Here is a 57,671-nt window from a genome sequence, read left to right on the forward strand (position 1 = left end):
GATTTTTCAGTATTTACACGAAAACCCTGAAGTAAGTTGGAAAGAATATGAAACGACAGCGTATATTACTGACTTTTTAAAAGAAGAAGGAATTTCATATAGAACATTTGATGATTGTCCAGGTGTAATTGCTGAGATTGGAGGCGGGAATCCAGTTATTGCGATCCGTGCTGATATGGATGCACTTTGGCAAGAAGTAAATGGAGAATTTAAAGCGAACCATTCATGTGGCCATGATGCTCATATGACCATTGTAATGGGACTTATTTTACAATTGAAAAATATGAGATGGAAAAGTGGTACGGTTAGATTTATTTTTCAGCCGGCAGAAGAGAAGGGGAATGGTGCTTTGAAGATGGTGGAGAAAGGTGCTGTAGATGATGCTGATTTCTTATTTGGCGTCCATCTAAGACCAATTGAAGAACTATCTTTGAAACAAGCAGCCCCATCTATTCGCCATGGAGCAGCAGGATTTTTAGAGGGTATGATTCATGGGGAGGATGCACACGGGGCAAGACCACACCAAGGTGTGAATGCAATTGATGTCATTTCCATGATTAATATCGGTTTGAAAAATATTTGGCTGCCACCGCAAAGTTCCTATTCAGTAAAAATGACGAGATGCCAAGCAGGTGGTGATAATTTAAATATCATTCCAGGAAATGGTCATTTCAGTTTAGATGTAAGAGCTGAGAGTAATATACTATTAGAAGAATTAAAGAAAAAGATTGAGCATGTAATAGAATCAGCTGCATCGATGGGGTCGAAAACTTCATACGAATGGATGGATCTTGCACCAGGAGCAGAGGTTTCCGAAGAAGCAGAGCGCTTTATGCGTAAAGGTATTCTCGAAGTGTATGGGGAAGAGAGATGCACAGGGCCTCTCTATACGACAGGAAGCGATGATTTCCATTACTATACAGTGAAAAGACCACATTTAAAAGCTGTCATGCTTGGACTAGGAGCAGACCTACAACCTGGATTACACCATCCGTATATGAGATTTGATCATAGTTGTATTATGGATGGGGTAGAAATATTGAAACAAACTGTATTGAAAGTGTTAGAAGACAGGGGCTAAAGAGCTCCTGTTTTTTTTGTCGTGAATTGTCGGTAAATCGATATATTTGAAAAATCGTTGATATATTTTGAGTTATGATAGATATATTGAGAAAATCGTTGATATATTTGAAGTTACGATAGATATATTAAGAAAATCGTTAATATAATTTCACGTACCTATTAATTTGATGAAAAATGAGCCTCCAGTACATGGTGTATAATAATAAGTACCATTTTTTAATAGGAGAAAACGAATGAACGAACAATATTACGATGCAGTTTTACATATAAAAACAGTCGGTGAGCAAAAAGGGTTTAACAAATCTATGCATTATCACCGTTATGAACCGACGCCGTATAGCGGATTAGATGAGTTACTGAATCAATATGAAATAAAAAGTAGTGACCGAATTGTAGATTTTGGGTGCGGAAAAGGGCGATTAAACTTTTATATGCATCATAAATGTGGTGCATCAGCAGTTGGAATTGAAATGAATGAAGAGTTTTATAAAGAAGCGATGGATAATCGAGATCGTTATGCCCGAAAGGCACGAAACAGTAAGGGGAAAATTCAATTCCAATGTTGTTTAGCGCAGGAATATGAGATTGATCCACATGATAAAAGGTTTTATTTCTTTAATCCGTTTTCTGTGCAAGTGTTTATGAATGTAGTAAATAACATTTTGCTTTCAGTAGAAAACACGGGGAGAGAAGTGGATATTATTTTATATTATCCTTCTGAGGACTATATTTTCTTCTTAGAAAATCAGACTGCGTTTGAGCTGAAGAAAGAAGTTAGATTGCCAGGTGCTTATGAGAAGAATGGGAATGAGAGGTTTTTAGTTTATACATTAGGGTAATAAAAAACAGGTGCCAAGGCACCTGTTTTTATTAGTTACGGATTAAGTAATCAAATGCACCTAAAGCTGCGTTTGCACCTGAACCCATAGAGATGATGATTTGTTTGTACGGATTATTTGTACAGTCACCTGCAGCAAACACTCCTGGTACGTTTGTAGCGCCGTGCTTGTCTGTTACGATTTCACCGCGAACGCGTTCAACTGTTTCGCCTAACCAGTCTGTGTTTGGCACAAGACCGATTTGTACGAATACACCTTGTAATTCAACGTGATGAACTTCTTCAGTTTCACGATCGATGTAAGAAATACCATTTACTTTATCAGTACCAGTGATTTCTTTCGTTTGAACGTTTTTCAGAACAGTTACGTTTGGTAAGCTGTTAAGACGCTCTTGTAATACAGCATCAGCTTTTAATTCTGGCATGAATTCAAGAACAGTTACGTGCTTAACGATACCTGCTAAGTCGATAGCTGCTTCAATACCAGAGTTACCTCCGCCGATAACTGCTACGTCTTTTCCAGTGAATAATGGGCCGTCACAGTGTGGGCAATATGCTACACCTTTATTTTTGAACTCAGCTTCACCTGGTACGCCAACATTACGCCAGCGAGCACCTGTAGAAACGATTACGCTCTTACTTTTCAGAATAGCGCCGTTTTCAAGTTCCACTTCAATAAGTTCTTTTTTCTCTAAACGTTTCGCACGTTGTAGATTCATTACATCGATGTCGTATTCTTTTACGTGTTCTTCAAGGCTTGCTACTAGCTTAGGACCTTCAGTCTTTTTTACGCTGATGAAGTTCTCAATGCCCATAGTATCCATTACTTGACCACCGAAGCGCTCAGCAACGATACCAGTGCGGATGCCTTTACGTGCTGCGTAAATTGCTGCACTTGCACCAGCAGGGCCGCCACCAACAACAAGAACATCGTATGGATCTTTATCAGAAAGCTCTGATGCATCTGGACCGTTACCCATTTTAGCTAAAATTTCTTCAAGTGTCATACGACCGCTTCCGAAAGATTCGCCGTTTAGGTAAACAGTTGGTACTGCCATGATGTCTTTGCTTTCTACTTCCTCTTTGAATGCAGCGCCATCAATCATAGTATGTGTAATACCAGGGTTAAGAACGCTCATTACGTTAAGAGCTTGTACAACATCAGGACAGTTATGACAACTTAGGCTGATATAAGATTCAAAATGATATTCGCCTTGAATGTTTTTAATTTGATCGATTAATTTTTGTTCAACTTTTGGAGCGCGTCCACTTACTTGTAGTAAAGCTAACACTAATGATGTAAATTCGTGTCCTAATGGAATACCAGCGAATACGACACCAGTGTCTTCACCAGGGCGGTTTACGCTAAAGCTTGGTGTTCTCTCTAATTCAACTTTTTCTACTGTAATCTTAGATGACATAGTAGCTAATTCGTCTACTAGAGCTAACATATCTTTAGATACGTTATCGTCTCCTGCGCTTACCTTAAGTAAAATATCGTTCTCCATTAATTGAAGGTATTGGGATAGTTGTGTTTTTATATCTGCATCTAGTATCATTTTGATCGAACTCCTTAGATTTTGCCTACAAGGTCAAGGCTTGGTTTAAGTGTTGCAGAACCCTCTTGCCATTTAGCTGGGCAAACTTCACCTGGGTTGTTACGTACGTATTGAGCAGCTTTAATTTTGTTAACAAGAATGCTTGCGTCACGGCCGATACCGTCAGCATTGATTTCCATAGATTGGATAACGCCGTCTGGATCGATGATGAATGTACCACGAGCAGCAAGACCTTCTTCTTCCATTAAAACGTTGAAGTTTGTAGTGATTGTGCGAGTTGGGTCACCAATCATGATGTACTCGATTTTGCCGATAGTTTCTGAGCTATCATGCCATGCTTTGTGAGTGAAGTGAGTGTCTGTAGATACAGAGTATACTTCAACGCCTAAGTCTTTTAGAGTTGCGTATTGGTTTTGTAAGTCTTCAAGTTCAGTTGGGCAAACGAATGTGAAGTCAGCTGGGTAGAAACAAACTACACTCCATTTTCCTTTTAAACTTTCGTCAGTAACTTGGATAAATTCTCCATTATGGTAAGCATTAGCTTTAAACGGTTTTACTTCTGTGCCGATTAATAACATGTTAAAATTCCTCCTAAATGTTGGTTTTGAGCATCAAAAAATAGTGTGCTCATAAAATATATTTTTTAATTAACTATAATAATTCTAATTCGATATTAATTATCATATAGAAGTGGTTATTTTGTCAAGAGAATAAACCAACTTTATACCAATTTAATTAATATTTATTCTCAATTAAGGCTAACAGGGAATGGAAAGGTAACTTTAAGTCTATAAATTTTCAATGATTGTTTGAAAGAGTAGTGTGTATGTTAGAAATATGGTGTAAGTGTAAATTCTTAGGAAGGAAATATTTCTTAGAAGTTATGTATTTGAAAAGGAACTGCTTATTTCTATTTTACAAAGAATTGTGCGATAAATAAAATAAAATGAATCGAAATCTTTTTGAACAATTTTTGTCATCTCAAATATATAATTAGGAAGTATATATTTGAGATGATAGTTAGAAACATTGACTCAAAGTGCTAACAAGATATAATAAAACCTAGATATACCTTTCAAAAAGAAGAATACATATTTATAGGATGAAAAAATTCAACCTATTATTTTTTATAGCTTTTGGAAAACGCTTACAATTGGTGTGGAGGGGAAACCATGTCTAAGTTCACAAAGTATTTTTTAATGGAAGCTAGCGATGTGATTGCATATGTGAAAGAGAAATTATCTAAGTTTGAACATGCAAAGGGGCTAAAGTGTAAAGAAATAGGTGATGGCAATTTAAATTATGTGTTCCGCGTTTGGGATGAAAAAGAGAACATGTCTGTCATCGTAAAGCAAGCTGGGGATACAGCTCGCATTTCAGATGAGTTTAAGTTATCGACGAATCGTATTCGTATAGAATCAGATGTTTTGCAGTTAGAGCATGAGTTAGCACCTGGACTTGTTCCTAAGGTGTATTTATTTGATAGTGTGATGAACTGTTGCGTAATGGAAGATTTATCGAATCACACAATATTACGTACAGCACTTATAAATCATCAAATATTTCCGCAGCTTGCTGACGACTTAACTACTTTTATGGTAAATACACTTTTATTAACATCTGATGTTGTAATGAATCATAAAGAGAAGAAGGAACTTGTGAAGAATTATATAAATCCTGAATTATGTGAGATTACAGAGGACCTCGTATATTCAGAACCATTTACAAATCATAATAAGCGTAATGAGTTATTTCCTTTAAATGAGGGATGGATTAGGGAGCATATTTATAGTGATAAAGAGCTTCGTATGGAAGTAGCGAAACGTAAATTTTCTTTTATGACGAATGCACAGGCATTGCTTCATGGTGATTTACATACTGGTTCTGTTTTTGTAAGAGATGATTCTACAAAGGTTATTGATCCTGAGTTTGCTTTTTATGGACCTATGGGATATGACGTTGGGAATGTAATGGCGAATTTAATGTTTGCTTGGGTGAATGCAGATGCAACGATGCCACCTGGAGCTGAGAAAGATACGTATATGGATTGGTTACAAACTACGATGGTAGAGGCAATTGATTTATTTAAGAAGAAGTTTTTAGATGCTTGGGATATTTATGTGACCGAGATTATGGCGAAGGAAGAAGGCTTTAACGAAGCCTATTTACAATCTGTATTAGAGGATACAGCTGCAGTGACAGGTCTTGAATTAATCCGCCGTATTGTTGGATTAGCGAAAGTAAAAGATATTACTTGTATTGAGAATGAGGAAGCACGTGCTAGAGCGGAGCGAATTTGTCTTCAAGTAGCGAAGAGTTTTATTTTACGGGCGAATCAATATAGAACGGGTACAAGTTTTGTAGCAACGTTAAAAGAACAGTCAATGCACTACGCGGAGTAAGGGGAGAATATGATGGAAGAGCAATTAATACCAATTCAGTGGAAAGATGATGCTTTAGTTTTGTTAGATCAAACGTTATTACCGAATGAAATTGTTTATGAATCTTTTAAAACAGCTGAAAGTGTGTGGGATGCCATTCAAGTAATGAAAGTACGAGGTGCACCAGCGATTGGTGTTTCAGCAGCTTACGGAGTGTATTTAGGGATAAAGGAATTTGCTGAAGGTACGGAAGAAGGATTTATGGATGAAGTAAGAAAGGTATGTACATACTTGGCGACATCAAGACCGACTGCCGTAAATTTATTTTGGGCACTTGAAAGAATGGAAAGTGTAGCGACAGATAATATTCATTTATCAATCTCACAGCTGAAAAATAGATTACTAGAAGAGGCAAAAGAGATTCATAGAGAAGATGAAGAAATTAACCGTCAAATTGGAGAACATGCATTAACATTATTCCATGATGGAATGGGAGTATTAACACATTGTAATGCTGGTGCGTTAGCGACGACTAAGTATGGTACTGCGACGGCTCCAATGTACTTAGCGAAAGAAAAAGGATGGGACTTAAAAATCTTTTCGGATGAAACACGTCCAAGATTACAAGGGTCAACGTTAACGGCATTAGAACTACAGCGAGCGGGAATTGATGTTACTGTCATTACGGATAATATGGCGGCTATGGTCATGTCACAAGGGAAGATTGACGCTGTAATTGTTGGATGCGACCGTGTGGCAGCGAACGGTGATATAGCAAATAAAATTGGAACATTAGGCGTATCTATTTTAGCGAAATACTACAACATTCCGTTTTATGTAGCGGCACCAACGCCGACAATTGATTTAAAGACATCGACAGGAAAAGAAATTCCGATTGAAGAAAGAGATGCTTCTGAAGTGATTAATCGCTTCGGACAATATTCAGCTCCGAAAGAAAGTAAAGTATATAATCCAGCATTTGATGTTACTCCACATGAAAATGTAACAGCGATTATTACAGAAAAAGGGATTGTAAAGGCACCGTTTACGGAGAATTTAAAAAAGCTATTTCAATAAGTAGATAAATGTAAAAGTCAGTCATCATAAGCTTCATACTTAGGGGGATGTATATGTTATTACCAAAAGAAAGAGAAGAAATTGTAGCGTATGGAAAGAAAATGATTTCTAGTGGTTTAACAAAGGGAACGGGCGGTAATATTAGTATCTTTAATCGTGAACAAGGTCTTGTTGCGATTAGCCCAAGTGGTTTAGAGTATTATGAAACAAAGCCTGAAGATGTAGTTATATTAAACTTAGATGGTGAAGTAATAGAAGGAGAGAGAAAACCATCAAGTGAATTAGATATGCACCTTATTTACTATAGGAAGCGTGAAGATATAAATGCGCTTGTGCATACACACTCTCCTTACGCGAAGACGATTGCATCATTAGGATGGGAGCTTCCGGCTGTGTCGTATTTAATTGCTTTCGCAGGACCGAATGTGCGCTGTGCACCGTATGAAACATTTGGTACGAAGCAATTAGCAGAGGCTGCTTTTGAAGGCATGATTGATCGTCGTGCTGTGCTACTTGCAAATCACGGTTTAATTGCTGGTGCAAATAATATAAAAATGGCATTTACTGTTGCAGAAGAGATTGAGTTTTGTGCTCAAATTTATTATCAAACGAAAAGCATTGGGGAACCAAAGCTATTGCCAGAAGATGAGATGGAGAATTTGGCGAAGAAGTTTGAAGGGTATGGGCAGCAGTAGAATGAAACAAAAACACCCTCAAGAAATCTTGAGGGTGTTTTTTAAGCTTTTTTAAGCAACAAATACATAAAGTAAGGAGCGCCAATTAAAGCAACGACAATACCTGCTGGGATGCCATTAGGCTCAACGATGTTTCGTCCGATTGTGTCTGCTAATAGCAATAGCCATCCGCCGATTAAAACGGCGATAGGCATGAAAATTTGATGTCTCGGACCTACTAAAGATTTTGCGATATGAGGAGCCATTAGTCCGATAAAGCTAATTCCTCCTGTTACAGAAACAGCTGCAGCAGCAAGCGCAACGGCTGCAACTAATAAGTATCTGCGTTCTTTTTCAATTTCAATTCCAACGCCGATTGCGACGGGCTCGTTTAATGCTAAAATGTTTAATCGATTTGCTTTATAGAAAACGAACGGAATAAATACGATTAACCATGGGAGCATTGCTAAAACGAATATCCAGTCATCTCCCCAAATATTTCCGGCAATCCATTTTGAAATAAAGTCTACTTTCATACGATCCGCGGATGAAATAAGGACAATCATCGTTCCAGATAGTGCAAATGCAAAACCGATACCGGTTAATGTTAATCGCACCGGCTGAAGTCCAGTTGATTTACTATATGAAAATACGTAAATTAGAACAGCTGTCAGAAATGCTCCGATAAATCCAACGACAGGTAGTAAGTAAAGAAATGAACCTACATCTATTGGAAAGTATAAAAAGAAAATAGCGACAGCAACACCGGCCCCAGAGTTGATTCCAAGAATACCAGGTTCAGCTAAATCATTTCGGGTAATCCCTTGCAGAATAGCACCTGATAAAGCGAGAGCCATACCAGCTAATAATGTAATGACAATTCTAGGTAGTCTTAAAGAGTATAAAACGAACTCCTCTTTAAACGTCCCTTGTCCCATTAATGTTGGGAGTAGTCGATCATAAGATAAAGATGCTGAACCAAGTCCCATTCCAACTACAATGGTTGTGATGATTACTATAAGTAAAGCGAGTATAATGAGACGCTGTTTTCTTAAAATAGATTGCATCATGAGAATGTTTTTCCTCCTTTACGTACAATGAATAGGAAGAATGGTAACCCTACAATCGCGACAATTGCCGCAACTGGTGTTTCGTATGGAGCGTTAATAGTACGTCCGATTGTATCTGCAAGTAGCATAAAGGAAGCTCCAGCAATTGCTGACATCGGTATAACAAATCGGTAATCTGGACCGACAATTGGGCGTACCATGTGAGGTACCATTAAGCCGATAAATGCCATATTTCCGACAAGCGCTACAGATGCACCTGCAAGTAAGATAATAATGATAAATAAAATAGTTTTAATAACAATAATTTTTTGACCTAGTCCAATAGCCACTTCCTCACTGAAACTAAGAACTGTCAATTTTTTTGCTAGTAAGATAGCGATAAAGATACTAATTGAAATGACTGGAATAATAATTTTTAATTGGTTCCAAGTTGTTCCAATTACGCCACCAGCAGTCCAAAGTGATACATCTTGTGAAATTTTAAAGTAAATGCCGATTCCTTCTGAAATTGCGAGTAGAAATGCTGAAACTGCAGCACCCGCTAATACAATTCGAAGAGGAGAAAGGCCGCCTTTTTTCACCATACCAATTCCAAATACCATAATTGCGCCAATTGCAGCACCGATAAAGCAAGCTAATGTTAAGTAAAGATAGCTGATGGAAGGGTTGAAAGCAAGTGTCAGTGCAAGCGCAGCATTTGCTCCACCAGATAGCCCTAATAATCCAGGATCCGCAAGTGGATTTCGTGTTAATCCTTGCATAATTGCTCCAGAAACGGCTAATCCAGCTCCTACAAAAATAGCAGCAACTTCACGTGGTAAACGTATTTCTCGAATAATAGATATTTTGTCTCCTTTAGCGGAGGAAGTGAGTGCTGACCATACATCTTTTATCGAAGTATCTGCAGCACCTAATACCATTGCAACCATAAAAATAAGAAAGAATGCAATTAAGCTTAAAATTAGTTTGTATGTAAAAGCTATAGAACGTGGATTGTCATGATCTTTTGTCATTCGTTTCACATCTTTTCTGTTCATAGAATAAAGGAAGAGGAATTCTTAAATTAAGAATTCCTCATGTTTGTATTATTTACCAAGAAAGCTCTTCTTGAAGAAGTCTAGTTGGAAGTCTAATGTAAGTGGATCATTGAAATAGAATTCCATCATGTTTGCTTCATATACGCGATTATTTTTTACTGCTGGGATGTTTTTATATGATTCTGTCTCTTGGAATGAGTTATCAGTATCTTTGTTTTTACTTACGATTAAGTAATCACCAGCAAACTCAGGTAATACCTCAGTAGATAATGCGTAGTAACCTTCTTTTAACGCTTTTTCTTTTACTTTTTCAGGCATTTTTAATTTCATTTCTTGGTACAGAATTTCTGTTCCACGGCCCCAGTTTTCGCCGTATACATAAAGCTGTTTGTTGAAGTTTTCTACAACAGAAACTGTTGCATCTTCACCGATTTTTGCTTTAATTTCTTTACCAGCGTCTTGTGCACGTTTCTTGAAGTCATCAACCCAAGTTTTTGCTTCTTTTTCTTTGTTTAATAACTTACCGATTTCTAAATGCTGTGTTAAGTAATCAACTTTTCCGTAAGTGTATGTTACAGTAGGAGCGATTTTCTTTAACTTATCAACATTTTTAATATTTGATAAACCAATGATTAAATCTGGGTTTAGTTCAGCGATTTTTTCAACATTTTCATCTGATACTTCAGCAACATCTTTCAATTTGCTATCAAAACGTGGGTTTTGTTTAGACCATGAATCTACCCCAACAAGATTTACTCCTAATGACATTACGTTACCAGCGAATGATGATAAAACTACAACGCGTTTTGGATTTGCAGGCACTTCTACTTTACCATTTTCAGATTGGTATGTAATTGTTTCTGATTTACTACCTTTTGTATCGTTCTTTTTGTCTGTAGAGCCATTGCTACAAGCACTCATAACAAGAACGAAAAGAACTGTTAGTGAAATAAATAACTTTTTCATCGTCTTTCTCCTTTAACATAGATGATATGTGTATACAATAATTTGTTTAACTGTAATCTTTTTGAAAGAGTAGTGGTAATGCAAAATGTTTATTAAAAATCTTGAATGTGAGATTCTACAATATAGTATTAACCATATTAATAAAAGAAGATGTAATCTCAAATTTGCTAATTATTAACAAATTGATAATGATTATCACTATTGATTCATTAAATAATATAATTTTATCTAGTTGTATTGTCAATAGTAATTTTAATTGTAAATTTTGCAGAAACAGGTTATATTTTATTGAGAATGATAATCAATGATTAGTAGCTGAGGAGTGAAGGTTAATGAATAGAGAAGAATTGTTTGATGTAACCGTGATAGGCGGGGGACCTGCAGGGCTTTATTCAGCTTTTTATAGTGGACTCAGAGAGATGAAAACAAAAATAATAGAATTTCAACCACAGTTAGGTGGAAAAATACATGTGTATCCGGAAAAAATGATTTGGGATGTAGGAGGACTATTGCCAGTTACAGGTGATAAGTTAATTGAACAACTTGTACAGCAAGGGTTAACATTTAAGCCAGAAGTTGTATTAGATACAAAAGTGGAATCAATTATTCGTAATCAAGATGGTACTTTTACATTAAAAACAAGTACTGGGGAAGAACACTTTTCAAAAACAGTTATCGTCGCAACAGGAAGTGGTATATTGAAACCGCAAAAGTTATCTATTGAAGGTGCTGAGCGATTTGAAGTATCGAATTTAAATTATACAGTTAAATCTTTAAAGCGTTTCAAAGGTAAAACAGTTATTATTTCCGGTGGAGGCAATTCTGCTGTTGATTGGGCAAATGAATTGGAACCAATTGCGAAAAAAGTGTATGTAACGTATAGAAAAGAAGAATTATCTGGTCATGAAGCACAAGTAAAACAACTTATGAACAGCTCAGCGGAGTGTTTCTTTAATACATCGATTACAAAATTAATTGCTGGTGATAATCATGAAGCAATCGAATATGTAGAATTAACAAATCATGAAACAGGTGAGGTTTCTCATTTACCTATTGATGAAGTTATTATTAATCATGGATATGAACGCGACATTACATTATTAGAAAATAGTGAGTTAGACGTTGCAATTATAGATAATTATTATATTGCAGGTAATGCAAATAGTGAGTCTTCAGTAGATGGATTATATGCTGCTGGAGATATTTTAAAGCACGAAGGGAAACTACACTTAATTGCAGGTGCATTCCAAGATGCGGGAAATGCTGTGAATAAAGCAAAACAATTTATCCAACCAGATGCAAGTGAGTACGGAATGGTTTCTTCTCATAATGAAGTATTTAAGAAGAGAAATCGCGAACTGATTAAGCAGATGATGAAATAATAAGGAACAAGTACACCCCCACGTATTTCTCTATTCAAATGGATGAGAGATGTACGTGGGGGTTTTCCTGTTTACTATATTTTCTATCATTATAATGACACCGGTTTCATCAGTTCATATGATATGAACATTTTATTGGTAAAGCATCCTAGAAAACAATTTAGCTATGTTTTGCTTACGCAGAACATGGCTAAATTACGCTGTCCCTTTAGCGCGTTCATTAGGAAATGGCATATTTAGTATAGAAGCAATATACTGTTTTCCATGCATTCGAGCTAATGATTCTAATATTTGGCGAACACGTTTTGTAAGATGACCTTGTTTTTTGATGGCTTCACAATATGCGTCATAGAAGGCATATTTAGCCCAAAGGAAATCATCTTGTTGGAATAAGAAATGATTTTTGTACCATTCACCAATTGTATGATAACAATTGTTTTCATGTATTGCTGTGCTTTGAGAAAGAAAACGATCAGATAAAGATACATTCAAATGAGAAATTGTGTTTTCTGTTTCAACTTGTAGTGTTTTTTCTAACATTGTAATGATGTGACGAGTAGCCATATGTTAACTCTCCTTTGTGTAAATGGGTAATACCATTCTATATTTAAAAAATTCTTACTATATAATACTATACAATATATGGAATGCATCTACCTGCTTTTTGAACTGCATTTACAAAATCTTTTTTATTTGTTTACAAAAATAAAGTAAGATACAGTATAGATGAAAAAATAATAAAGGAATGAACGCATTGTATATAACAGTAGAAGAGACTGCGGAGTATTTGAATTTACCAAAATCGTATATTGAAGAGTTAATTCAGCAAAAGAAAATTCGTGCGCTATTCGATGGAGAGCAATATTTAGTAAATAAAGAACAATTTAATACACATTTAGAGCAAATGGAGAAATATAAGCAATTAGTGGAAGAAATATTGAACGAACCAATTCCAGAAGATATGGATGTTAAAGACGAAGATTAAACTATGGAAAATCCCTTATGAAGATATGCAGAAATGTATATTCATAAGGGATTTTTTGTTTGAAGATATCAAAAACATAAGGAGTTCTTAGCCTTTCCTCAAATTTTGATAGGTAGTAGTCTACCATGTTAAAAGCATATTTTTTTCTAGCTAGGACAAACATAGAGAACGTAACCTGTACAGATACATATACTATCAGTGCAAAAGCTTATAAATTAATGGAAGGGGTTTTCTCGTGAGTTTATTTCATTGTGATTTTCTGAAAGACTTAATTGGATCTTTTGTGAGAGTAAACAGGGGTGGTCCAGAATCTCAAAAAGGGACAATAGTCGCTGTATGTTCGGATTACTTTGTATTAAAGAATGAAAAAGGAGAGCTCTATTACTATCAGATTCGTCATCTGAAAAGTATTACAAAAAATGCGAAAGATTGTAAAGCAGATGATTGCAGATGGTTGGAATGTGAATGTGAAGATGACTTTGAAAAGTTACTTCAAAGCTTCAAATATTGCTGGGTGAAAATTAATCGTGGTGGCCCAGAGAAAGTTGAAGGTATTTTACAAGATGTTTCTTGTGAATTTGTGACACTAATTGTAAAAGAAGAAGTTATATTAGTTGCAGTATCTCATATTAAGAGTGTAACAGTACCTTGTAGAGAGAGCGAAGAAAGCGAAAGTGAAAGCGAAAGTGAAAGTAATAATTCAGGTCGAGCTCGCGCACAAAGACAGTCAAGAAGAGGAAGATAATAAGAAAGGAGGATATAAATTTGGAAAGTATATTATGCTGTGAACAAATTAAAGGCTTAGTCGGTGAGACTGTAAAAGTAAATCTTCGTGGACCAGAGAGTCGAGTGGGGGTACTTGTATCGTTAGGAAGAGATTACCTTACATTACAACTTCCTCTTGGTGAATTAGTATATTACCAATTGAAACATGTGAAAAGTCTAGTTAAGAAAGTGAAAGAAAGTAAATGTGGCGACGGCTATGTTTCATGTTTCTGCTCTGATGATGATACTTTTGTCGATGTATTATGTGACTTGAAGTATAAGTGGGTAAAGATTAATCGTGGCGGCCCAGAGTGTGTAGAAGGCTTATTAAGTGAAGTGCATGAAGAATGTATTACGCTAGTAAACGGTGATGAAGTTATTTATATCATTAATTATCATATTAAGAGTGTAAGTCAAGTAGTGAAATGTAAAAAGAATGAAGATGAATAATGTTTAATAAATAAGAGGGGCATTATGAGGGAAAGAGAAGAACAATTTCTTATTTCGATAGTATGAAAAGGAATTACTTACTATTAAGACAGAACATTGCCCTGATTATTTTTTTGAAACGAAAGATAGGAAAGCTGAAATTCATAGGAAGGAGGATATAGATGAATGAGTTAAACAAAAGTATTGGGGAAAATATATATGTTAAATTAATCGGTGAAAAAAGGTTTAAAGGTATATTAATAGACGTAGGAAATGACATTATTGTTCTTTACAATGGACAAGACTATGTATATATATCTTTATATCATGTACAATACTATAAATTTTTAAGACCACATGACGAAGACATACTAAAACCAGATGTTGATTCTGTAATTAAGAGGGAATCCCCTTCAATTTCTTTGAGAAAAGTATTAAGTACTTCTAAAGGGATTTTTACAGAAGTTTATGTAGCAGGAAATGCTCCAATACATGGTTATGTTACAAGTGTGATGAACGACTATATTGTTTTTTATAGTCCGGTTTATAAAACGGTATATATATCTTTAAAGCATTTAAAATGGTTAATTCCGTATAAAGAAAACCAAGTACCGTATGCCCTCAATAAAAATGAACTCCCCGTAAATCCGTTAAATATTACATTAGCTAGAACATTTGAAGAGCAGCTTATTAAAATGACTGGGAAAATTATGGTGTTTGATTTAGGTGAGGAGTCCAATAAAATTGGAAAAATGGCGAAAATTGATGAAGGTCATATTGAAATATCAAAAGCACGTGATGCAAAAATGTATGTGAATATTCAACATGTAAAATCCGTCCATTGTCCGTAGATTAGTTGGAAGGGCTGACTTTTTCTTTTATATGCAGAAGAAAAGGTCGAGCCTATTTGTTTTAGTTTAATTTGAAGATGAGGGGAAAAATGAATTGAATATAAACATAGTATAGTGTGATTTTTTAAAAGGTAACTTTGCACTAACTTATAAAAATTGTGTACGAGCTATCTTTTTATGTATTCAATTTATTTTTTGAGGAGGAGTTGCTCAACTAATTTATTAAAGGGGTTTTGTTCGTGGAGCAGTTTCCGAATTCGTTATCAATTACATTGCTTGGTAGTGCTGGTGGAGCAGCAAAAGCAGTTTTAGCAATTTTAAATCAAGCGATAGCAAATGAAAAAGATCCAATTTATGAAGTATTAAAGAATGCCAAATTTCATTTAGTGGATATAAAACAAAAAGATAGGACTTATTATGATGAGTTGTTTTCGAATTTGAAAGGTCAATTATATTTATATGAGATAAACCTTCAAAATGTAGTGGAATTTAAACAACATTTAAAAGAAAAAAGTACGAGTGTTGTGATTGATGTTTCAGGGGCAGATACAATTAGAGTATTAAGCTGCTGTAATGAATTAGGAATTTGTTATATTAATTCAGCCTTGGAAAATGAAGCAGTAGATCAGGACGACAGCTTAATCGGCTTTCAGCTTACGGAAAGATATACAAGGTTTGAGAAGGAGAAAGAGAAATTTACAAATACAAAAGCGATTATAGGTTCAGGTATGAATCCAGGTGTTGTTCAATGGATGGTTGTTGAGCTTATGAAGGAACGACCAAATGAAAGGCCAAGAGCATGTTATATTGTAGAACATGACACGTCGTTTTTGCATGATACAGCACTTATAAAGCCACATACACTTTATGCTTCATGGGCAGTAGAGCGATTTTTAGATGAAGCAATCTGGAGTTATCCGATGTATATGAGTCATCATCGTCCTCTTTACTTTTATGAAGATGTATATGCTTCAGAGTATAAAGTGAAGTTAGGAGAAAAAGAATTCTATGGTTGTTTAATGCCACATGAGGAAGTATTAATTTTAGGGAAAAACTTCAATATGGAAGTTGGTTTTCTTTACCGAATTAATGAGTATACAACAAATATAATTAGACAGAACTTAGATCAAGTAGAAGATTTATGGAACTGGAATCGTAAAGTGTTTAATCCAGCGGAAGAAGAGGTTGCTGGAGAGGACTTGGTCGGTGTGTTACTCGTTTATGAAAATAGTGAGACATATATGTATAATGTAATGAATAGTAGCCAAGTTTTTCGTAAATATAAAACGAATGCAACGTATTTTCAGGTAGGGTGCGGGATTTATGCGGGCTTGTCTAGTTTACTTTTAGATCAATTTGAACAAGGCGCTTATTACGTCGAGGAGTTGTTATTAAATACAGAAAGTAAGTACGGTGAGTATTTAAATTTATATATGAAGGATTTTGTAATAGGGCATAATAATTTTACTGATGGATTGTTACATGATAGGGTAAGTTGGATATAAGTTGTTACTAAAAGGAAGGAGAGATCTCCTTCCTTTTAGTATTATAAGGTTAAATATTGCCCTGAAAGCAATTTCATACTTATACTTTAAGGAGATAACAATGAAAGTTTTTTGTATCGATCAAGGGGAGTTTTTATATGAACAAATACAAGAGCTTGATTTATGAAGAAAGAAGAGCCTTAAAGGTATTTATATTATTATTTTATATTATATTCTTTTTATATGACGCTATATATTATTTTGTATATCCTGCTATGAATATTAGTGGAACAGCGGTAGGGTGGCCAGAAGGTAGTCTTGGGATAGGTGTGCCTATATTTGTAATAGCATTATTTCCTATTTCTATATATCTTCAAAAAAGAGGGTATGTATATTCTGTAAAATATTTATTTTTATTTGGATACATGTTTATCAATCTTGTTAATAATTTAATGATTTATTTGCGAACGGATAGACCTTTTGAACATGGTAGTATGGTAGAAATGTTGTTAATTTTATTTGCCCCAGTTTTCGTGAATAGAAAATACTTTTATTTAGTTTCCTTTAGTGTAATTGGAAAGTACGTATTTTTCACATTGCTATTACAAGATTTAAAAGTGATAATTCCACTTGTTTTATGTGTATTTTATTTCATTATTTCACATTCTTTATTAAAACGATTTCAATCTTATGTAAGAACAGTGGTTGAAATGATGAACAATATGAAAGAGACGGAAAATTTAGCTGTGATTGGGACTATGTCTACAACAATTGCCCATGAAATTCGAAATCCACTAACAGCGTTAAAAGGGTTTACGCAAATGCAAAAAGAAAGAAATCCAACTGATACGATGAGCTACGACATTATGCTACAAGAAATTGAAAGGGTTAATGGATTTGTTAGTGAATTGATGTTGTTAGGGAAACCAAAGCCAACAAATTATGAAAGGTGTAATATACGAGACACCCTTCTATATGTTGTGCATCTAATGGAAAGTTATGCAACGCAATATAGAGTTAAATGTAATTTACAAGTAGATGGAAATTTACCGGCTATAAACGGTGATGATAAGCAATTAAAACAAGTGTTATTAAATATCATTAAAAATGGAATAGAATCAATGCCAGAGGGTGGAGAAATTCATATCCGTGCATATCAAAAAACGCAAGGACATTTGTGTATTTCTGTTGAAGACCAAGGATGCGGTATAGAGAATGAGAAGTTAGAAAAAATCGGCAAGGCGTTTTACACAACAAAGGAGAATGGTACAGGACTTGGATTAATGATTACATATAAAATTATTAAGGAACATCAAGGGAGTATCACGATCCAAAGTAGTCTAGGAGTAGGAACGAAAGTAGAAATTTTTCTGCCGACCGTTTAATGTATTTGAGAAAAGATTTTTCAGAAAAGTGTTCTTGTTGTGTAAATATAAACATTTTATAAAATGTTTCAAGAAGGGTTTTTTTTATAAAATACTTCGTTTATAATGGAGGAAAATATCGACATGAGATTGATTGCTCATGTAACGGTTCAGTAGTGTTATGAAAAGATAAGAAGGGGTGCACGCGCATCCTTTTTTCTATGCAGATATTATGAAAGAGGTGGTATGATGGAATTAACATTAAATTCGACTGTATGTTTACACACGATTCAATTTCGAAAAGAGCAAAAGAATTATACTGTAAAAGACACAATTACAGGAGAAAAATATGAAATGCCGCCACTTTGGATTGATGCATTGGCAATGATGCGTGACGGTTTTTTATTGGGGGAAATTGAGGAGAAATTAAAAGAAGAGTATCCATCCGAAGAAGTGAATATGTTAGCATTCACGAAGCAACTGTTAGAACTAGAACTTGTTGAAATGGTAGATGGGGAAGAAATAGCTTGTACAAAGAAGAAAGAGAAGGATTATTTAGCTTGGTTACGTCCTCATGTTGAGCAATTCTTTCTTAATTTAAATAAAAAAAATAGAAGCAAAGGTCAATGATGATCTTTGCTTTTTTGTATAGTTTGTTTAAAAAATTACAGCAAATGCCCTTGCAAAAGCACCGTCGCTATCTTTAATTTTTAAAGGTGCTGCTGAGAAGAAGAAACGTTTCGTGTGAATGGCATCTAAGTTTGTTAAGTTTTCGATTAAATAAATATTATTCCCAAGTAGTATGTGATGAATTGGTGATGTTTCTGTCGTTACCTCATCAGGAGAAATAAAATCTAAACCGACAGATTTTACTTTTAATTGTACTAGTTCCTCGGCTAATTCTTCAGAAAGATAAAAAGCTTCTTTCTCATACGCCTCTGTGTTCCATTTAGTAGATAGATTGGAATGGAAAATAACAATATCTCCTTCTTTTATATCAGCATCGTGCAGTACTTCTTTAGGTAGTTTTCGTTCTTGTACGTGAGTTACATCAATAATAACAGCTTCACCTACAAATTGATCCAGCGGTAATTGATCGATGGTCGTTGCGCCTGAAATAAAATGCGCAGGAGCATCACAATGCGTGCCAACATGAACGACAGAATGAAAATCTGTAACTTGATAGCCTGATTCTTCAACACTTGTAACAGCTTCTAGTTGTATTTTAGGTGTTCCAGGAAATTGAGACATATTATTTTCAAATGTTTGTGATAAATCAATTACTTTCATTTTACATACCTCCAATATATGTTTTTCAAATAATAAAAAGCTCATCCTTCAGTATCAAGAAAGATGAGCTTTACATGCTAGTTGAGTTTTATCTTCCAAAATGCAATGCATTTTGCAGGAATTAGCACCTATTCAGTTCGTATAAACTGAGGTTGCTGGGCTTCAAAGGGCCGGTCCCTCTGCCTCTCTTGATAAAGAAGTATTCAGTTTTAAAATCTTAATTTTCTGATAGTTAAATTGTAATTCATTTCCTTTTTGTGTGCAATAGAAAATAGGTATTCACCCAAATAAAGCCGCTCGCATATTGTAGCTTATGTAAATAGAATGCTGCGAAGGAGTGAGTGCAGTGACAGGAAATGTATTGAATTATTATGCTGGTGGTAATACAGCTAGGGGATTTCACAATTTATACGAAGAGAATTTAAAAGGATTAGACAGGTTATTTATCTTAAAGGGTGGCCCGGGAACGGGAAAATCTTCTTTAATAAAGGCAATAGGTCGTGAATGGGTTGGAAAAGGATATGATATTGAATTTTTACATTGTTCTTCTGACAATAAATCGGTTGATGGTGTAATTATCCCACAATTAAAAGTAGGAATTGTTGATGGGACATCACCGCATGTTATTGAGCCAAAAATGCCAGGAGTTGTTGAAGAGTATATAAATTTAGGAATTGCTTGGGACTCAGATAAACTAAGAAAGCAGAAGTTAGAAATTGAAAGATTTGTTTCAGAAGCAAGCAAAGCTTTTCAGTCTGCTTACGCACGTTTTAAAGAGGCATTGGTTATACATGATGAGTGGGAGAAGATATATATTGATAATATAGATTTTAATAAAGCAAATGAACTAACCGATCAGCTAATCCAGAAATTATTTGCAGATAAAAGCGGGAGACAATCGCTTGTAAAACATCGTTTTTTAGGAGCTGCAACACCGAAAGGAGCAGTTGACTTTGTTCCTAATTTAACAGAAGGGTTACCACATCGTTATTTTATAAAAGGGCGCCCAGGCTCTGGAAAATCAACGATGCTCAAAAAGTTAGCTAAGGCAGCTGAAGAAAAAGGATTTGAAGTTGAAGTATATCATTGCGGATTTGACCCGCATAGTCTTGATATGGTTATCGTAAGAGAATTAGGCTTTGCAATTTTTGATAGCACCGCACCGCATGAATATTTTCCAAGTCGTGAGGGTGATGAAATTATTGATATGTATGCCCTTATTGTTACGCCAGGGACTGATGAGAAATATGCGAAGGAAATTCGTGATGTTTCCATTCAGTATAAAGCAAAAATGAATGAGGCAATGTCTTTCTTAGCGAAAGCAAAATCGGTTCGTGATAAATTAGAACGAATTTATATTGCTGCTATGGATTTTTCAATAGTAGATGCATATAAAGAGGAGATTCAAAAAGAGTTTGAACGAATTGCTGCTACTGTAATTGAAAAGCAACAATAGAAGTTTTATTAGGCTGTCAGTAATTTCTGACAGTTTTTTTAGTATGTAGTAAAATTAATAGTGTATTGTCGAATTTCCAAGGAAATAATCAAAAAATGGAGATGTTATGAAATGAGAGAGAAAATCGAGTTGGAGTTAGAAAGAATTGAAAAAGAGAATGATGTGAAAATTTTATTTGCGGTGGAATCAGGGAGTCGTGCTTGGGGGTTTCCATCGAAAGATAGCGATTATGATGTTAGGTTTGTTTATATACATCCGGTAGAATGGTATTTATCAATTCATGACAAACGAGATGTAATTGAATATCCAATTAGTGATGATTTAGATATAAGTGGTTGGGATATTAAAAAGGCGTTGCAACTATTCGCGAAGTCGAACCCAGCTTTACTTGAGTGGATTCGATCACCAATTTTTTATTCGAAAAACTCTAATTTTCCAGAACTACTTCAACAGATGAGTGAGAAGAATTTTGATCCAAAAGCAACGATATATCATTATTTACATATGGCGTCGAAAAATTATCGTGAATTTTTGCAAGGTGAGAATGTAAAGCTGAAAAAGTACTTTTATGTATTACGTCCTATTTTAGCTTGTAAGTGGCTAGAAGAGAAAGCAACTTTACCACCTGTAGAATTTGATCGATTGATTACAGAATTACCATTAGAAAGTAGTGTATTAGATGAGATTGAAAAGTTGTTAATAAAGAAAAAAGCAGGTACTGAATTAGATGTTGGATTGAAAATTAAGGTGCTAAATCAATTTTTAGAAGAACAAATTCATTACTATGGGCAATATGTAAAAGGAATTGAAAAGGGATCAGGGATCGATATTGAAATTTTAAATACACTATTTCGAGACATGTTGTTTGAAGCATATGAAAAAGAGCACAAGTAAGTTTGTGCTCTTTTTATTTTGTAGGAACGAAGAAAACAGATATAGCTGCGATAAGACCTGCAAAGGAGAATAAGTAAAAATTCCATGCTAAGTCATATTGCATTGTCATAATAATACCGATGAGAATAGGGCCAGCAATTGCACCAACTCGGCCAAGTCCCAGTCCCCAGCCTAAGGAGGTAGCTCGGATATGTGATGGGAAGTATTGTGTTACATATGCATTTAATATTTGAGTAATACCGACCGATCCAATACCAGCAAGGCCAATTAAAAGATAAATGATTGTAACAGATGGCTTGATTGTTAATAGTCCGATACATATGGCTGCCATAAGATAAGAGATGCTAATAACAATTTTTGCGCCTATACGATCAGCAATTGCTCCAGCGAATACCGCACCAACAGCTGCGGTAATATTTAGCATAAGTAGAAAAGACAGACTAGATCCAAGAGGATATCCCGCCTGGCGCATCATCTGTGGTAACCAAGTATTTAAACCGTATATTAAAAACATTCCCATTATATAAGTGATCCAAAAAAGTAGCGTTGCTTTTATGTATTCTTTTGAGAATAAAGTAAAAAATCCAGTTTTCTTTCGTATAGTAGATGGAGCTTGATGAGTTTTATTTTTTACATGAAATTCAATTTGAAAACGATTAAGAATTTGGTTCACTTCTTCTTGGCGATTACGTGATAATAAAAATTGAATGGACTCAGGTAAATAGCGAATAATGAAAGGAATGAGGAGTAGTGGAATCATTCCGATACCAAACATAATTCTCCATCCGAAATCTTCTAACATAAACATAGACAAAATAGCACCTAATACGATACCTAAAGGATAGCCAGTAAACATAAGAGCATAAATAAAAGATTGCCTTTTTTTTGGTGAATATTCAACAGTAAGTGCTGAAGCCGTTGGGATAACACCGCCTAATCCGATTCCTCCTATAAATCGAGATAATCCAAATAACTCAGGAGAAGAAGCGATAGCCGCTAAACCCATTGTGATAGAAAAAAGTGCTAAACAGCATATAAGCGTCCATTTACGCCCAATTAGATCTGTAATCGCTCCAACTAGAATAGCCCCAATAAACATCCCAAATAAAGCATAGCTTGCAATTGTACCAGCGTGCGCTGGTGATAGCGCCCAGCTTTTGTCTTCTAGGAGCTTTGGTAGAACGGCACCGTAAATACCTAAATCATATCCATCAGCTAAAATGGCTAGCCAACAAATAAAAACAACAAGTTTTGTAATAGAGCTTGAAAAGATAGTTTCTGTAGATTCTAGATGAGGTGGAGCTGAAGGTTGCATAATATTCACCCCTTTTAATTTGTAGATGAATATATTATTTTATTTAATGTTAATATTTCCCTCCCTGTGTCGAAATTTATCTGAAAAGATTTTATAACAAATAAAGAAGTTCAACAGTAATTCTGTTGAACTTCTTTATTTGTTTACTCATTATCAACTCGTTTTAACGGTTGATCTGCTGGGCCTTCAAGAACGTCTCCCTCAATTGAAAAACGAGAACCATGGCAAGGGCAATCCCAAGTACAATCACCATTATTCCATTCAACTTCACAGCCGAGATGTGTACAAGTTGTATCGACGATATGTAATTTTCCTTCTTTGTCCTTATAAGCACCTGCTCGTTTACCGTTAACATGTACGACAGATCCTTCACCAACTTCGAGATCTTCTGGCTTACGTAATGCGGTTTCAATCTTTCCTTCAATTAAATGTTTCGCAACATCAATGTTTTGGGAGAGGAACGTTTTTATATCTGGATTTGCATGGAAGCGTGATGGTGCATACAGTTCTTTATAGGGACTGTGGACTTTTAGGATGGAGTCCTTCAGTAGGTGAGCGGCAGCAGTTCCAGTTGTCATGCCCCATTTGCGATATCCAGTTGCAACAAATATATTTGGATTTCTTTCGTTAATATGTCCGATATAAGGAAGCTTATCTAGAGTGATTAAATCTTGTGCTGACCATCTATAAGGAACTTCGTCTATTCCAAAAGTTGCTTCAGCAAAAGAATAAAGTGCTTCATAATGAAGCATCGTATTTATTCCTTGTCCTGTTTTATGACTCTCTCCGCCAATCAAAATTAATTTTTCTCCATTGTTTGTTATATAGCGTAAGGAGCGCTTTGGATCATCAATACTTAAATACATGCCACCTGGATAATCCGTTTTTGCTTTTATTGCAAGAGCGTAGGAGCGTTCTGCGTACATTCGCGTAAAGAAAAAGCTATTCGCATCATAAAAAGGAAAATGTGAACAAGAGACGACATATTCACAAGTGATATGATGGCCCTCTTTTGTAATTATTTGTGGATGATCTCCCTTTTCCACATCCATAGCTGTTGTTTGTTCGTAGAGCTTTCCGCCCATCTCCACAAACTTTTCTAAAAGTGTTTTTAAATAAAGAAGGGGATGGAATTGTGCTTGATTTTTCATTATAAGCGCAGATTGTACTGGAATAGGAATCGATAGAGATTGAACATAGTCACAAGGTATATTTAATTTTTGATAAGCTTCATATTCTTTCGATAAATTTCTTAATCCGTTATCGGTAGTTGTATATAAATATGAATCTTCATTTGAGAAATTACAGTCGATTTTATATGTTTGAACAGTTTCATTTATGAATTGTAGAGCCTGATTATTTGATTCATAGTAAAGCCCGGCCTTTTCTACACCGAAATGGTTTATTAATTCATCATAAATAAGATCATGTTGTGCTGTTACTTTCGCTGTTGTATGCCCAGTCGTTCCGTTTAAAATACGACCAGAATCAATTAAAACAACATCGATGCCTTCTTTTGCAAGTAAATAGGCAGTAGTAATACCTGTAATACCAGCACCGATAATAGCAACTTTCGTCTTTATATTTTCGGATAAACGAGGGAAAGTAGGAAGCTGAGTAGATTCAATCCAATAAGATAGCGGCAGTTGTGGAAATGTATCACTTGTCATTGCGGAAACCTCCTGATTTTAGAACAATTTTCCTTTTAATATTTCCATATTATATGAAATTTATGTGTGTTGTTTTAGAAGTAGTCTATTTTTATTAAAAGAGGTTATAAATTATTTTAATATAATTAATTAGGTGGGGCATTATGAAGTAGTAGGATTTATATAAAACTAAATTCAAGTGATTCTGTTTGTTGATTACATAGGGAGTTATTGAATGAGATAGAGTCTATGGCGTTTAAGAAAATGTCTATATAGAGTGGGTAAATCCTTATGGAATATATACATTTTCTTTAGTGAAATAAAGTATGATTATAAAAATATAACCACCTTTTATTACTAGGTCATAAAAGGTGTTGACAATATAGAAATTCTATTGTTATGATTCATCATGTGGAAAGGTTGATAGAGAGTAAAAAGAGAAATGTTTTTCATTGATAATAAAAGCGAAAAATAAGTGACGATAGAGTGAGTATATTTTCCTTATAATAGATGCTTTTTGGATCATCTAGTAAAATCAATCTGGAAGCAAGAATTGATATATGTAAGTTGCGCAAGGCGCGGCATAAGAAAGGAGCAAAAGGATGAAGGAGCTTCATACGTTTGGGTGGTATGCAGCACGTGTATCACCACATTTGCCGAAAAAAGCATTTAAACCAGTGCCTACTCGTTTATTTGGTGGACTGGCTTATTTGCTTGTGGCATTGGCGGGGTTAATATCGATTGGTGTATTTGAATTGAATGTGTGGGCGAATCTAGGAATTGCGATTGTTCTTGGATTATGTTTTGCTTCACTTGGATTTTTAGGACATGAAATTTTACATGGAACTGTTGTAAGAAAGGCATGGCTTCGTGACTTCTTAGGCGCGATTGCATTTATGCCATTATCAACAGGGCCAAAGCTTTGGAGAAAGTGGCATAATGCAACGCATCATGTTCATACACAGCATGAAGAGAATGATCCGGATGCATGGCCGACACTTGAGAAACTTAAGAAGAGTAAGTTTTTGAGTTGGGTATATCGTATGCCTTTACATGTACGTTCATTCTTTAGTTTTCTGTCACTAACAATTCAATTTACATTGCATTCGACTCGAATGTTCTTTCATTTTATAAAAGAGTTCAAGTCATCCAATCAAAAATCTGTATGGCTTCAACTTCTTTTGCCTTGGACAGTTTGGATTAGTTTATTGTTTATTATGGGACCTGGAAAATGGTTATTTGCATATGTCATTCCGTTGTTAATTGCTAACTTTATTGTAATGGCATATATCGCAACAAATCACCGCTTAAATCCAATTGTTCCAGTAAATGATCCGTTAGCAAACTGTTTGTCAGTAACAGTGCCGCGCTGGGTAGACGTTTTACATTTCAATTTCTCATATCATACAGAACATCATCTGTTTCCTGCTATGAGTTCTAAATACTATCCGTTAGTAAAAGAGAAGATTAAAGAAATGTGGCCGGAACGCTATCATGAGATGCCGATGACAAAAGCTTTGGCAGCGCTATGGAATACACCACGTGTGTATTATCAAGGAAGTGAATTAGTGGATCCGCATAGAGAGCATTTCTATGGTTCTTTAGGAAATGGACTAGATCCTCATAATATTTCATATCGTGAGGAACATATAGAGGAAGAAAAGAGTATTAAAAAAGTAAATCAGTAAAAATTAATATATTTTTGCAATGAAAAAGCAAGCCATCTCAGGCTTGCTTTTTCTTATAAAGAAACTTCTTTTTTGTTCTTTTTATGGAATTGGACGGAGTTAGTTTCTTTTCGTTGTAGTCGTTTTTCTAAAAGATTAACAAAATAAGTAAATAGAAGAACAAGTACGAGATAGTATACACCAACGATTATGTAAGTATCTAATTGTTGGAAGTTACCTGCTGCAATTGATAAACCTGATCCCCATAATTCGGACAGTCCTACGTAAGCGACAAGTGAAGAGTCTTTTAATCCGATAATAAATTGGTTTCCTAGAGGAGGAAGAGACAGACGAAATGCTTGTGGTAATATAATCCGGCGCATAGCTAAAGGATAAGGCATACCTAAGGAGCGAGCGGCTTCCAATTGTCCCCGGTCGACGGATTGAATGGATCCCCGGAAAATTTCCGTAATATATGCACCGTTATGAATTGCTAAAGCGATTGCTCCTGCCCAAAAAGGGGAGAAAACAATGACAGATGTAATGCCAAAATAGAGAATTGCGATTTGAACGATTAAAGGTGTACCACGAATAATAGCAATATAGATATGAGCAATGCTATTTAAAACTTTGTTATTCGAGATTCGAAAGAAAGCAAATAATAATCCAATTAATGAACCGAGTACTAGGGAGGTTAATGTTAATTGTAATGTGACAATAGTAGCCTTTAAGAGTGTGGGATAGGTAGAGATAAAAATTTCAAACATGCGTTTCACCTCATATTGTATAGATTTTAGTAGAGAATGAAATGCCCCACATGAAATGAACAATTAATCAGTGGGGCACTGTTTATGAATCTTTTGAATGGCTAACTTACTTCGTTTTTTCCTCTTCACCGAGAATATTACGCCCGAACCATTTTTTACTGATCTTTTCATACGTACCATCTTTAATGATTTCATCTAACGCTTTATTTACTTTCTCAACCATTTCTTTATCATCTTTGCGAATAGCAATTCCCATTTCATCAAGATTTAATGGTTTTCCGGCTTCTTTTATATTTGATTTTCCTTCTTTTATCATACGTAGACCAACCATTTGATCCGTAATTACTGCGTCAACACGCCCAGGCTCTAAATCCATAAGAGCAGTAATATCGCTGTCATATTCTGTGATTTGATCTGTATATTTTGCAACAAGATTTTTAAAGGTACTAGCTTTTACAACACCAATTTTCTTACCTTTTAAATCTTCTGGAGAAGAGATAGCGTTATTCTTTTTAGCTACAAAAATTTGGGCGCCGGAGCGATAGTACGGATTTGAGAAACTAACAGCTTTTAAGCGCTCCTCTGTAATTGCCATACTACCCAGTATTACATCATATTTCTTCGCTTGAAGACCTTGAATCAGCGTTTCCCATGGGTTTGTAACTGGCGTAGCCTTCATGTTCATCTTTTTAGCAAGAGCTTCACCGATTTCTACATCAAAACCGACAAGTTTGCCGTCATTTTCTTTATAGTTAAAAGGTTTGTATAATCCACTCATCGCATAGCGAAATTCTTTTTCACCATTTGTTGAAGTAGTAGAGCTTTCTTTGCTACAAGCTCCTAGTATGAAAGATGTACATAGTGTAATGCTAGCAACAATGGTTAATAGTTTTCTTTTCATAAAATCCCTCCTATATATTGATCATACGGATGGTTTTTTAGTATGTTATTGAAATATTTTATTTGGATGATTAGTTGTGCACCGTATGAATGTATTCTTTTTCGTTCGAAACAAAAGTTACATTATAAAACGTTGCGTAAAAATTGTTTTGCCCGTTCATGTGATGGAGCTGAAAAGAATTGTGCTGGCGGAGCATCTTCTACAATCTTTCCATCATCCATAAAGATGACGCGATCAGCTACATCTCTTGCGAAATTCATTTCATGAGTAACAATAACCATTGTCATCCCTTCTTCAGCAAGTTCTTTCATAACTTGCAATACTTCTCCAACAAGTTCAGGGTCTAAAGCTGAGGTAGGCTCATCAAATAGCATAATCTTAGGGCTCATTGCAAGAGCTCGTGCAATGGCAATGCGCTGTTTTTGACCACCTGAAAGAAGATGAGGAGTTACATCTGCTTTATCTTGAAGGCCGACTTTTTGGAGAAGTTGAGTTCCAATATCCTTTGCATTTGCTTTCTCTAATTTTTTTACGTGAATAGGTGCTTCTATGATGTTTTCTAGTGAGGTCATATGAGGAAAGAGGTTAAAGTGCTGAAAAACCATACCGACATTTTCACGGACTTTATTTAAATTTGAATGCTTTGGCTCAATTCGCTCACCTTGTAAGTGAATTTCGCCTTCATCGTACATTTCTAAAAAGTTAAGACAGCGAAGTAATGTACTTTTACCAGAACCACTGGCACCAATTAAAACAACAACTTCTTTTTCTTTTACTTCTAAATCAATTCCTTTTAACACATCAAGTGAACCGAATGATTTTACTAGATTTCGAACTTGAATCATACAAAACCCCCAGTTAAAAATATATTTTACAAATGTTGCCCCTTATTTCTGTTATTAGTCATAAATTGTCAGAATCCTTTATTTTTTTCGTGCAATTTGATATTCAAAGAAATAATATTTTTTGAAATCTCTATATCCTTCTATGATGAAAATATGGATAATAATATATAGGTAGTATTTATATTGCTTATAAAAAGGGGGAAAGGGAAGATGGAAAAAGAAAGGAAAACATTTTCTTTTGGATTACGTACACAACTTATGCTATTCACTACAGTTTTAGCTTTTATTACATATTCAACAAGTATCTTTTTTATTTACGTGATATACGATTATTTTCAAAGTTATGTAAGTCAAACTGTATATAATATTATCGTTATGTTATTAGGGGTAGTATGGTCTGGAATTTTAGCATATGGAGCAGCCGTATTTTTAATTAAACCGCTTCGCAAGTTAGAGGAAGCGGCAAGAAAAGCAGCTGAGGGTGATATTCGTGAAGATGTTCCATTACCGAAGACAGATGATGAAATTAAATCTTTAAGTGTTGCATTTAATATGATGTTAGGAAACTTAAGGGGCATGGTAAAAAATATTGATACAACATTTTCGTATACAAATAATCAAGTACAGCAGATTAGAAAACAAACAGGCGAAGCAACGAGACAAGCGCAAGGTGTATCAGAGACACTTGCAGAAATTTCTTCAGGCGCTGAGCAATCAGCGGCATCAATTCAAGCAATTGTTTCTGCTGTTGATACAACGACTTCTATTGCAAGTGAAGTAGAAGAAAAAGCGAAGCAGTCTGATACATTGTCTTCAGAAATGGTTGAAGCTTTAGGGCATAGTACTCGTGTCTTTACGTCTTTAATTCAAGGTATTCAAACATTGGCAAAAGAAAATGAAGATTCAATGCAAAATGTACAGAAGTTAGAAGAACGAATGAAACAAGTAGAACATATTGTGTCTGTTGTGAGTGCGATTGCTAGCCAAACGAATTTATTAGCACTAAATGCTTCTATTGAGGCAGCTCGCGCAGGAGAGCATGGAAGAGGCTTTGCGGTTGTTGCGGAAGAAGTACGTAAACTTGCTGATGAAAGTGATCATTCTGCAAGAAACATATCGCAGTTATTACGGAATATGCAAGATGAAGTACAACAAGTTGCAATGAAAATGACAGAACAAGTGAAAATAGCTAAAGAAGAGGCGAAACGTGGGGAAGCTACGGAATTAATTTTAAAAGAAATGTCATCAAGTGTTATGGAAGTAGCCGATGCAACTCAGCAAATTAGTAGTTATATGAATGAACAAGTGAGCCACATTCATCAAACAGGAGCACAAACAAAAGCTGTAGCAGCAATTGCTGAAGAAACGTCAGCTGGTTCGCAAGAAGTGGCGCGTGTGACGCTACAACAGTCTAAAAATATGATAGTAATCGATCAATTATTAAAGGATTTAGAGAAGCAAGCAACTGATTTGAAACAAACAATTGAACGATTTTCAATGTAAAAGGAAGAACAGAATGCTGTTCTTCTCTTTTTTATTTAGCTTGATTTAATATTTACAGTTAAACTATGAACGTTTCCGCAACATTCTTTTCTGTCCCTTTCGGATGAAAATTATAGCGAGCTATAATATTAAAAGGGGTGTCTTTTATGAAAAAAGAAAAAAGACAACGGTTAATTAAACAATTTGTAAAGGAGTATGAAATAGATAAGCAAGAAAGATTAGTAGAATTGTTAGCAAAAAAAGATGTATTAGTAACACAAGCTACGGTTTCTCGCGATATTCGTGAGTTAAACTTAACGAAGGTACCTTCTCAAGAAGGATTAATGATATATAAAGTTTTCTCAGAAGAGCATGTACAAACTGATATAAAGTTAAAGAAAAAATTACGAGAAGTTGTTGTAAAAATTGATTGTGTAGATCAATTAATGGTTATTAAAACATTACCTGGTAATGCACATGTTATTGGTGTTTTATTTGATGAGTTAGATTGGAAAGAAAAAATAGGATGTATATGCGGAAATGATACATGCCTTATAATTTCACAGTCGAAATCAGATAGGGAGATTATAGAAGAAAGATTAAATTTAATTATTTAGATGCAAAAATCCTGTTTTTAATAAAATTAAAAACAGGATTTTTGTTTAAATACGGAAGTTAAATATTCAACATATATGCGTAATATATGTATTTTTTATTGAGAAAGCGAGATAGTTTGTTATAAAAATACATATTCGTATGATTTTAAAAAAATAACTTGTTTAATATTTCACAATGATAATGTGGATACTTTCACAAAGATGAAAGTGCAGAGCATTTATTATGTACTTGTAAGACATCAAACATATTTAAAAGGAGGTACAACAAATGAAACATCCGATACATGTTACTTCAGAAATTGGAGAATTACAAACGGTTTTATTAAAACGACCGGGTAAAGAAGTGGAAAACTTGACGCCAGATTATTTGCAGCAATTATTATTTGACGATATTCCATACTTACCAATTATTCAAAAAGAGCATGATTATTTTGCACAAACGTTACGCAATCGGGGTGTTGAAGTTCTTTATTTAGAAAAACTAGCCGCTGAGGCGTTAGTAGATAAAAAACTTCGAGAAGAATTTGTTGATCGTATTTTAAAAGAAGGACAGGCCGACGTAAATGTTGCACATCAAACTTTAAAAGAATATTTACTTTCCTTTTCAAATGAAGAATTAATTCAAAAAATTATGGGCGGTGTACGGAAAAACGAAATTGAAACAAGTAAGAAGACACATTTATATGAATTAATGGAAGATCACTATCCGTTTTACTTAGATCCAATGCCTAATTTATATTTTACTCGTGATCCAGCAGCTAGCGTGGGCGATGGCTTAACGATAAATAAGATGAGAGAACCAGCGCGTAGACGTGAATCATTATTCATGGAGTACATCATTAAATATCATCCAAGATTTGCAAAACATAATGTACCAATCTGGTTAGATCGTGATTATAAATTTCCAATTGAAGGTGGCGACGAGCTAATTTTAAATGAAGAAACAATTGCGATTGGAGTATCTGCTCGTACTTCAGCTAAAGCAATTGAACGTTTAGCTAAAAATCTCTTTAGCCGACAAAATAAAATTAAGAAAGTGTTAGCAATAGAAATTCCAAAATGCCGAGCATTTATGCATTTAGATACAGTATTTACAATGGTTGATTATGACAAGTTTACAATTCATCCAGCCATTCAAGGGCCAAAAGGGAATATGAATATTTATATTTTAGAAAAAGGATCAGATGAGGAAACTCTTAAAATTACACATCGTACTTCTTTAATGGAAGCATTAAAAGAGGTATTAGGCTTAAGTGAATTAGTTCTAATTCCATGTGGAGGAGGAGATGTAATTGCTTCTGCTCGTGAACAATGGAATGATGGCTCGAACACATTAGCAATCGCGCCAGGTGTAGTTGTTACATATGATCGCAACTATGTATCTAATACGTTATTACGGGAACACGGTATAGAAGTGATTGAGGTTCTAAGTTCGGAATTATCTCGTGGTCGTGGGGGTCCACGTTGCATGAGTATGCCAATTGTTCGTAAAGATATTTAGTATAAATAACGGAGAAAGTAGGGATGAATTATGTTAATGACTAGACCAAATTTAAAAGGAAGAAGCTTTCTAGCAGAAAAAGATTTTACACAAGAAGAATTGTTATATTTTCTAGATTTGGCAGCAGAATTAAAAGAGAAAAAGAAAAATGGTATTCCGCATCATTATTTAGAAGGTAAAAATGTAGCGCTCTTATTTGAAAAAACTTCTACTCGTACGCGTTGTGCATTTACAGTAGCATGTACAGATTTAGGGGCAAATCCTGAATATTTAGGGAAAGGTGATATTCAACTTGGGAAAAAAGAATCTGTAGAGGATACAGCAAAAGTGTTAGGGCGTATGTTTGACGGAATTGAGTTTCGTGGATTTAATCATGAAACTGTAGAATCTTTAGCACAAAATTCTGGTGTGCCGGTTTGGAATGGATTAACAGATATGTGGCATCCAACACAAACACTAGCAGATTTATTAACAATTAGAGAACATATAGGGAAATTGAAAAATGTGAAGCTCGTTTACGTTGGCGATGGACGAAATAATGTTGCTAATAGCTTACTAGTTGGTGGAGCAATCGTTGGAATGGATGTATGTATTTGTACACCGGAATCTTTATGGCCTGCACAAGAAGTAATTGATTTAGCAAAAAAATATAATGAACAGGTAATGATAACAAGTAATGTGGAAGAAGCTGTTGCGAATGCAGATGTAATTTATACAGATGTATGGGTGTCTATGGGGGAAGAAGAAAAATTTGCTGAACGTGTCGAGTTATTGAAACCTTATCAAGTAAATATGAAAATGATTAAAGCAACAGGGAATGAAAACGTGATTTTCTTACATTGTTTACCTGCATTTCATGATGTTGAAACGATGTATGGCGAAGAAGTTTATGAGAAATATGGGTTGAAAGAAATGGAGGTAACTGACGAAGTATTCCGCAGTAAACATTCAAAAGTATTTGATCAAGCTGAAAATAGAATGCATACAATTAAAGCGGTTATGGCAGCTACTTTAGGAAACATGGAGTAAAGAAGAAAGGGAGTCTTCCTTTCTTCTTTCTCCTCCTTTAGACACGATCATTCACTATTGCTTTTGTATTGTTATTGCAATTTAAGAGAGGTGAGTGGAATGGGTGAAGATAAGAAATTAGGGTTGTTTACACTAACGGCTCTTGTAGTTGGGTCTATGATTGGCGGTGGAGCCTTTAATTTAGCGAGTGATATGGCAAAAGGTGCTGGTGCTGGAGCCATTATTATTGGCTGGGTTATAACAGGAATTGGGATGATTGCACTTGGATTATCTTTTCAAAATCTAACTGTAAAACGGCCAGATTTAGATGGTGGTATTTTTAGCTATGCAAAAGCAGGATTTGGTAATTTTATGGGATTTAATAGTGCGTGGGGATACTGGCTATCTGCTTGGCTTGGGAATGTAGCTTACGGTACATTATTGTTTTCTTCATTAGGATATTTCTTCCCAATCTTTGAAGGCGGGCAAAATGTAGCGTCCATTATTGGTGCAAGCGTATTATTATGGTGTGTTCACATGTTAATTTTACGTGGAGTTCAATCAGCAGCACTTGTGAATTTAGTAACTACAATCGCAAAATTAGTACCTGTATTTGTATTTATTGTCATAGGAATCTTTGCGTTTCATATTGATACGTTCTTAGATGGATTTTGGGGGCAAACTGGTTCTTTTTCATGGGGAGCAGTTGGCAGCCAAGTTAAAAGTACAATGCTTGTAACTTTATGGGTATTTATTGGGGTAGAAGGGGCTGTTGTTTTATCCAGTCGAGCAAAAAATAGAAGTGATGTAGGGAAAGCAACCGTTATTGGCTTAATTGGTACACTCATCATTTATATTTTAATCACATTATTGTCTCTTGGACTTATGCAGCAAGCAGATATTGCGGGTTTGAAAAATCCGGCTATGGCTTATTTATTTGAAAGTGTTGTTGGAAAATGGGGTGCTATCTTTATTAATTTAGGTTTGGTCATCTCTGTATTAGGTGCTTGGTTAGGTTGGACTTTGCTCGCTTCTGAAATTCCATATTTAGCGGCTAAAGATGGAGTATTTCCAAAATGGTTCGCAAAAGAAAATAAAAATAAGGCTCCAGTAAATTCATTGTGGATAACAAATGGTTTAATACAAATGTTCTTGTTAACATTTGTTGTTTCTGATCAGGCGTATAACTTTGCATTCTCTTTAGCATCTTCAGCTATTTTAATTCCATATGCTTTTTCAGCATTTTATCAACTGAAGCATAGCTTAAATTCTGAAGAAGTAGATCGAAATAAAAATATAGTAATTGGTTTGATAGCCAGTATTTATGGCGTGTGGTTAGTTTATGCAGCTGGTTTAGAGTATTTATTATTAACAATGACTTTATATGCGCCAGGTATTTTTATTTTCTACAATGTTCAAAAGCAAAAGAGTTCGAAGCAAATATTTACTCGAGTGGAATTAGCATCATCCGTAGCAATTGGTGCTTTAGCATTCTTTGCGATTTATGGATTAATTACAGGCAGTATTACTTTATAAAGCGCTGTGAAAGCGAAATCAACTGGAGGGCTGGAATATGGCACGAAGAAAAATTGTAGTTGCACTAGGGGGAAATGCGATACAGTCTGGAGAAGCTACTGCGGGAGCGCAGCAAGAAGCGTTGGAAAAAACGGCAGAACAACTTGTGAAAATAATGGAAAATGATGTGGATATAGTAATTGCGCATGGAAATGGCCCACAAGTGGGGAATATTTTATTACAGCAAAAAGCTGCAGAAACGGAAAAGACACCTGCAATGCCATTAGATACTTGTGGGGCAATGAGTCAAGGGATGATTGGATATTGGATGGAAAATGCGATTGAAAAGGCATTGAAAAAACGGAATATAAAAAAAGACGTAGCAACGGTTATAACACGTGTTGTTGTGGATAAAAAAGATGAGGCATTTAAAAATCCAACTAAACCAATTGGTCCTTTTTATACAGAAGAAGAGGCCAGAAGATTAATGGATGAAACAAAAGCAGTGTTTAAAGAAGATGCTGGTAGAGGGTGGAGACGTGTTGTTCCATCACCGAAGCCTGTAAGTATTCATGAACATAAAGTGATTAATTCTTTGGTCGAAGATGGAAATATAGTGATAGCTGTTGGCGGAGGTGGAATTCCAGTAATTGATTCCGAAGAAGGGTTAAAAGGAACTGAAGCGGTTATCGATAAAGATTTCGCTGCGCAGAAATTAGCAGAATTAGTAGATGCCGATACGCTCGTTATTTTAACTGCAGTTGATCATGTGTATGTAAATTATAATCAACCGAATCAAAAAAAATTAGAGCATGTCACAGTGAATCAATTAGAAGAATATATTGAAGAACAACAATTTGCTGCGGGAAGCATGCTTCCAAAAATTGAAGCTGCTATTAATTTTGTTAATACAAATCCAAAAAGAAAAACAATTATTACGTCTTTAGAAAAAGTATATGAAGCACTAGAAGAAAAAGCCGGTACTATTATTTCAAAACAGAATGTATGCATATATGTTTAAATTATTATGTACGCTACTTATTAGTAAAAAAGAATGAAGTTAGTAACTTCATTCTTTTTATTTATTAATATTTTTTGTACTTATTGTTCATAAAGTTTTCATGATGAAATCTGAATATGTAAGTTAATTATGATAAAATTCAAATTGAATACGCTTTCTTGATTTTTCGCTCCAACATACAGCAAGAGAGAGGGAATTTTATGAATAGACGGAACGTAGTTAAGGACTTAAAGCAGTTCGAATTATTTGCTCATTTAACAGAAAAAAAATTGAAAGGCTTAACAGAGTTTGTTTATTGGCGAACTTATAAAAAAGGTCAATTTTTATTTTTAGAAGGAGATTCAAGGGAAAGAATCTACTTCATGTTAGATGGTTTTGTAAAGTTAGAGCGGGTTAATCAAAATGGGAACTTATTATACGATGACTATGTAAAGCGATATTCTATTTTTCCTTATGGTGGTATGTTTACAGACAGAGGATATAACTATACAGCAGAAGCAATGACGGATGTGGAGGTATATTATATTCCAACGGTAATCTTTGAAGATATGGTAAAATCCAGCAGAACGCAATTGATGTACGTTGTTCAGCAATTATCATCTATATTAAAATTGAACGAAAATCGAGTGCAAAATATTACAATTCCTAATGCACAAGATCGTGTTATCCAAACGTTAAATTATTTAATGCAGGATTTAGGAGAACAGAGTGGGGAAAAGATTGTAATTTCATGTCCACTTACAACAATTGAAATATCCAAAATATCTGGAACATCTCGAGAGACAGTTAGCAGCGTATTAAAACAATTAAAAAATGATAGCATTGTTACAATTTTAGATAAAAAAATTACAATACATGATCCAACATATTTTGAAGAAATTTCAATGTGAAAATTGTATATTGATTTTTTAATTCATAGTGTATATTAATAAGGTTCTTTATATATTTATAAGGAACTTTTTTAAGTTATCCTCTATAAAAAGATTGTATAGTATGGTAATAATAGCTAAAATCGATAATAAAATACAAAGTGAAGGGGAGAAAGAATGATTCGTATTGAGTATGATCGATTAGTAGCTATTTGTTACAGTATAGGGGTTTTGTTATTATTAAAAATTCCAAATGATAATGAATTAATTGGGGAAAAACTATTCAATGTCTATAAGGTTCCGATACATACGTATGTCTATATGGATTATAAAGTCTCAAATATATTGATTGTTTCTTTCATACTACATGTAATTGCATTTATATTATTTTTAAAATGGCTAGGAAAAAAGGAGTCTAGTACATTTAGAAAAACGAATAAGATAAAAGTAGTAGGCATTAGTATTTTAATTTTAATGATGCCGTTTATTTTAAATAACATCCTCCAGACATTGAATAAAACATGGTACTATGCAGGAAAAACAGGCGTAGAAGCAATAGAATATAAAAAAGATGATAGCCATTGTAGAATGGAGAAAAATGGAGAGAATATCCAACCGAAGTGCATTGTTACTTTAAAAAATTATCGTAATCATTCACAAGCATTAAAAGTTGTTTTATATGATAATGCAAACGAGAATTCAAAAAGCTATCCAGTACCGAAACCAGTCTATTTACAAAAACATGAGACAAAGCAATTCGAATTTCAAGTTCCTGTTTCTTATAATAGAGGTATTGAAAAAGATAAAGTACCAAATATTAAATTACATTCATTGCATGAAAATGATACGAAATACAATTAATCTATAAGTAAAAGTTTATGAGTAGGAGCAAGAATTTGAAACGATATAGAAAATCAACTTGAATCATCCAACATACTGCGAGGTAACGGTATATTGGGTGATTTTTTTATGTTATCCCTTTTTTCAAGTATGAAAAGGAGGAATACTTTGTTGGAAATGAAAAACATCACAAGGATCATAAATGATTTTTACTTTACGTAATCTGTGAAAGTTAGAGCCATAATAACTAGTTTGCCAATTTTTAATGTCGATATCGGGCCAGTTCACATAGTCACCTAATGTATAAGGATCTAAGTTTTCTCGTAAACCTTTAACCCAGCGTATATTTCGATTTTCTTCATCATCGCATTTCCAAGAGGTAATGTATTCTTGAGCAATAATTGCTTTACGATGAAAATAAGCCGTTTCATTCGGCGAAATATTTTCAACAGCACCTATGGGCGATTGATGCCAAATACTAGCATCTTTATTTGGTGCATGAGAAAGAAAGTATTGCATGATTTGAATGCCTTTAAGGGGAATAGGTTTATAGACACAGGAACCAGAGCGCTTGAAATTTTCAGGGATGTTACCGCCATTAAAAAATTCAACAGCCTTTATATAAGGAACTTCTTCTATAAAGAGAGAGGGGCTACCAGTTTCAAGAAGAGGGGAAGAATGAGATTTACCTTTGTGAGAAATAAATAAAGCATAAGAATAAAGAATCTACATAGAGTTCAATGAAAACAGTTGCAAACTGTTCATATTTTGTTATGATAGTGTTACGAAAACGTTTGCATAAAATTCCGATGGGATGCAAAAGGAGAGAATGACTATGAATAAGACATGGTGGAAAGAAGCGGTTGCTTATCAAATTTATCCACGAAGCTTTATGGATTCAAATGGTGATGGTATTGGAGATTTACAAGGTATTATTGCAAAACTGGATTATTTAAAAGATTTAGGTATAGATGTAATTTGGATTTGTCCAATGTATAAATCGCCTAATGATGATAATGGTTATGATATTAGTGATTATCAAGATATTATGGATGAGTTTGGTACAATGGCAGACTTTGATGCTTTACTAGATGAAGTTCATAAGCGTGATATGAAGCTTATTATTGATTTAGTTATTAATCATACGAGTGATGAACATCCATGGTTTATTGAATCACGTTCATCTAAAGATAATCCGAAGCGTGATTGGTATATTTGGCATGATGGTAAAGATGGTGCGGAGCCAAACAACTGGGAAAGTATTTTTAATGGTTCGGCATGGGAATATGATGAAGAAACAGAACAATATTATTTACATCTATTCTCACGTAAACAACCAGATTTGAACTGGGAGAATAAAGAAGTTCGCGAAGTATTATACGATACAGTTAATTGGTGGCTTGATAAAGGTATTGATGGTTTCCGCGTTGATGCGATCAGTCATATTAAAAAAGAAGAAGGCCTTAAGGATATGCCAAATCCAAAAGAGTTAAAATATGTGCCATCTTTTGATAAACATATGAATGTGAAAGGTATTCAACCTTTATTAGAAGAGCTAAAAGAAAATACATTCTCTAAGTACGATATTATGACTGTTGGTGAAGCAAATGGCGTTAAGATTGAAGATGCTGAGCTTTGGGTTGGAGAAGAGCAAGGTAAGTTCAATATGGTATTCCAGTTTGAACATTTAAGTTTATGGGATGCAGAGAAGAAGAAAGACCTTGATGTTGTAGGATTGAAAAAAGTATTAACGAAATGGCAAAAAGGATTAGAAAATAAAGGATGGAACGCTTTATATATTGAGAATCACGATAAACCACGTATCGTTTCAACATGGGGAGATGACAAACAATATTGGCGTGAAAGTGCAACAGCTCTAGGAGCGATGTATTTCTTTATGCACGGTACACCGTTTATTTATCAAGGACAAGAAATTGGTATGACAAATGTTCAGTTACCAAATATTGAAGATTACGATGATGTAGCAATTAAAAATTTATATCGCGAGAAAATTGCAGAGGGCGTACCACATCAAGATATGATGGAGATTATATGGGCTTCTTGCCGCGATAATTCACGTACACCTATGCAGTGGAATGATGGGATTAATGCTGGTTTCACAACAAGTACACCTTGGTTTAGCATGAATCCAAATTACAAAGAAATTAATGTTGAGAAGCAAAAAAATGAAGAAAAGTCTATTTTCAATTTCTATAAGAAAATGATTGCCCTGAAAAAAGAGCACGATGTACTGAACTATGGTACGTACGATTTACTTTTAGAAGACGATCCACAAATTTATGCATATACACGTACGTTACAGGATGAAAAAGTCATTGTAATTAGTAATATCTCAAAAGAGGAAGCTGTGTATAATGAGGGTTCATTTGCACTAGAACGCAAACGTTTGCTTTTAAATAACTATGAAGTTGCGGAACATGAAGAAGTAACAACAATTGCTTTAAAACCTTATGAAACAAGGGTTTATCGCATTTCATAATAAAAAAGGATGCTCTTTGAGCATCTTTTTTATGAAAAAAAATAAATTTCTATTGCAAAGTGAAAACGCTTTTATTAAAATAGATTTATGAAAACGGTTGCGTAAAGGGGGATAAAAATAAAGTAATATAAGGAATCGTTTTCATAAAGGGAACAGAAATTATAATTTAAATCATTATGTTGTTATAAATAAAGGGGAGGAAGAACAGATGAAAATTACGTCTTTTGATTTTTGGCAAAAGTTCGGGAAAGCTTTATTAGTTGTTGTAGCCGTAATGCCAGCAGCTGGTTTAATGATTTCCATCGGTAAGTTAATTGGTATGTCTGCTGGGGATGTTAACGCAGTTCATACAATCGCTCGCGTAATGGAAGACATCGGTTGGGCAATCATTACAAATCTACACATCTTATTCGCAGTAGCAATTGGGGGATCTTGGGCGAAAGATCGCGCGGGTGGTGCATTTGCAGCGCTATTAGCATTCGTCTTAACAAACCGAATTACAGGAGCTATATTTGGCGTAAACGCTGAAATGTTAGCGGATTCAAAAGCGAAAGTTTCTTCAGTAATAGCGGGAGATTTAATTGTAAAAGATTACTTTACTTCTGTACTTGGTGCACCTGCATTAAACATGGGAGTGTTCGTAGGGATCATCACAGGTTTCTTAGGAGCTACTTTATATAACAAATATTATAACTATAATAAACTGCCACAGGCATTAGCATTCTTTAATGGAAAACGATTTGTACCATTCGTTGTAATTCTTTGGTCTACAGTTACTGCGATTGTATTATCACTTCTATGGCCATTCATCCAAAGTGGGTTAAATGAATTTGGTCGCTGGATTGCAGCTTCAAAAGATAGCGCACCAGTTGTTGCACCGTTTGTATATGGAACGTTAGAGCGTTTATTATTACCATTTGGTTTACACCATATGTTAACGATTCCGATGAACTATACAGAGCTAGGCGGAACATATACGATGTTAACTGGTTCAAAAGTTGGACAAGTTGTAGCAGGACAAGATCCATTATGGCTTGCATGGATTACAGATTTAAATAATTTACTAGCAAATGGAGATACGAAGGCATATAACGATTTATTAAATAACGTTGTACCAGCTCGTTTCAAAGCTGGACAAGTTATCGGCTCAACAGCAGCATTAATGGGGATTGCATTTGCGATGTTCCGTAACGTGGATAAAGAAAAGCGTGCAAAATATAAACCAATGTTTTTATCAGCAGCATTAGCAGTATTCTTAACAGGTGTAACAGAACCAATTGAATTCATGTTCATGTTTATTGCTCCAGTATTATATGTTGTATATGCTATTACAACAGGACTTGCATTCGCGCTAGCTGATTTAATTAACTTACGTGTTCATGCATTTGGATTTATTGAGTTAATTACTCGTACACCAATGATGGTTAACGCAGGTTTAACAAGAGACTTAATCAACTTTGTTATTGTTTCATTAGTGTTCTTCGGTCTTAACTTTACACTATTCAATTTCTTAATTAAAAAATTCAATTTACCAACACCAGGGCGTGCAGGTAACTATATTGATAATGAAGATGAGGCATCAGAAGGAACAGGAAATGTACAAGACGGTTCATTAGCAACAAAAGTTATCGATTTATTAGGTGGAAAAGAAAATATTGCTGACGTAGATGCTTGTATGACACGCTTACGTGTAACAGTAAAAGATTTAGATGTTGTTGCACCAGAAGCACAGTGGAAACAAAATGGTGCTTTAGGGCTTATTGTAAAAGATAAAGGTGTACAAGCGGTATATGGTCCGAAAGCTGACGTATTAAAGTCAGACATTCAAGATATGTTAGGTGCGTAATAATATGAAATTGCTAACTTTAAACTGTCATTCTTGGCAAGAAGAGAATCAAATAGAAAAGATACAATACCTTGCTAAAGTAATTCAAGAAGAAGAGTACGATGTCATCGCATTGCAAGAAGTAAGTCAGTCCATACAAGCTGAAAATGTATGCGGTAACAAGAAAGAAGATAATTTTGGACTTTTACTATTAGAAGAGTTAAAAGCGCTACATGTAAAAGATTACAATATTACTTGGGATTTCTCTCATATTGGTTATGACGTGTATGAAGAAGGATTAGCAATTATAACGAAGCATAATATTATAAAAGAAGATACGTTCTTCATTTCAGAAAACGAGGATACAACGTATTGGAAAACGCGTAAAATTGTAAGTGCAACAATTGCTTATAATGGTAAGGATATAACGTTTTACTCTTGCCATCTCGGTTGGTGGAATGATGAAGAAGAGTCATTCGAAGGTCAAGTCGATCGTTTGATGGAGCGTGTAGATAGCAATAAGCTCGCCTTCTTAATGGGGGATTTTAATAACAATGCTCGGTTGGAAGGCGAAGGTTATGAGTATATGATGCAAAAAGGGTTGTATGACACATATGAATTAGCAATAGAGAAGGATGAAGGAACGACTGTCCAAGGTGAGATTGCTGGTTGGGATGAAAATAAACATAATTTGCGAATCGATCTAATATTGTGTAACCAAAGTAAAAAAGTTCATTCTTCAAAAGTTATTTTTAATGGTACAAACAGAAATGTAATTTCAGATCATTTCGGTGTAGAGGTTCAATTGGATATATAATAGAAGAAATCCTCACAGAGAATAAAAGCTGTGAGGATTTTTTTTAGGAATACAAGTATTTCCAAGAGAAAATACTTGTATTTTTTATGACATTTCATATATATTTGTTATTATTGAATGTAAAACCGATTTGGTCATTTTGTATTCATACTTTGACTCACTTCGTTATATAATGAAGTAAGTGAAAGTTAATGGGAAAAAATAGTACGTTTTTGGTTAATACACGATGTAGAAAGTGATATAATTGCAAAATGCATGTATCATTTTCTAAAGAAGGAAAAATATATAATTAGGTGATAACTTCTATGAAACAAATTTGGCGTATTTATAAGACTGATTTACGGAATGTAGCCAAACATTGGGCTGCAATTGTTATTGTTTTAGGATTAATGATTTTACCATCGTTATATGCATGGTTTAACATTAAAGCTTCTTGGGATCCATATGGAAATACAAAAGAGGTTCCCATTGCAGTTTCTAACCAAGATGCAGGTTCTAATTTAAGAGGGAAAGATATTAATATCGGGAAAGAGATTGTAGACTCCCTTAAGAAAAACAAAAATCTTGGCTGGAAATTTGTAGATGAAAAACAAGCAATTTACGGAGTTGAGCGTGGGGATTATTATGCAAGTATTACGATTCCAAAAGACTTCTCTGAAAAAATCGCAACTGTTCTGGATGAAAATCCGAAAAAACCAGAACTGGATTACTATGTGAATGAAAAAGTAAACGCGATTGCACCGAAGATTACAGCAAAAGGTGCATCAGGTATTACAGAAGAAATTAGTAAAAACTTTGTAAAAACAGCAAACGGTGAGATTTTTAAAATTTTCAATGACCTTGGAATCGATTTAGAAACAAACTTACCAAGTATCGAAAAAGTAAAAGATCTTGTCTTTAAGCTAGAAGCGCAGTTCCCGGAAATGAATACACTTATGGATAAGGCGTTAGATGATGCAACTCGAGCAGAAGATGTTGTGAAAGTAGCGCAGAAAGATTTACCTGTTGTAGAGAGTGTAATAAATGATGGGCAGGAAGCGTTGGCGAATTTAGATAAGTTCTTTGCAAGACAAGATCAAACATTAAAAAATGCTCCAGGGACGATAAGAAATGATTTAGTGGCAGCAAAAGGCGTTATGGATAGTGCAGCTGCATTTACTGACTTTTTAATGAATCCAGGTGTAGAATTAAATATTCCTGATTTGTCTGGAATGAATGGATTACCTGAATTCCCAGCGAGACCAGATCTTTCTAAGTTGAATAGCGATGGGTATAAAGGGATAGCACAAAATATTAATCAAACAGTAAATAATGTTTTAAGCTCATCACGTGCAGGAACAGCTTATGCACAAAGTGTTATGGATGGATTGCAAAATGGAAGCGTTGATCCAGAGATAGCTAAGAAAAATATTTCGACTATATCTAATAATCTTCAAACGCATATTGACAATCTTTCTTATGTAATTGATGTTATGGCTCGTTTAGAGCAAGGGGCTCAAACTGAGTTTGGGCAAAATTTCTTTAAAACAAGAAAAGAGCATTTAACGGATATTAAGAATGGACAACAAGATTTAAATAATCGTTTTAAACGTTTAAACGATTTAATTAGCACAGGTCAGGAAGTTAAACAAGATGTGCGTGATGGAATTAATCAGAAATTAAATGAAACAAATGCTTTAATCGATCGAGCTGAAAAAGATTACAATGAAACGTTTGTAGCTGATTATAAAAAGGCAGTTAGCGCGGTAGATCAAGCTAAAGCTGATGCAAATCAAATATATGATAATGCAAAAGCAGATTATGATAAAGCAAAAAATAGCCTTGAAGGTGCAAAAGCAGATTTACAGAAAGCAAAAGAAGATGTACAAAATAGAGGTATTAACGGTTTAGATTCAACGAAAGTAGCTTTAAATAGCTTAAATGGTCAATTCCAATCTGGAATCGGTTTAATTGATGATATGATTCCAGTTCTAGAAAGTACAAATAAGGTTTTAGCGGATGTAAATAGTGATAAAAACCTTAATAATGGAATCGCAAAATTAAACAAAGCGAAAAGCAGCTTACAAAAAGGTGTAGAGGCAACGAATAAGGGAATTACACTTCTTAACAATGGCCAGAAACCTACAAAAGATGTAATTGAAAGTATTAACAACGCTGCGAAGGGCGGATCAGCTCAATTAACAGATGTATTATCGACGTATGATTCAGAAATTGTACCTAATTTCAATACAGCAATTGCTCGTACAAAAGAGATGTCGAAAAATACAACTCAAATTTTAAATGATGCAGACAAAAAGCTTCCAGATGTTAAAAAATTACTAGAAGATTCATCAAAAGGCTTAGTAGACGGGAAAAAGAAATTAGCAGATATTAAAGCTGAAATGCCGGAGACTGAGAAAAAGATTAAAGAATTAGCAGATAAAATTCGTGATTTTGAATCTGAAGAGGATTTAAAAGACATCATACGCTTATTGAAAAACGATGTTGAAAAGCAAAGTGATTACTTTGCGAATCCAGTAAATTTAAAAGAGAATAAATTATTTGCGATGCCGAACTACGGTTCAGCGATGTCACCATTCTATACAGTGCTTGCATTATGGGTAGGCGCATTATTAATGGTTTCATTATTAACGGTAGAAGTACACGAAGAGGGCGCGAATTATAAGAGCCATGAAATTTACTTCGGACGTTTATTAACATTCTTAACGATAGGTCTTTCACAAGCGTTTATCGTATCGATGGGAGATATATTCTTACTTGGTACGTACGTAGTCGATAAGTTCTGGTTTGTGTTATTTAGTTTATTTATTGGTGGAGTCTTCGTTTGTATCGTATACTCACTCGTTTCTATTTTCGGAAACGTTGGGAAATCGATGGCAATCATTTTACTTGTACTACAAGTAGCAGGATCGGGCGGAACATTCCCAATCCAAATGACACCAGCGTTCTTCCAAGCGATTTATCCGTTCTTACCATTCACATACGCAATTAGCGCAATTCGTGAAACAGTTGGCGGAATGCTTTGGGATATCGTAACGCGAGATTTACTTGTGTTAAGTGCTTTCGTAGTAGTTATGATCGTTGCTGCGTTATTACTGAAAACACCAATTAACAAATCAAGTGAAAAATTTGTTGAGAATGCAAAAGGAAGTAAAATCATTCACTAAAATAAAAGGTTCCTACCGATAGAGGTAGGAACCTTTTTGTTTAATCAAATTTTAATTTTTTTAATGCTTCTGCGAATGGGGTATTTAATGGTTCTTCTTCTTTTTTCTGTTGTTTCATATATTTTTGAACGTCGCGTTTATCGGCTTTGTTTCCAGATTCTTTTTTACGTCGCTCTTGGAATGTTGATAATTTCTCGCGATAGCCACATTTACATGCGAAAATTTGGCCTGCACCCTCACCACGTAATTCTAGTTTCTTTTTACATTGCGGACAGCGAGCGTTTGTTGTACGAGATACATTTTTACGATGACCACATTCACGATCTTGGCATACGAGCATTTTTCCCTTTTTGCCGTTTACTTCTAGCATTGGTTTACCGCAATCTGGACAAGACTTCGTTGAAATGTTGTCATGTTTATATTTTTTATCACTCGATTTAATTTCAGAAACAATTTCTTTCGTATAGTTCTTCATTTCCGAAATGAATACTTCTTTCTTTAATTTTCCTTTTGCAATTGCTTCAAGTTTTTGTTCCCACTCACCAGTTAGTGTAGGTGATTTTAATTCTTCTGGTACTAAATCAAGTAATTGACGACCTTTTGATGTAATGTGAATATCTTTACCACGTTTTTCAATTAAGAAAGAATTGAAAAGTTTGTCGATAATATCTGCACGTGTCGCTACAGTACCTAATCCACCAGTCGATTTTAACGTATCAGCAAGTTGTTTATTTTGCGTATCCATATATTTTGTAGGATTCTCCATTGCTGAAAGTAAAGTTGCTTCATTAAAGCGTGCAGGTGCTTTCGTTTGACCTGATGTTTGCATAAGTAACTTTACAGTTAATGTATCGCCCTTTTCAATGTGAGGTAGAATCTGCTCTTTTACGTCATCAGTTACATCATCGTCTTCAAATCGATTTTCGTATACTTCCTTCCAACCAGCATGTAAAATCGTTTTTCCGCGTGCAATGAATGTTTCATTACCGACCTTTGTGCGTAACGTTAGTTGTTCGTATTCGAATGCTGGGAATAAAACAGCTAAGAAACGTTTTACAACTAAATCATAAATTTTGCGTTCTTTATCTGTGAATGCTGAGAAATTAACGTATCCTTCTGTTGGAATAATCGCATGATGATCGCTTACTTTACTATCATCAACAAATGATTTGTTAGGTTTGATAGGCTTTTGTAATACTTTATGTGCGAAGGGACGGTATTCTCCAACACCACATGCTTTTAGACGTTCTGGAAGTGTTCCAACGATATCAGATGAAATGTAGCGTGAATCTGTACGAGGGTACGTTAGTACTTTATGCTGTTCATACAATTTTTGCATAATATTTAATGTTTCTTTAGCAGAGTAACCGAACTTTTTATTTGCATCACGTTGCAATTCAGTTAAATCGTAAAGACCAGGAGAGAATGACTTCTTCTGTTTCTTATCAATTTCCACAACAGTAGCATTATGTTTATCTAAACTTTTTACAATACCATCAATTTTTTCTTTATTAAAACTGCGGCTATTGCCATTTGCATCTTGCCAAGTAAGTTTGAGCTTCTCCATTGTTTGAGCTTCGATGCCATAGTAAGTTTGTGCTTTGAAGTTTTTTATTTCATCTTCACGACTAGCAATCATAGCGACAGTAGGCGTTTGTACACGGCCACAATTTAACTGAGCATTAAAGCGAGTTGTTAAAGCGCGAGTTGCGTTAAGACCGATATACCAGTCAGCTTCTGAACGTGCAACTGCTGAAGCGTATAAATTGTCATAGGCTTTACCTGGTTTTAAATTTGCAAAACCATCTTTAATTGCTTTATCGGTTACAGAAGAAATCCATAAACGTTTGATTGGTTTATTTAGCTTAACTTTATCGATAATCCAGCGTGCGACTAATTCCCCTTCACGTCCAGCGTCTGTTGCTACAATAATTTCATTTACATCTTTTCTAAGTAGCTGACTTTTTACAGCATTAAATTGTTTACCAGTTTGTTTAATAACCGTTAATTTCAAACGCTCAGGTAGCATCGGTAAATCTTCTAAATTCCACTTTTTATATTTCACATCATAGCTTTCTGGATCAGCTAATGTAACGAGATGGCCTAAAGCCCAAGTTACAATATATTTACTACCTTCAAGGTAGCCGTTTCCTTTTTTATCACACTTAAGTACACGAGCAATATCTCGTGCAACGGAAGGTTTTTCAGCGATTACAACGCTTTTTGCCATATTAAAAACATCCTTTCAAATTTCCATAAGTTAAATATAGCATACATCTTCTTGAGATTCAGTTTCGCTCCATATTTGAGCTGTTTTTAATGGAGTGAACAAAATCCCAACTAATTAAAGTTTCACTTTATCCCGCATTAACGGGCAGTAAGATCCCCACCTCAAAATTCAACGAAAGCAAATAAGTTAGGTGGGGGAACAACTGCCCGTAAAAGCCCGATTGGTGAGGGCCGATAATCAGTGGGGGATGAAAAAAACACTGATTAAAGTTTCACTTTATCAGTTGCTCCTATATTAAATAGAAAAGTAAAGAACTTGTTATTTTACTAGAATAAGAGTAGACTTTGAAGTAGATGAATAAGAAACACATGGGAGTTTGTGGATACAAACTGAGAGTATGACTACTAGTCCGTCATTGACCATTTGAACCTGTTGGATAATGCCAGCGTAGGGAGAGTGTAAAAGCACATGTTCAGGCACTTTGCGTACGCGCAAAGTGTCTTTTTGTGTATCTCCCATCATTATAGTTAGGAGATGAAAAGGATGAATATGAAAGAAATTAGTAAAGTAGTGGATTTGGTGAGAGAATCTAATCCGCTCGTTCATAATATTACAAATGTTGTTGTAACAAATTTTACTGCTAACGGTTTGTTGGCACTTGGAGCATCGCCTGTAATGGCGTATGCAAAAGAAGAAGTAGCAGAAATGGCTAGCATTGCTGGAGCGTTAGTATTAAATATGGGGACACTTCGTCCTGAAGAAGTAGAAGCGATGTTACTCGCGGGTAAATCAGCAAATGCGAACAATGTGCCAGTACTATTTGACCCAGTTGGTGCAGGAGCAACTTCGTATCGAACAGAAGTTGCGAGACATATTCCAGCCGAAATAGATTTAGCAATTATCCGCGGAAATGCGGCTGAAATAGCAAATGTTATTAATGAGAAATGGGAAATTAAAGGGGTAGACGCTGGTACTGGAAATGGCAATGTTGTAAGTATTGCAAGGCAGGCAGCAGATGAACTAAATACAGTTGCGGTCATTACTGGAAAAGAAGATGTTGTTACAGATGGAGAGAGAACTATTGTTATTCGAAATGGTCACCCTATTTTAACGAAAGTTACGGGAACAGGTTGTTTACTAACTTCTGTAATAGGAGCATTTGTAGCAGTGGAAAAAGATTATGTAAAAGCAGCAGTAGCCGCATTAACGTTTTATGGTGTAGCTTCGGAACTGGCAGCTGCTAAGGCGGTAGAAAAAGGGCCTGGTAGTTTCCAAATTGAATTTTTAAATCAATTAGCTAATACAACTTCAGGTGATATTGAGAAGTATGGGAAGATTGTGGAGTTAGAGTAAGAGGGAGTGAAAGAAATGGCACGCATTGAAATAGATAAAATGTCTACGCTATTGCAAGTGTATTTTATTATGGGAAGTAATAACTGCACGAGGGATCCTTTAGCTGTATTGAAAGAAGCGTTAGATGGTGGAGTGACACTTTTTCAGTTTCGCGAGAAGGGGGAAGGTTCTTTAATCGGAGAAGATAGAGTGCGCTTTGCAAAAGAATTGCAGACGCTTTGTAAGGAATATAGTGTTCCTTTCATTGTAAATGATGATGTAGAATTAGCCATTGAATTAGATGCAGATGGTGTTCATGTTGGACAAGATGATGAAGGAATTACATCTGTTCGTGAAAAAATGGGAGATAAAATTATCGGCGTATCTGCTCATACAATTGAAGAAGCACGCTTTGCAATCGAAAATGGAGCAGATTATTTAGGCGTTGGACCTATTTTCCCAACGAGTACGAAAAAAGATACGAAAGCGGTTCAAGGAACGAAAGGATTAGCTTATTTTAGAGAACAAGGAATTACAGTGCCAATCGTTGGTATTGGTGGGATTACAATTGAAAATACAGCGGCAGTTATAGAAGCGGGTGCGGACGGTGTTTCAGTTATTTCAGCAATTAGTTTAGCTGAATCTGCGTATGAAAGTACGAGAAAATTAGCTGAAGAAGTAAAGAGAAGTTTGTAGGGAAGGAAGTGTAGTATTTTAAGTGCTACATGGAGAAATAGACTGCCCAAAAATTTAAACAAACATTTGATTAAAAAAGCACAAACCTTTTTAAATAAAGGTTTGTGCTTTTTCTTTAAAACATAATTGAAATTAAGAGCATTCCAATTCCGATAGAAGTAAATGTTGCAATTAGACCCGGAATCATAAAACTATGATTTAATACGTATTTACCGATACCTGTTGTACCAGTGCGGTCAAAGTTAATGGCAGCAACGATTGTCCCATAGTTTGGAATGAAGAAGTATCCATTTACTGCAGGGAACATCGCAATCAGTAGCGCTGGTGGAATGCCAAGGGATAGTCCAAGTGGCATTAAGGCACGAACTGTTGCTGCTTGGCTGTACAGTAAAATAGATAGAATGAATAGTGCGATGGCAAATAGCCAAGGTGCACTTGTTACTAAATGCTGAATGGATCCTTGAATCATATTTAAGTTTCCATTAAAGAAAGTATCTCCCATCCAAGCGATACCGAAAATAGCAACAACTGCTGTTGCTCCTGCTTTAAAGACGTTACCAGACACAATGCTTTCTACATTTGGTTTACAGAAAATAATAATAAGAGCCGCGATAGTTAACATAACCATCTCAATTGTGTTCGGCATGGAAAGACGAGCTAACTTCCCATCAACTGTCCATCCTGGACGAAGTGCTTCAAATGAACCGAGAAGTACAACAAGGAAGGTTCCTACAAGGAAAAGGATAACTGATAATTTTGCACCCTTTACACCTACAAATTCTTTTTTCTCTTCAAGCTTAGGAATCATTCCTTCTTTTAATCGTTTTAAGTATTCAGGGTCTTCACTTAATTCTTTTCCCATCTTACTAGCAACAAATGCAGCTATCATACAAGCGATGAAAGTAGAAGGGATACTTACTTTTAAAATATCTAATAAGGTGATTTTATAGTCAGCTAACATTGCTAAAAGTGCAACTGTTGCAGCTGATATAGGACTAGCTGTAATTGCTTGTTGGGAAGCAATTACGGCAATTGACATTGGTCGTTCTGGTCTAATTCCCGATTCGCGAGAGACTTCAGCGATAACAGGAAGTACAGAATAAGCAACGTGACCAGTTCCTGCACAAAGTGTAAATAAATAAGTAACAATTGGAGCAAAGAATGTAATGCGTTTTGGATTTTTTCGTAATGCCTTTTCAGCTAGATGAACAAGGTAGTCCATTCCTCCAGCGGCTTGGAGTGCACCAGCAGCTGTAATTACTGCCAAAATCATAAGCATTACATCGATAGGAGGCGCCGTTGGTTGTAAGTGGAAGACAAAAACGAGTATTGCCATACCAACTCCACCCATTACTCCTAAACCAACTCCGCCTAGGCGTGCACCAATAAAAATACAGAGTAACAAGGTAAGAAATTGTAGCCAAAACATGATAAACTACCTCCGAAATTCATTAGTTAAGATATATTCGAATAGTTTAATTTGAATGAAAATTAAATAAATACCCGAAGAAATCCTTTTTATTTATACATTTTTTATTATATAACACAAAAAAAGTAACATTCACGTACTTTTTGAAATTATTTTGAAAAAGCAATGCATTAAAAATTTGTATTTATATCTCTAAATAAGTAGACATTTTGATTTATATGTTGTAATCTTTGAAAGAGAATAAATTAATTCTCATAGAACTCCCATATCGTTCAACTCGTTCAGCGAGAAAGGCAAACTGATGGAAACATGAGGACGCAAAACTACAGGAGCTAAGGTCGAAAGGCTACGCTAGCCAGTTACCGGACGGATAGGGTTGGTCTTGGCCAATGCTTTTACATTGGCTTTTTTTTATTCTCGAACATATTGAGAAACATTTTCAAACAAAATATTCATATATTTTGTTTTTTTGTTTATGTTGATTAAGGAAGGTGGATATTAATGAAAAAATATTGGCATAAGTTATCGTTCCTTCAAAAGAACGTCTTATTAACCGTATTAGTTATTTTGACACTTGTTGGAAGTATGGGTGCATTAAGTTTCAACATGTTTCAAAATAGTATGATGTCTTTATTTGAAAGGCAGTCTATTGAAACAGGAGAAATAGTATTGAAAAAATTGGATGTAGAATTAGTTAGAGACATGGCGAAAGATCCTACAGCCGAAAAAGTGAAAAAAGAAAAGTTAACAGAGAAATTAGATGAAGTGTCAAAAGAATTGAAAAGTGTTGGACAAACGTATGTTACAGGAGCAAAGCCGAATGAAAAGCGAGAATTACAACTCGTTGGTTTGACTACAGAGTTAACAAATGCGTTTCCTATAAAGCCGGGAGATTATTATGAACAACCCGCTCATTGGATGAAGGCATACGATAAAGTGATTGATACGAAAAAGGCCCAAATAACAGAAGTATATGAAGATGAAATAGGTTCGTGGGTGACAATATTAGAACCAATTACAGATGGAGAAAACAATATTGTTGCAATTATTGCGGCTGACTTAGATGCTTCCATTGTTCCTATTACAAAAGAGAAGTTTATGATACAGGGCTTACTCTTTATCATTATTTCATTAGCAATTGCGACTATTACTCAATTCTTTATCGTGCGTCACTCGTTAGCTCCATTAAAAGATTTACGAGAAGGGTTACGTAAAATTGGTGAAGGTGACTTAAGTGTTAAATTAAAAGAAAGACCAGATGATATTGGAATTATTAATGTTTATTTCAATAACACGATTGAAAAATTTAAAGGGATTATAGATAAAGTAAGGCAAACTGCTGAGCAAGTTTCTTCTTCTTCACAAGAATTGTCGGCGAGTACAGAGGAAAACAGCATGGCAGTTCAAGAGATTGCAAGTTCTATTGAAGGTTTAAGAGTAGGGGCACAGTCTCAAAAAACTTCAGTACAACAATGTTTAGGAATTGTACATGGAATGGAAGATAAGGTAGAAGAAATAACTGGGGCTGCAAAACAAGTTGCGGTTGCTTCTGAAGGTATGGAACAACATTCAATTGAAGGTAATGAAGTGATTGGACAAATTATTAATCAAATGAGTTTAATCCAAAATGCAGTACAAGATTTATCTTCCATCATTTATTCGTTAGAAACAAGGTCAAAAGAAATTAGTGATATCGTAACTGTAATTACAGGTATTTCAAATCAAACAAATTTATTAGCTTTAAATGCTTCTATTGAGGCTTCACGTGCTGGAGCAGCTGGAAGAGGGTTTGCAGTTGTTGCTGATGAAGTACGAAAATTAGCAGAACAAACGGAAGCGTCTGCAAAAGATATAGCGAAATTAATTGGTGAAACACAAGCTGAGACAGAAGATGCTGTAGTTTCCATGCAAAAAGGTTCAAGAGAAGTAGAAACTGGAATTTCGCTTGTTCAAAGTAGTGGAGATTTCTTTGAAAAAATCTCAAAATCAGCGCAATCTGTTACAGATCAAGTAAAAGCTGTTTCTGGTAATTCGAGTGACATTTTACAAAATAGCCAGAATATTGTTCAAGTCGTAAATGAATTATCACATATTGCAAATACTTATGCCAACAGCAGTAGTAATGTTGAAGAAAGCATGAAAGAGCAAGAAATATCAGTACAAGATATTGCAGAATTAGCGACTTCTTTAAGTTGGCTTTCTCAGGAATTACAAGAGCTTATTGGTGAGTTTAAAAGCGAATAAGGAGAAAGTTCAATTCTAATCAAGGGAATCCTCCCTTGATTATGAATTGAACTAATCTGCCCTTTAATAAGGGATGAAAAAGGTGTGAATTTTCACACCTTTATTATATTTAAGAGAGGAATTTACATAAATATGAAATTAGCAATTTCTTATAGTGAGATGGTAAAAGAATTTTTAGGAAAAGTAGAAGGAAGTATTAAAATACCTAAAGATGTGCAAGGAACGGAACTTAGGATAAAAAGGAAAACGGAACTGTTTTCAAATTTGACTCACATTGTGGATTTAATAGGAGCGACTACAACGTGGTTATATCATATTTCTAAAGAAAAACATATTGTCGTGCTTTATCATGTAAGAGGAAGTTTATTTCCGATTACTATTGAAGTTTCTAATTTTCTCTCCTATGAAAGTTTAAATTTACAAATTGAAGAGCAACTGGAGCAAATTAAAGAAATGAATGAGGAAGAAATAGAAGAGTTTCAAAACGGTAATACATTATATGAAATGTCACCTATTATTATTGGTGAAACATATTATGAGCTACAAGACATGAATACATTACAATTTGTATTTAGTAAAAATATGAAAAGTGTAGAAATAATATTTAATAGTGTTAATTGGAAAGAGACAACGATTACTCGTTATGCACAACAAATACAAGGTGTTTTAATTGATATATCACAAAATACTAATAAGTATATAAAACGTTTTAATATTATTACAGAGGCCGAGATGGCACTTTATAGTCAAGTGAATGATACGACAGCAGTATATCCTGAGAAAAGTATCGTCGATATGTTCTATAATACTGTTACTCAATTTCCAAATCGTATAGCTTTATCTTCAAGGGAAGGTACTTTAACTTATGAGGAGCTAAATAAAAAAAGTAATCAAATAGCTCATATGTTAATTAAAAACGGCGTCCAATTAGGAGACTATGTTGGAATATTTATGAAACGTAGCATAGACACAGTAGTAAGTATGGTAGCTATATTAAAAGCTGGTGCAGCGTATGTTCCAATTGATCCAGATTATCCCGAAAGTAGAATACAGTACATTATTCAAGATAGCCAAGCGAAAGTTATATTGATGAAAGAGACGCCTATAACATGTGATGGGGTTCAAACAGTTTCAATGTATGATAGTGAAACTTATGAAGATATAGATGTAAAGTTGTCTATTCATTGTGACGATGTAGCTTATATGATTTATACATCTGGTTCAACAGGGAATCCAAAGGGAACGATGTTAGCACATAGAGGCGTTGTTAATCTGTATACTTGGATGAAAAAGCAATATGAATTGACAGAAGAGGATGTATTTGCCCAATTTCCTTCCTTTAGTTTCGATGCCTCTGTATGGGAGTCATTTGCTTCTTTATTCTGCGGAGGAAACTTGTATGTATTACTAGAGGAAGAGCGATTGTCTGTAGAAGCATTTGCAAATGCAATCTATAAAGTGAAAGCAACTTCAATCTTGGCATTAGCAACAATTTTTGTTCGACAAGTAGCAACTTATTTAGCAGAAGAAGATATATATAAGCTAGCTTCCCTAAAAAGAATTGCGATTGGCGGTGAAATGTTGCCTGTAGAGGTTATTAAATTGTGGAGAGAAAGAATAGGTACAAATGTTGAAATTTATAATGTATACGGACCGACAGAATGTACTGTAGTGACGACAACCTATAAAATACCTAGTCAGTTAAATGAGGATGTTGCGAGTATTCCCATTGGTAAACCATGTGCTAATTATCAAGTTATGATTTTGGATGAGAATATGAATCTTTGTCCAATTGGTGTACCTGGTGAATTATATATAGATTCAGTGGGATTAGCAAAAGGGTATTTTAATAAGCCTAATAAAACAATTGAAGCTTTTATTCCGAACCCTTTCAATCCTATAGTCAATATATATAAAACAGGTGATATCGTTAAGTTGCTAGAGGATGGAAATATAGAGTTTTTACATCGGAAAGATGATCAAGTAAAAATTAGAGGACATCGTATTGAACTAGGAGAAATCCAAAGTAAAATTTCTCATAATCATAATATAAAAGAAAATGCTGTTTTTGCTAAGAAGAGTAAGGAAGGTAGCCAATATTTAATCGCGTTCTATACAACTTTAAATAAAAAAGAAATACCAGAATTAGTTTATCAGTTACAAGAGCAATTACCAGATTATATGGTGCCATCTAAACTAATTTATATTAATGAATTACCACTTACACCTAATAAAAAGATTGATGTTAAGAAGTTAGCTCAGTTAGAAGAAAAGTATGAACCGGTTCGTCTACAAGAATATGTTGCACCTTCTAATAAAGCAGAAAAACAAATAGCGAACGCTTGGGCAGAAGTATTAGGAATTTCAAAAGTTGGAGTACATGATGATTTCTTTACAATTGGTGGACATTCATTAAAAGTATTACGAGTCTTAACATTGTTAAAAGAAGATTTCTCACATTTAACAATTCAAGATTTCTTTAAAGAAAGAACGATATATGGATTAGCTCGAATTGAGCGAGAAGTAAAAGTAGAGAAAGAAGAAGTATTTCGTGAATATAAAGTGATTCACGAACCAGATACTATCACGTATGCAAACGTTTTGGAAGAAACCCAGATTTCAAATGTCTTTTTAACAGGAGCTACTGGTTATTTAGGATCACACATATTATATGAATTGTTGAGAGATACATCTGCTACTATTTATTGTTTAGTAAGACCAACGAAAGATGTGCAGCAAAGAATTATAGATACATTAACAGGCTACTTTAATGATATATGTGAAGAATGGTTACAGCGTATACAGGCCGTAGCTGGTGATCTGGGAGAAGAGTATCTTGGGATGAGCGAAGAAGAATTTATGTTCATCAGTTCTAAGATGGATACGATAATTCATTGCGGTGCAGATGTAAGACATTTTGGAGATGTAAAACAATTTGAAAATATAAATGTCCAAGGAACTAGCCGTATGCTAGCATTAGCGGAGAAAGGTGCTACATTCCATTTTATTTCTACAATTGGTATCCCGTTAGAATTAGCGGTAGATCAATGGGATACATACATGAAAACTGGTGATTTTAATTACAGTGTAGACTTAGAGAATGTATATTCAAATAGTAAACTACAAGCGGAAAACATTGTTCGTGAAGCAATGAAAAATGGTTTGCGCGGAAATATTTATCGTGCAGGTAATTTAGCATGTCATTCAGAAACAGGTTCGTTCCAACAAAATATTGAAGGAAACGCATTTTATCGTCTTATTAAAACAATGCTATTAATTGGGAAAGCACCAAATGTGAAGTGGAAAGTTGATTTCACACCAATTGATTTTGCTAGTAAATCAATTGTATCGTATTTACAAGATGCGCAAATTGTAGGAGAGACGTTACATATTTGTCATCCACATCAAATTGAGTTTGAACAATTTATACAGCTAATTGGAGAGTGTGGATACAATCTTGAAATGGTTCCACTTTCAGAATATGTAAATACCGGACTTGCATTAGCGAAGGGAAATGAAGTAATAGCAGAGTTAATTGCTTCTCAAGTTGCAGGAGATGGAGCGCAGCAATCTGAAATTGTAATGGGTACGCGTAGAACGAATGAATGGATTAAGAAAAAAGAATTGATAGTACCAGCAATTAATAAAGAATTTATTCAGCAGTTATTAGCTCATGGTGAAAAAGTTGGTTATTTTCCAAAAATAATGAAATGATTATGCATGCTTTTGTTTGTTCAATAAAATAAATCATGCTACAATGAAAACGAATTAAGGACCGGGGAGCCAATTGGCTGAGAGGATGTAAGTAAACATCGACCCTCAACCTGATCTGGATAATGCCAGCGTAGG

45 protein-coding genes, 3 pseudogenes and 4 riboswitches (2 of these 52 cut by a window edge) are annotated in these 57,671 nt (G+C 34.8%); of the genes and pseudogenes, 33 read left to right on the forward strand and 15 right to left on the reverse strand.

Features of this window, described 5'->3' with window-relative positions; translation table 11 throughout:
- Together EBQ15_RS22490 and EBQ15_RS22495 are read left to right on the forward strand one after the other, a co-directional pair.
- Window positions 1-1,081, forward strand: the 3' portion of a protein-coding gene (locus tag EBQ15_RS22490; protein WP_000853547.1) for a M20 peptidase aminoacylase family protein. 35 nt of this gene lie to the left of the window's left edge; 1,081 of the gene's 1,116 nt are visible here — the last part of the coding sequence; its start codon lies beyond the left edge, outside the window; its stop codon occupies window positions 1,079-1,081.
- A gap of 235 nt (window positions 1,082-1,316) precedes the next feature.
- On the forward strand, window positions 1,317-1,922 hold the full coding sequence (locus EBQ15_RS22495) for an SAM-dependent methyltransferase (protein ID WP_001005613.1): 606 nt from the start codon (window positions 1,317-1,319) through the stop codon (window positions 1,920-1,922).
- A 31-nt stretch (window positions 1,923-1,953) separates the two neighbouring features.
- On the opposite strand, the gene ahpF is transcribed toward EBQ15_RS22495, so the two are convergent.
- Both ahpF and ahpC read right to left on the reverse strand, forming a co-directional pair.
- Window positions 1,954-3,480, reverse strand: a complete 1,527-nt coding sequence (gene ahpF / locus EBQ15_RS22500) for an alkyl hydroperoxide reductase subunit F (protein ID WP_000599501.1) — start codon at window positions 3,478-3,480, stop codon at window positions 1,954-1,956.
- Window positions 3,481-3,494: 14 nt separating this feature from the next.
- Window positions 3,495-4,058: an alkyl hydroperoxide reductase subunit C gene (gene ahpC, locus EBQ15_RS22505; protein WP_000924420.1), complete on the reverse strand. Its 564-nt coding sequence runs from the start codon at window positions 4,056-4,058 to the stop codon at window positions 3,495-3,497.
- A 594-nt stretch (window positions 4,059-4,652) separates the two neighbouring features.
- Between ahpC and mtnK the strand changes: the two genes are divergently transcribed.
- From mtnK to EBQ15_RS22520, 3 genes are read left to right on the forward strand one after another with little or no spacing between them, the layout of a single operon-like run.
- On the forward strand, window positions 4,653-5,882 hold the full coding sequence (gene mtnK, locus EBQ15_RS22510) for an S-methyl-5-thioribose kinase (RefSeq protein ID WP_000033254.1): 1,230 nt from the start codon (window positions 4,653-4,655) through the stop codon (window positions 5,880-5,882).
- A 9-nt stretch (window positions 5,883-5,891) separates the two neighbouring features.
- Window positions 5,892-6,938: an S-methyl-5-thioribose-1-phosphate isomerase gene (gene mtnA / locus EBQ15_RS22515; RefSeq protein WP_001998967.1), complete on the forward strand. Its 1,047-nt coding sequence runs from the start codon at window positions 5,892-5,894 to the stop codon at window positions 6,936-6,938.
- Window positions 6,939-6,991: 53 nt separating this feature from the next.
- Window positions 6,992-7,633 carry an L-fuculose-phosphate aldolase gene (locus EBQ15_RS22520; protein ID WP_000926291.1) on the forward strand — a complete coding sequence of 214 codons (642 nt, stop codon included), beginning with the start codon at window positions 6,992-6,994 and terminating at the stop codon, window positions 7,631-7,633.
- 41 nt (window positions 7,634-7,674) lie between these two features.
- Here the strand turns inward: EBQ15_RS22520 and EBQ15_RS22525 are convergent, their stop codons facing one another.
- Genes EBQ15_RS22525 through EBQ15_RS22535 form a run of 3 tightly spaced genes read right to left on the reverse strand, consistent with a single transcriptional unit; the run spans window position 7,675 to window position 10,685 of the window.
- Window positions 7,675-8,682 (reverse strand): FecCD family ABC transporter permease, encoded by a 1,008-nt coding sequence (locus EBQ15_RS22525; protein WP_000983754.1) that lies wholly within the window; start codon window positions 8,680-8,682, stop codon window positions 7,675-7,677.
- Window positions 8,679-9,719, reverse strand: a complete 1,041-nt coding sequence (locus EBQ15_RS22530) for a FecCD family ABC transporter permease (RefSeq protein ID WP_001998969.1) — start codon at window positions 9,717-9,719, stop codon at window positions 8,679-8,681. Before EBQ15_RS22530 ends, EBQ15_RS22525 begins: the two co-directional genes overlap by 4 nt.
- A 48-nt stretch (window positions 9,720-9,767) precedes the next feature.
- Window positions 9,768-10,685, reverse strand: coding sequence for an iron-hydroxamate ABC transporter substrate-binding protein (locus tag EBQ15_RS22535; protein WP_000732587.1), 918 nt, complete (start codon window positions 10,683-10,685; stop codon window positions 9,768-9,770).
- Between the two features lie 332 nt (window positions 10,686-11,017).
- Here EBQ15_RS22535 and EBQ15_RS22545 point away from each other — a divergent pair, with 332 nt between their 5' ends.
- Window positions 11,018-12,067 carry an NAD(P)/FAD-dependent oxidoreductase gene (locus EBQ15_RS22545; RefSeq protein ID WP_001078284.1) on the forward strand — a complete coding sequence of 350 codons (1,050 nt, stop codon included), beginning with the start codon at window positions 11,018-11,020 and terminating at the stop codon, window positions 12,065-12,067.
- Between the two features lie 195 nt (window positions 12,068-12,262).
- On the opposite strand, the gene EBQ15_RS22555 is transcribed toward EBQ15_RS22545, so the two are convergent.
- Window positions 12,263-12,631 (reverse strand): hypothetical protein, encoded by a 369-nt coding sequence (locus tag EBQ15_RS22555; protein WP_000235475.1) that lies wholly within the window; start codon window positions 12,629-12,631, stop codon window positions 12,263-12,265.
- A 181-nt stretch (window positions 12,632-12,812) separates the two neighbouring features.
- On the opposite strand from EBQ15_RS22555, the gene EBQ15_RS22560 reads away from it, so the two are divergent.
- The 7 genes from EBQ15_RS22560 to EBQ15_RS22590 all read left to right on the forward strand — a co-directional run bounded on the left by EBQ15_RS22560 (window position 12,813) and on the right by EBQ15_RS22590 (window position 18,575).
- Complete coding sequence (locus EBQ15_RS22560; RefSeq protein WP_001998970.1) at window positions 12,813-13,052, forward strand: helix-turn-helix domain-containing protein; 240 nt, start codon at window positions 12,813-12,815, stop codon at window positions 13,050-13,052.
- Between the two features lie 235 nt (window positions 13,053-13,287).
- Complete coding sequence (locus EBQ15_RS22565; protein WP_000051534.1) at window positions 13,288-13,797, forward strand: hypothetical protein; 510 nt, start codon at window positions 13,288-13,290, stop codon at window positions 13,795-13,797.
- Between the two features lie 20 nt (window positions 13,798-13,817).
- The gene (locus tag EBQ15_RS22570; RefSeq protein ID WP_000443835.1) at window positions 13,818-14,267 is read left to right on the forward strand and encodes a hypothetical protein; all 450 of its coding nucleotides are present in this window, start codon (window positions 13,818-13,820) and stop codon (window positions 14,265-14,267) included.
- 161 nt (window positions 14,268-14,428) lie between these two features.
- The gene (locus EBQ15_RS22575) at window positions 14,429-15,097 is read left to right on the forward strand and encodes an LSm family protein (RefSeq protein ID WP_001004268.1); all 669 of its coding nucleotides are present in this window, start codon (window positions 14,429-14,431) and stop codon (window positions 15,095-15,097) included.
- Window positions 15,098-15,336: 239 nt separating this feature from the next.
- Window positions 15,337-16,602, forward strand: a complete 1,266-nt coding sequence (locus EBQ15_RS22580) for a hypothetical protein (protein ID WP_000434721.1) — start codon at window positions 15,337-15,339, stop codon at window positions 16,600-16,602.
- Between the two features lie 137 nt (window positions 16,603-16,739).
- On the forward strand, window positions 16,740-17,966 hold the full coding sequence (locus EBQ15_RS22585; protein ID WP_001046106.1) for an ATP-binding protein: 1,227 nt from the start codon (window positions 16,740-16,742) through the stop codon (window positions 17,964-17,966).
- A 228-nt stretch (window positions 17,967-18,194) separates the two neighbouring features.
- Window positions 18,195-18,575 carry a hypothetical protein gene (locus tag EBQ15_RS22590; protein ID WP_000424119.1) on the forward strand — a complete coding sequence of 127 codons (381 nt, stop codon included), beginning with the start codon at window positions 18,195-18,197 and terminating at the stop codon, window positions 18,573-18,575.
- A gap of 27 nt (window positions 18,576-18,602) precedes the next feature.
- Here EBQ15_RS22590 and EBQ15_RS22595 read toward each other — a convergent pair whose 3' ends face one another.
- Window positions 18,603-19,235: a cyclase family protein gene (locus tag EBQ15_RS22595; RefSeq protein ID WP_000862975.1), complete on the reverse strand. Its 633-nt coding sequence runs from the start codon at window positions 19,233-19,235 to the stop codon at window positions 18,603-18,605.
- Window positions 19,236-19,320: 85 nt separating this feature from the next.
- A riboswitch (SAM riboswitch) is annotated at window positions 19,321-19,433 on the reverse strand.
- A gap of 148 nt (window positions 19,434-19,581) precedes the next feature.
- On the opposite strand from EBQ15_RS22595, the gene EBQ15_RS22600 reads away from it, so the two are divergent.
- Together EBQ15_RS22600 and EBQ15_RS22605 are read left to right on the forward strand one after the other, a co-directional pair.
- Window positions 19,582-20,691 (forward strand): PRK06851 family protein, encoded by a 1,110-nt coding sequence (locus EBQ15_RS22600; protein WP_000147485.1) that lies wholly within the window; start codon window positions 19,582-19,584, stop codon window positions 20,689-20,691.
- A 111-nt stretch (window positions 20,692-20,802) separates the two neighbouring features.
- Window positions 20,803-21,585 (forward strand): nucleotidyltransferase domain-containing protein, encoded by a 783-nt coding sequence (locus tag EBQ15_RS22605; protein WP_001208234.1) that lies wholly within the window; start codon window positions 20,803-20,805, stop codon window positions 21,583-21,585.
- 13 nt (window positions 21,586-21,598) lie between these two features.
- On the opposite strand, the gene EBQ15_RS22610 is transcribed toward EBQ15_RS22605, so the two are convergent.
- Together EBQ15_RS22610 and EBQ15_RS22615 are read right to left on the reverse strand one after the other, a co-directional pair.
- The gene (locus tag EBQ15_RS22610) at window positions 21,599-22,900 is read right to left on the reverse strand and encodes an MFS transporter (protein ID WP_033693073.1); all 1,302 of its coding nucleotides are present in this window, start codon (window positions 22,898-22,900) and stop codon (window positions 21,599-21,601) included.
- Between the two features lie 143 nt (window positions 22,901-23,043).
- Complete coding sequence (locus EBQ15_RS22615; RefSeq protein ID WP_000199992.1) at window positions 23,044-24,570, reverse strand: FAD-dependent oxidoreductase; 1,527 nt, start codon at window positions 24,568-24,570, stop codon at window positions 23,044-23,046.
- 581 nt (window positions 24,571-25,151) lie between these two features.
- Here EBQ15_RS22615 and desB point away from each other — a divergent pair.
- The gene (desB, locus tag EBQ15_RS22620) at window positions 25,152-26,237 is read left to right on the forward strand and encodes a Delta(10) desaturase DesB (protein ID WP_000661226.1); all 1,086 of its coding nucleotides are present in this window, start codon (window positions 25,152-25,154) and stop codon (window positions 26,235-26,237) included.
- A gap of 53 nt (window positions 26,238-26,290) precedes the next feature.
- On the opposite strand, the gene EBQ15_RS22625 is transcribed toward desB, so the two are convergent.
- The 3 genes from EBQ15_RS22625 to EBQ15_RS22635 form a co-directional block, all read right to left on the reverse strand.
- Complete coding sequence (locus EBQ15_RS22625; RefSeq protein WP_115735448.1) at window positions 26,291-27,046, reverse strand: amino acid ABC transporter permease; 756 nt, start codon at window positions 27,044-27,046, stop codon at window positions 26,291-26,293.
- Between the two features lie 43 nt (window positions 27,047-27,089).
- Window positions 27,090-27,884 carry an ABC transporter substrate-binding protein gene (locus EBQ15_RS22630; RefSeq protein ID WP_000823768.1) on the reverse strand — a complete coding sequence of 265 codons (795 nt, stop codon included), beginning with the start codon at window positions 27,882-27,884 and terminating at the stop codon, window positions 27,090-27,092.
- 122 nt (window positions 27,885-28,006) lie between these two features.
- A complete protein-coding gene (locus tag EBQ15_RS22635; RefSeq protein ID WP_000616934.1) occupies window positions 28,007-28,729 on the reverse strand; it encodes an amino acid ABC transporter ATP-binding protein in 723 nt (240 codons plus the stop codon).
- A gap of 375 nt (window positions 28,730-29,104) precedes the next feature.
- On the opposite strand from EBQ15_RS22635, the pseudogene EBQ15_RS32105 reads away from it, so the two are divergent.
- The 9 genes and pseudogenes from EBQ15_RS32105 to EBQ15_RS22675 form a co-directional block, all read left to right on the forward strand.
- Window positions 29,105-29,290, forward strand: a pseudogene (locus EBQ15_RS32105) (HAMP domain-containing protein); the annotation flags it as partial.
- A 369-nt stretch (window positions 29,291-29,659) separates the two neighbouring features.
- A pseudogene (locus EBQ15_RS32110) lies at window positions 29,660-30,232 on the forward strand (methyl-accepting chemotaxis protein); the annotation flags it as partial.
- A 146-nt stretch (window positions 30,233-30,378) separates the two neighbouring features.
- Window positions 30,379-30,828 (forward strand): arginine repressor, encoded by a 450-nt coding sequence (argR, locus tag EBQ15_RS22645; protein ID WP_000711827.1) that lies wholly within the window; start codon window positions 30,379-30,381, stop codon window positions 30,826-30,828.
- Between the two features lie 268 nt (window positions 30,829-31,096).
- Window positions 31,097-32,329: an arginine deiminase gene (arcA, locus tag EBQ15_RS22650; RefSeq protein WP_000682331.1), complete on the forward strand. Its 1,233-nt coding sequence runs from the start codon at window positions 31,097-31,099 to the stop codon at window positions 32,327-32,329.
- A gap of 30 nt (window positions 32,330-32,359) precedes the next feature.
- Window positions 32,360-33,358, forward strand: a complete 999-nt coding sequence (argF, locus tag EBQ15_RS22655; RefSeq protein ID WP_000930288.1) for an ornithine carbamoyltransferase — start codon at window positions 32,360-32,362, stop codon at window positions 33,356-33,358.
- A gap of 99 nt (window positions 33,359-33,457) precedes the next feature.
- A complete protein-coding gene (gene arcD / locus EBQ15_RS22660) occupies window positions 33,458-34,873 on the forward strand; it encodes an arginine-ornithine antiporter (protein WP_000503402.1) in 1,416 nt (471 codons plus the stop codon).
- 37 nt (window positions 34,874-34,910) lie between these two features.
- Complete coding sequence (arcC, locus tag EBQ15_RS22665) at window positions 34,911-35,873, forward strand: carbamate kinase (protein ID WP_000113947.1); 963 nt, start codon at window positions 34,911-34,913, stop codon at window positions 35,871-35,873.
- Between the two features lie 200 nt (window positions 35,874-36,073).
- A complete protein-coding gene (locus tag EBQ15_RS22670) occupies window positions 36,074-36,763 on the forward strand; it encodes a Crp/Fnr family transcriptional regulator (protein WP_001081905.1) in 690 nt (229 codons plus the stop codon).
- Between the two features lie 156 nt (window positions 36,764-36,919).
- Window positions 36,920-37,603 (forward strand): hypothetical protein, encoded by a 684-nt coding sequence (locus tag EBQ15_RS22675; RefSeq protein ID WP_000619193.1) that lies wholly within the window; start codon window positions 36,920-36,922, stop codon window positions 37,601-37,603.
- 123 nt (window positions 37,604-37,726) lie between these two features.
- On the opposite strand, the pseudogene EBQ15_RS22680 reads toward EBQ15_RS22675, so the two are convergent.
- Window positions 37,727-38,263 (reverse strand): annotated as a pseudogene (locus EBQ15_RS22680) (BBE domain-containing protein); the annotation flags it as partial.
- A gap of 154 nt (window positions 38,264-38,417) precedes the next feature.
- Here EBQ15_RS22680 and EBQ15_RS22685 point away from each other — a divergent pair.
- From EBQ15_RS22685 to EBQ15_RS22700, 4 genes are all read left to right on the forward strand, one after another.
- The gene (locus tag EBQ15_RS22685) at window positions 38,418-40,082 is read left to right on the forward strand and encodes a glycoside hydrolase family 13 protein (protein WP_001044705.1); all 1,665 of its coding nucleotides are present in this window, start codon (window positions 38,418-38,420) and stop codon (window positions 40,080-40,082) included.
- 208 nt (window positions 40,083-40,290) lie between these two features.
- The gene (locus tag EBQ15_RS22690; protein WP_000705560.1) at window positions 40,291-41,928 is read left to right on the forward strand and encodes a PTS transporter subunit IIBC; all 1,638 of its coding nucleotides are present in this window, start codon (window positions 40,291-40,293) and stop codon (window positions 41,926-41,928) included.
- A 4-nt stretch (window positions 41,929-41,932) separates the two neighbouring features.
- Window positions 41,933-42,724, forward strand: a complete 792-nt coding sequence (locus EBQ15_RS22695; protein WP_000771985.1) for an endonuclease/exonuclease/phosphatase family protein — start codon at window positions 41,933-41,935, stop codon at window positions 42,722-42,724.
- 305 nt (window positions 42,725-43,029) lie between these two features.
- Window positions 43,030-45,891 carry a YhgE/Pip domain-containing protein gene (locus tag EBQ15_RS22700; protein WP_000810078.1) on the forward strand — a complete coding sequence of 954 codons (2,862 nt, stop codon included), beginning with the start codon at window positions 43,030-43,032 and terminating at the stop codon, window positions 45,889-45,891.
- A 40-nt stretch (window positions 45,892-45,931) separates the two neighbouring features.
- Here EBQ15_RS22700 and topB read toward each other — a convergent pair whose 3' ends face one another.
- On the reverse strand, window positions 45,932-48,121 hold the full coding sequence (topB, locus tag EBQ15_RS22705; RefSeq protein WP_001140205.1) for a DNA topoisomerase III: 2,190 nt from the start codon (window positions 48,119-48,121) through the stop codon (window positions 45,932-45,934).
- 358 nt (window positions 48,122-48,479) lie between these two features.
- Window positions 48,480-48,592, forward strand: a riboswitch (TPP riboswitch).
- Between the two features lie 72 nt (window positions 48,593-48,664).
- Here topB and thiM point away from each other — a divergent pair.
- Entirely contained in the window at window positions 48,665-49,474 is an 810-nt protein-coding gene (gene thiM / locus EBQ15_RS22710; RefSeq protein ID WP_001056095.1) for a hydroxyethylthiazole kinase, read from the forward strand.
- Window positions 49,475-49,489: 15 nt separating this feature from the next.
- Complete coding sequence (gene thiE / locus EBQ15_RS22715; protein WP_000090968.1) at window positions 49,490-50,149, forward strand: thiamine phosphate synthase; 660 nt, start codon at window positions 49,490-49,492, stop codon at window positions 50,147-50,149.
- A gap of 115 nt (window positions 50,150-50,264) precedes the next feature.
- Here thiE and EBQ15_RS22720 read toward each other — a convergent pair whose 3' ends face one another.
- Window positions 50,265-51,578, reverse strand: a complete 1,314-nt coding sequence (locus tag EBQ15_RS22720) for an anaerobic C4-dicarboxylate transporter family protein (protein ID WP_000498701.1) — start codon at window positions 51,576-51,578, stop codon at window positions 50,265-50,267.
- Window positions 51,579-51,860: 282 nt separating this feature from the next.
- Window positions 51,861-51,945, forward strand: a riboswitch (cyclic di-GMP riboswitch).
- A 134-nt stretch (window positions 51,946-52,079) separates the two neighbouring features.
- Between EBQ15_RS22720 and EBQ15_RS22725 the strand changes: the two genes are divergently transcribed.
- Entirely contained in the window at window positions 52,080-53,822 is a 1,743-nt protein-coding gene (locus tag EBQ15_RS22725) for a methyl-accepting chemotaxis protein (RefSeq protein ID WP_000761078.1), read from the forward strand.
- A gap of 132 nt (window positions 53,823-53,954) precedes the next feature.
- Entirely contained in the window at window positions 53,955-57,536 is a 3,582-nt protein-coding gene (locus tag EBQ15_RS22730) for a non-ribosomal peptide synthetase family protein (protein WP_000761489.1), read from the forward strand.
- A 52-nt stretch (window positions 57,537-57,588) separates the two neighbouring features.
- Window positions 57,589-57,671: riboswitch (TPP riboswitch) on the forward strand (it continues 19 nt past the right edge of the window).

The organism is Bacillus sp. 2D03 (genome assembly GCF_003946765.1).
Classification (GTDB): domain Bacteria; phylum Bacillota; class Bacilli; order Bacillales; family Bacillaceae_G; genus Bacillus_A; species Bacillus_A cereus.

Coding starts and splice junctions, on each gene's coding strand:
- EBQ15_RS22495 (WP_001005613.1), top strand. CDS start 1,317: ATGAACGAACAATATTACGATGCAGTTTTACATATAAAAACAGTCGGT.
- ahpF (WP_000599501.1), bottom strand. CDS start 3,480: ATGATACTAGATGCAGATATAAAAACACAACTATCCCAATACCTTCAA.
- ahpC (WP_000924420.1), bottom strand. CDS start 4,058: ATGTTATTAATCGGCACAGAAGTAAAACCGTTTAAAGCTAATGCTTAC.
- mtnK (WP_000033254.1), top strand. CDS start 4,653: ATGTCTAAGTTCACAAAGTATTTTTTAATGGAAGCTAGCGATGTGATT.
- mtnA (WP_001998967.1), top strand. CDS start 5,892: ATGATGGAAGAGCAATTAATACCAATTCAGTGGAAAGATGATGCTTTA.
- EBQ15_RS22520 (WP_000926291.1), top strand. CDS start 6,992: ATGTTATTACCAAAAGAAAGAGAAGAAATTGTAGCGTATGGAAAGAAA.
- EBQ15_RS22525 (WP_000983754.1), bottom strand. CDS start 8,682: ATGATGCAATCTATTTTAAGAAAACAGCGTCTCATTATACTCGCTTTA.
- EBQ15_RS22530 (WP_001998969.1), bottom strand. CDS start 9,719: ATGAACAGAAAAGATGTGAAACGAATGACAAAAGATCATGACAATCCA.
- EBQ15_RS22535 (WP_000732587.1), bottom strand. CDS start 10,685: ATGAAAAAGTTATTTATTTCACTAACAGTTCTTTTCGTTCTTGTTATG.
- EBQ15_RS22545 (WP_001078284.1), top strand. CDS start 11,018: ATGAATAGAGAAGAATTGTTTGATGTAACCGTGATAGGCGGGGGACCT.
- EBQ15_RS22555 (WP_000235475.1), bottom strand. CDS start 12,631: ATGGCTACTCGTCACATCATTACAATGTTAGAAAAAACACTACAAGTT.
- EBQ15_RS22560 (WP_001998970.1), top strand. CDS start 12,813: ATGAACGCATTGTATATAACAGTAGAAGAGACTGCGGAGTATTTGAAT.
- EBQ15_RS22575 (WP_001004268.1), top strand. CDS start 14,429: ATGAATGAGTTAAACAAAAGTATTGGGGAAAATATATATGTTAAATTA.
- EBQ15_RS22585 (WP_001046106.1), top strand. CDS start 16,740: ATGAACAAATACAAGAGCTTGATTTATGAAGAAAGAAGAGCCTTAAAG.
- EBQ15_RS22590 (WP_000424119.1), top strand. CDS start 18,195: ATGGAATTAACATTAAATTCGACTGTATGTTTACACACGATTCAATTT.
- EBQ15_RS22595 (WP_000862975.1), bottom strand. CDS start 19,235: ATGAAAGTAATTGATTTATCACAAACATTTGAAAATAATATGTCTCAA.
- EBQ15_RS22605 (WP_001208234.1), top strand. CDS start 20,803: ATGAGAGAGAAAATCGAGTTGGAGTTAGAAAGAATTGAAAAAGAGAAT.
- EBQ15_RS22610 (WP_033693073.1), bottom strand. CDS start 22,900: ATGCAACCTTCAGCTCCACCTCATCTAGAATCTACAGAAACTATCTTT.
- EBQ15_RS22615 (WP_000199992.1), bottom strand. CDS start 24,570: ATGACAAGTGATACATTTCCACAACTGCCGCTATCTTATTGGATTGAA.
- desB (WP_000661226.1), top strand. CDS start 25,152: ATGAAGGAGCTTCATACGTTTGGGTGGTATGCAGCACGTGTATCACCA.
- EBQ15_RS22630 (WP_000823768.1), bottom strand. CDS start 27,884: ATGAAAAGAAAACTATTAACCATTGTTGCTAGCATTACACTATGTACA.
- EBQ15_RS22635 (WP_000616934.1), bottom strand. CDS start 28,729: ATGATTCAAGTTCGAAATCTAGTAAAATCATTCGGTTCACTTGATGTG.
- argR (WP_000711827.1), top strand. CDS start 30,379: ATGAAAAAAGAAAAAAGACAACGGTTAATTAAACAATTTGTAAAGGAG.
- arcA (WP_000682331.1), top strand. CDS start 31,097: ATGAAACATCCGATACATGTTACTTCAGAAATTGGAGAATTACAAACG.
- argF (WP_000930288.1), top strand. CDS start 32,360: ATGTTAATGACTAGACCAAATTTAAAAGGAAGAAGCTTTCTAGCAGAA.
- arcD (WP_000503402.1), top strand. CDS start 33,458: ATGGGTGAAGATAAGAAATTAGGGTTGTTTACACTAACGGCTCTTGTA.
- arcC (WP_000113947.1), top strand. CDS start 34,911: ATGGCACGAAGAAAAATTGTAGTTGCACTAGGGGGAAATGCGATACAG.
- EBQ15_RS22670 (WP_001081905.1), top strand. CDS start 36,074: ATGAATAGACGGAACGTAGTTAAGGACTTAAAGCAGTTCGAATTATTT.
- EBQ15_RS22675 (WP_000619193.1), top strand. CDS start 36,920: ATGATTCGTATTGAGTATGATCGATTAGTAGCTATTTGTTACAGTATA.
- EBQ15_RS22685 (WP_001044705.1), top strand. CDS start 38,418: ATGAATAAGACATGGTGGAAAGAAGCGGTTGCTTATCAAATTTATCCA.
- EBQ15_RS22690 (WP_000705560.1), top strand. CDS start 40,291: ATGAAAATTACGTCTTTTGATTTTTGGCAAAAGTTCGGGAAAGCTTTA.
- EBQ15_RS22695 (WP_000771985.1), top strand. CDS start 41,933: ATGAAATTGCTAACTTTAAACTGTCATTCTTGGCAAGAAGAGAATCAA.
- EBQ15_RS22700 (WP_000810078.1), top strand. CDS start 43,030: ATGAAACAAATTTGGCGTATTTATAAGACTGATTTACGGAATGTAGCC.
- topB (WP_001140205.1), bottom strand. CDS start 48,121: ATGGCAAAAAGCGTTGTAATCGCTGAAAAACCTTCCGTTGCACGAGAT.
- thiM (WP_001056095.1), top strand. CDS start 48,665: ATGAATATGAAAGAAATTAGTAAAGTAGTGGATTTGGTGAGAGAATCT.
- thiE (WP_000090968.1), top strand. CDS start 49,490: ATGGCACGCATTGAAATAGATAAAATGTCTACGCTATTGCAAGTGTAT.
- EBQ15_RS22720 (WP_000498701.1), bottom strand. CDS start 51,578: ATGTTTTGGCTACAATTTCTTACCTTGTTACTCTGTATTTTTATTGGT.
- EBQ15_RS22725 (WP_000761078.1), top strand. CDS start 52,080: ATGAAAAAATATTGGCATAAGTTATCGTTCCTTCAAAAGAACGTCTTA.
- EBQ15_RS22730 (WP_000761489.1), top strand. CDS start 53,955: ATGAAATTAGCAATTTCTTATAGTGAGATGGTAAAAGAATTTTTAGGA.